The 57,671-nt window shown below is 36.7% G+C and carries 51 protein-coding genes, 2 tRNA genes, 1 pseudogene and 1 riboswitch (2 of these 55 cut by a window edge); of the genes and pseudogenes, 28 read left to right on the top strand and 26 right to left on the bottom strand.

The window, feature by feature from the left end:
* Both CPT03_RS09765 and CPT03_RS09760 read right to left on the bottom strand, forming a co-directional pair.
* A protein-coding gene (locus CPT03_RS09765) for a hypothetical protein (RefSeq protein WP_157766398.1) crosses the window boundary here: on the bottom strand, positions 1 to 294 show its 5' end (the start). The gene continues 369 nt to the left of window position 1, outside the view; 294 of the gene's 663 nt are visible here — the first part of the coding sequence; the start codon lies at positions 292 to 294; its stop codon lies off the left edge, out of view.
* Between the two features lie 19 nt (positions 295 to 313).
* Positions 314 to 790 (bottom strand): hypothetical protein, encoded by a 477-nt coding sequence (locus tag CPT03_RS09760; RefSeq protein ID WP_099438677.1) that lies wholly within the window; start codon positions 788 to 790, stop codon positions 314 to 316.
* A gap of 366 nt (positions 791 to 1,156) precedes the next feature.
* Between CPT03_RS09760 and CPT03_RS09755 the strand changes: the two genes are divergently transcribed.
* The 3 genes from CPT03_RS09755 to CPT03_RS09745 are packed head-to-tail and all read left to right on the top strand — an operon-like array spanning position 1,157 to position 4,054.
* Positions 1,157 to 3,475: a hypothetical protein gene (locus CPT03_RS09755; protein ID WP_157766397.1), complete on the top strand. Its 2,319-nt coding sequence runs from the start codon at positions 1,157 to 1,159 to the stop codon at positions 3,473 to 3,475.
* A gap of 10 nt (positions 3,476 to 3,485) precedes the next feature.
* A complete protein-coding gene (locus CPT03_RS09750; RefSeq protein ID WP_099438675.1) occupies positions 3,486 to 3,776 on the top strand; it encodes a DUF1360 domain-containing protein in 291 nt (96 codons plus the stop codon).
* Between the two features lie 11 nt (positions 3,777 to 3,787).
* A complete protein-coding gene (locus CPT03_RS09745) occupies positions 3,788 to 4,054 on the top strand; it encodes a hypothetical protein (RefSeq protein ID WP_099438674.1) in 267 nt (88 codons plus the stop codon).
* A gap of 28 nt (positions 4,055 to 4,082) precedes the next feature.
* On the opposite strand, the gene CPT03_RS09740 is transcribed toward CPT03_RS09745, so the two are convergent.
* The 4 genes from CPT03_RS09740 to CPT03_RS09725 all read right to left on the bottom strand — a co-directional run bounded on the left by CPT03_RS09740 (position 4,083) and on the right by CPT03_RS09725 (position 10,796).
* A complete protein-coding gene (locus CPT03_RS09740) occupies positions 4,083 to 7,397 on the bottom strand; it encodes a VCBS repeat-containing protein (RefSeq protein WP_099438673.1) in 3,315 nt (1,104 codons plus the stop codon).
* Positions 7,398 to 7,573: 176 nt separating this feature from the next.
* Positions 7,574 to 7,960 (bottom strand): helix-turn-helix domain containing protein, encoded by a 387-nt coding sequence (locus tag CPT03_RS09735; protein WP_099438672.1) that lies wholly within the window; start codon positions 7,958 to 7,960, stop codon positions 7,574 to 7,576.
* Between the two features lie 450 nt (positions 7,961 to 8,410).
* On the bottom strand, positions 8,411 to 8,914 hold the full coding sequence (locus tag CPT03_RS09730; RefSeq protein ID WP_099438671.1) for a DinB family protein: 504 nt from the start codon (positions 8,912 to 8,914) through the stop codon (positions 8,411 to 8,413).
* Between the two features lie 913 nt (positions 8,915 to 9,827).
* Positions 9,828 to 10,796, bottom strand: coding sequence for a hypothetical protein (locus CPT03_RS09725; protein ID WP_157766396.1), 969 nt, complete (start codon positions 10,794 to 10,796; stop codon positions 9,828 to 9,830).
* A 482-nt stretch (positions 10,797 to 11,278) separates the two neighbouring features.
* On the opposite strand from CPT03_RS09725, the gene CPT03_RS09720 reads away from it, so the two are divergent.
* Both CPT03_RS09720 and CPT03_RS09715 read left to right on the top strand, forming a co-directional pair.
* On the top strand, positions 11,279 to 11,542 hold the full coding sequence (locus tag CPT03_RS09720; RefSeq protein ID WP_216641627.1) for a hypothetical protein: 264 nt from the start codon (positions 11,279 to 11,281) through the stop codon (positions 11,540 to 11,542).
* 542 nt (positions 11,543 to 12,084) lie between these two features.
* On the top strand, positions 12,085 to 12,792 hold the full coding sequence (locus CPT03_RS09715; protein WP_157766395.1) for a hypothetical protein: 708 nt from the start codon (positions 12,085 to 12,087) through the stop codon (positions 12,790 to 12,792).
* On the opposite strand, the gene CPT03_RS09710 is transcribed toward CPT03_RS09715, so the two are convergent.
* Complete coding sequence (locus tag CPT03_RS09710; RefSeq protein ID WP_099438667.1) at positions 12,793 to 14,334, bottom strand: glycosyltransferase family 39 protein; 1,542 nt, start codon at positions 14,332 to 14,334, stop codon at positions 12,793 to 12,795.
* A 126-nt stretch (positions 14,335 to 14,460) separates the two neighbouring features.
* Between CPT03_RS09710 and CPT03_RS09705 the strand changes: the two genes are divergently transcribed.
* Positions 14,461 to 15,888, top strand: coding sequence for a hypothetical protein (locus CPT03_RS09705; RefSeq protein WP_157766394.1), 1,428 nt, complete (start codon positions 14,461 to 14,463; stop codon positions 15,886 to 15,888).
* An 8-nt stretch (positions 15,889 to 15,896) separates the two neighbouring features.
* Positions 15,897 to 16,442, top strand: a complete 546-nt coding sequence (locus CPT03_RS09700) for a hypothetical protein (protein ID WP_099438665.1) — start codon at positions 15,897 to 15,899, stop codon at positions 16,440 to 16,442.
* A gap of 443 nt (positions 16,443 to 16,885) precedes the next feature.
* On the opposite strand, the gene CPT03_RS09695 is transcribed toward CPT03_RS09700, so the two are convergent.
* Positions 16,886 to 16,970 (bottom strand) — tRNA-Ser (locus CPT03_RS09695).
* Between the two features lie 219 nt (positions 16,971 to 17,189).
* Between CPT03_RS09695 and CPT03_RS09690 the strand changes: the two genes are divergently transcribed.
* Positions 17,190 to 18,773, top strand: coding sequence for a Na+/H+ antiporter (locus CPT03_RS09690; RefSeq protein ID WP_099438664.1), 1,584 nt, complete (start codon positions 17,190 to 17,192; stop codon positions 18,771 to 18,773).
* A 40-nt stretch (positions 18,774 to 18,813) separates the two neighbouring features.
* Here CPT03_RS09690 and CPT03_RS09685 read toward each other — a convergent pair.
* From CPT03_RS09685 to CPT03_RS09665, 5 genes are all read right to left on the bottom strand, one after another.
* Positions 18,814 to 18,898: transfer RNA gene (locus tag CPT03_RS09685), tRNA-Ser, on the bottom strand.
* A gap of 95 nt (positions 18,899 to 18,993) precedes the next feature.
* Positions 18,994 to 19,974 carry a YihY/virulence factor BrkB family protein gene (locus CPT03_RS09680; RefSeq protein ID WP_099438663.1) on the bottom strand — a complete coding sequence of 327 codons (981 nt, stop codon included), beginning with the start codon at positions 19,972 to 19,974 and terminating at the stop codon, positions 18,994 to 18,996.
* Positions 19,975 to 19,983: 9 nt separating this feature from the next.
* Positions 19,984 to 20,391: an acyl-CoA thioesterase gene (locus CPT03_RS09675; RefSeq protein WP_099438662.1), complete on the bottom strand. Its 408-nt coding sequence runs from the start codon at positions 20,389 to 20,391 to the stop codon at positions 19,984 to 19,986.
* Complete coding sequence (mltG, locus tag CPT03_RS09670) at positions 20,391 to 21,449, bottom strand: endolytic transglycosylase MltG (protein ID WP_099438661.1); 1,059 nt, start codon at positions 21,447 to 21,449, stop codon at positions 20,391 to 20,393. Before mltG ends, CPT03_RS09675 begins: the two co-directional genes overlap by 1 nt.
* Before the next feature lie 19 nt (positions 21,450 to 21,468).
* Positions 21,469 to 22,239, bottom strand: a complete 771-nt coding sequence (locus CPT03_RS09665) for a PASTA domain-containing protein (protein ID WP_099438660.1) — start codon at positions 22,237 to 22,239, stop codon at positions 21,469 to 21,471.
* Positions 22,240 to 22,471: 232 nt separating this feature from the next.
* On the opposite strand from CPT03_RS09665, the gene CPT03_RS09660 reads away from it, so the two are divergent.
* Entirely contained in the window at positions 22,472 to 23,458 is a 987-nt protein-coding gene (locus tag CPT03_RS09660; protein WP_099438659.1) for a D-alanine--D-alanine ligase, read from the top strand.
* 55 nt (positions 23,459 to 23,513) lie between these two features.
* Here CPT03_RS09660 and CPT03_RS09655 read toward each other — a convergent pair whose 3' ends face one another.
* Positions 23,514 to 24,296 (bottom strand): DUF3575 domain-containing protein, encoded by a 783-nt coding sequence (locus CPT03_RS09655; protein ID WP_099438658.1) that lies wholly within the window; start codon positions 24,294 to 24,296, stop codon positions 23,514 to 23,516.
* Positions 24,297 to 24,425: 129 nt separating this feature from the next.
* Between CPT03_RS09655 and CPT03_RS09650 the strand changes: the two genes are divergently transcribed.
* Complete coding sequence (locus CPT03_RS09650; protein WP_099438657.1) at positions 24,426 to 25,007, top strand: Crp/Fnr family transcriptional regulator; 582 nt, start codon at positions 24,426 to 24,428, stop codon at positions 25,005 to 25,007.
* A gap of 64 nt (positions 25,008 to 25,071) precedes the next feature.
* Positions 25,072 to 25,479 (top strand): DUF983 domain-containing protein, encoded by a 408-nt coding sequence (locus CPT03_RS09645; RefSeq protein WP_099438656.1) that lies wholly within the window; start codon positions 25,072 to 25,074, stop codon positions 25,477 to 25,479.
* Positions 25,480 to 25,534: 55 nt separating this feature from the next.
* On the opposite strand, the gene CPT03_RS09640 is transcribed toward CPT03_RS09645, so the two are convergent.
* Both CPT03_RS09640 and CPT03_RS09635 read right to left on the bottom strand, forming a co-directional pair.
* Entirely contained in the window at positions 25,535 to 26,962 is a 1,428-nt protein-coding gene (locus tag CPT03_RS09640) for an MATE family efflux transporter (protein ID WP_099438655.1), read from the bottom strand.
* A gap of 342 nt (positions 26,963 to 27,304) precedes the next feature.
* A complete protein-coding gene (locus CPT03_RS09635; protein WP_099438654.1) occupies positions 27,305 to 27,724 on the bottom strand; it encodes an acyl-CoA thioesterase in 420 nt (139 codons plus the stop codon).
* A 152-nt stretch (positions 27,725 to 27,876) separates the two neighbouring features.
* Here CPT03_RS09635 and rpsO point away from each other — a divergent pair, with 152 nt between their 5' ends.
* The 7 genes from rpsO (at position 27,877) to CPT03_RS09600 (ending at position 37,034) form a co-directional block, all read left to right on the top strand.
* Complete coding sequence (gene rpsO / locus CPT03_RS09630; RefSeq protein WP_099438653.1) at positions 27,877 to 28,155, top strand: 30S ribosomal protein S15; 279 nt, start codon at positions 27,877 to 27,879, stop codon at positions 28,153 to 28,155.
* A gap of 139 nt (positions 28,156 to 28,294) precedes the next feature.
* The gene (pnp, locus tag CPT03_RS09625; RefSeq protein ID WP_099438652.1) at positions 28,295 to 30,445 is read left to right on the top strand and encodes a polyribonucleotide nucleotidyltransferase; all 2,151 of its coding nucleotides are present in this window, start codon (positions 28,295 to 28,297) and stop codon (positions 30,443 to 30,445) included.
* Between the two features lie 116 nt (positions 30,446 to 30,561).
* Positions 30,562 to 31,233, top strand: a complete 672-nt coding sequence (gene rpe, locus CPT03_RS09620) for a ribulose-phosphate 3-epimerase (protein WP_099438651.1) — start codon at positions 30,562 to 30,564, stop codon at positions 31,231 to 31,233.
* A gap of 21 nt (positions 31,234 to 31,254) precedes the next feature.
* A complete protein-coding gene (locus tag CPT03_RS09615; protein WP_099438650.1) occupies positions 31,255 to 33,654 on the top strand; it encodes a TonB-dependent receptor in 2,400 nt (799 codons plus the stop codon).
* Between the two features lie 50 nt (positions 33,655 to 33,704).
* Positions 33,705 to 34,772 (top strand): 3-phosphoserine/phosphohydroxythreonine transaminase, encoded by a 1,068-nt coding sequence (gene serC, locus CPT03_RS09610; RefSeq protein ID WP_099438649.1) that lies wholly within the window; start codon positions 33,705 to 33,707, stop codon positions 34,770 to 34,772.
* Between the two features lie 11 nt (positions 34,773 to 34,783).
* Entirely contained in the window at positions 34,784 to 35,734 is a 951-nt protein-coding gene (locus CPT03_RS09605; RefSeq protein ID WP_172954159.1) for a D-2-hydroxyacid dehydrogenase, read from the top strand.
* 55 nt (positions 35,735 to 35,789) lie between these two features.
* Positions 35,790 to 37,034 carry a DUF1015 domain-containing protein gene (locus tag CPT03_RS09600; RefSeq protein ID WP_099438648.1) on the top strand — a complete coding sequence of 415 codons (1,245 nt, stop codon included), beginning with the start codon at positions 35,790 to 35,792 and terminating at the stop codon, positions 37,032 to 37,034.
* Here CPT03_RS09600 and CPT03_RS22905 read toward each other — a convergent pair.
* From CPT03_RS22905 to CPT03_RS09590, 3 genes are read right to left on the bottom strand one after another with little or no spacing between them, the layout of a single operon-like run.
* Positions 37,027 to 37,173 (bottom strand): hypothetical protein, encoded by a 147-nt coding sequence (locus CPT03_RS22905; protein WP_172954158.1) that lies wholly within the window; start codon positions 37,171 to 37,173, stop codon positions 37,027 to 37,029. The two genes, CPT03_RS09600 and CPT03_RS22905, sit on opposite strands and share 8 nt — an antisense overlap.
* Complete coding sequence (locus CPT03_RS09595; RefSeq protein ID WP_099438647.1) at positions 37,173 to 37,685, bottom strand: hypothetical protein; 513 nt, start codon at positions 37,683 to 37,685, stop codon at positions 37,173 to 37,175. Before CPT03_RS09595 ends, CPT03_RS22905 begins: the two co-directional genes overlap by 1 nt.
* Positions 37,686 to 37,744: 59 nt before the next feature.
* Positions 37,745 to 38,524, bottom strand: a complete 780-nt coding sequence (locus tag CPT03_RS09590) for an S-adenosyl-l-methionine hydroxide adenosyltransferase family protein (protein WP_068892764.1) — start codon at positions 38,522 to 38,524, stop codon at positions 37,745 to 37,747.
* Between the two features lie 102 nt (positions 38,525 to 38,626).
* On the opposite strand from CPT03_RS09590, the gene CPT03_RS09585 reads away from it, so the two are divergent.
* The 4 genes from CPT03_RS09585 to CPT03_RS09570 all read left to right on the top strand — a co-directional run bounded on the left by CPT03_RS09585 (position 38,627) and on the right by CPT03_RS09570 (position 42,049).
* Positions 38,627 to 39,592, top strand: coding sequence for a PhoH family protein (locus CPT03_RS09585; RefSeq protein ID WP_099438646.1), 966 nt, complete (start codon positions 38,627 to 38,629; stop codon positions 39,590 to 39,592).
* Positions 39,593 to 39,720: 128 nt separating this feature from the next.
* Positions 39,721 to 40,674, top strand: coding sequence for a phosphoribosylaminoimidazolesuccinocarboxamide synthase (locus CPT03_RS09580; RefSeq protein WP_099438645.1), 954 nt, complete (start codon positions 39,721 to 39,723; stop codon positions 40,672 to 40,674).
* Positions 40,675 to 40,751: 77 nt separating this feature from the next.
* On the top strand, positions 40,752 to 41,138 hold the full coding sequence (locus CPT03_RS09575) for an STAS domain-containing protein (protein WP_099438644.1): 387 nt from the start codon (positions 40,752 to 40,754) through the stop codon (positions 41,136 to 41,138).
* Positions 41,138 to 42,049 (top strand): ribonuclease Z, encoded by a 912-nt coding sequence (locus CPT03_RS09570; protein ID WP_099438643.1) that lies wholly within the window; start codon positions 41,138 to 41,140, stop codon positions 42,047 to 42,049. The genes CPT03_RS09575 and CPT03_RS09570 overlap by 1 nt, the downstream gene beginning before the upstream one ends.
* A 3-nt stretch (positions 42,050 to 42,052) precedes the next feature.
* Here CPT03_RS09570 and CPT03_RS09565 read toward each other — a convergent pair whose 3' ends face one another.
* From CPT03_RS09565 to CPT03_RS09555, 3 genes are read right to left on the bottom strand one after another with little or no spacing between them, the layout of a single operon-like run.
* Complete coding sequence (locus CPT03_RS09565) at positions 42,053 to 43,003, bottom strand: MlaD family protein (protein WP_099438642.1); 951 nt, start codon at positions 43,001 to 43,003, stop codon at positions 42,053 to 42,055.
* Positions 43,004 to 43,029: 26 nt separating this feature from the next.
* Positions 43,030 to 43,875, bottom strand: coding sequence for an N-acetylmuramoyl-L-alanine amidase (locus CPT03_RS09560; RefSeq protein ID WP_099438641.1), 846 nt, complete (start codon positions 43,873 to 43,875; stop codon positions 43,030 to 43,032).
* Positions 43,876 to 43,877: 2 nt separating this feature from the next.
* A complete protein-coding gene (locus CPT03_RS09555) occupies positions 43,878 to 44,756 on the bottom strand; it encodes an N-acetylmuramoyl-L-alanine amidase family protein (protein ID WP_410522620.1) in 879 nt (292 codons plus the stop codon).
* A 56-nt stretch (positions 44,757 to 44,812) separates the two neighbouring features.
* Here CPT03_RS09555 and CPT03_RS09550 point away from each other — a divergent pair, with 56 nt between their 5' ends.
* The 3 genes from CPT03_RS09550 to CPT03_RS09540 are packed head-to-tail and all read left to right on the top strand — an operon-like array spanning position 44,813 to position 50,108.
* The gene (locus CPT03_RS09550) at positions 44,813 to 47,476 is read left to right on the top strand and encodes a putative LPS assembly protein LptD (RefSeq protein WP_099438639.1); all 2,664 of its coding nucleotides are present in this window, start codon (positions 44,813 to 44,815) and stop codon (positions 47,474 to 47,476) included.
* A gap of 11 nt (positions 47,477 to 47,487) precedes the next feature.
* Entirely contained in the window at positions 47,488 to 48,735 is a 1,248-nt protein-coding gene (locus tag CPT03_RS09545; protein ID WP_099438638.1) for a competence/damage-inducible protein A, read from the top strand.
* A gap of 50 nt (positions 48,736 to 48,785) precedes the next feature.
* Entirely contained in the window at positions 48,786 to 50,108 is a 1,323-nt protein-coding gene (locus CPT03_RS09540; protein WP_099438637.1) for a dihydrolipoamide acetyltransferase family protein, read from the top strand.
* A 65-nt stretch (positions 50,109 to 50,173) separates the two neighbouring features.
* Here the strand turns inward: CPT03_RS09540 and CPT03_RS09535 are convergent, their stop codons facing one another.
* The 4 genes and pseudogenes from CPT03_RS09535 to CPT03_RS09520 form a co-directional block, all read right to left on the bottom strand.
* Positions 50,174 to 51,415, bottom strand: a complete 1,242-nt coding sequence (locus CPT03_RS09535) for a homoserine dehydrogenase (protein ID WP_099438636.1) — start codon at positions 51,413 to 51,415, stop codon at positions 50,174 to 50,176.
* A 7-nt stretch (positions 51,416 to 51,422) separates the two neighbouring features.
* The gene (metX, locus tag CPT03_RS09530) at positions 51,423 to 52,481 is read right to left on the bottom strand and encodes a homoserine O-acetyltransferase family protein (RefSeq protein WP_099438635.1); all 1,059 of its coding nucleotides are present in this window, start codon (positions 52,479 to 52,481) and stop codon (positions 51,423 to 51,425) included.
* Between the two features lie 21 nt (positions 52,482 to 52,502).
* A pseudogene (locus CPT03_RS09525) lies at positions 52,503 to 53,806 on the bottom strand (O-acetylhomoserine aminocarboxypropyltransferase/cysteine synthase family protein).
* A gap of 240 nt (positions 53,807 to 54,046) precedes the next feature.
* Positions 54,047 to 54,160: riboswitch (SAM riboswitch) on the bottom strand.
* Positions 54,161 to 54,318: 158 nt separating this feature from the next.
* Entirely contained in the window at positions 54,319 to 55,437 is a 1,119-nt protein-coding gene (locus tag CPT03_RS09520) for a trans-sulfuration enzyme family protein (RefSeq protein ID WP_099438634.1), read from the bottom strand.
* Between the two features lie 117 nt (positions 55,438 to 55,554).
* Between CPT03_RS09520 and CPT03_RS09515 the strand changes: the two genes are divergently transcribed.
* The 3 genes from CPT03_RS09515 to CPT03_RS09505 all read left to right on the top strand — a co-directional run.
* Positions 55,555 to 56,043: a lipocalin family protein gene (locus tag CPT03_RS09515; protein ID WP_099438633.1), complete on the top strand. Its 489-nt coding sequence runs from the start codon at positions 55,555 to 55,557 to the stop codon at positions 56,041 to 56,043.
* A gap of 123 nt (positions 56,044 to 56,166) precedes the next feature.
* Entirely contained in the window at positions 56,167 to 56,832 is a 666-nt protein-coding gene (locus CPT03_RS09510) for a FadR/GntR family transcriptional regulator (protein ID WP_099438632.1), read from the top strand.
* A gap of 39 nt (positions 56,833 to 56,871) precedes the next feature.
* Positions 56,872 to 57,671 carry the 5' portion of an MFS transporter gene (locus CPT03_RS09505; RefSeq protein WP_099438631.1) on the top strand. The gene runs 433 nt beyond the window's last position, so the window shows 800 of its 1,233 coding nt (coding positions 1-800); its start codon is at positions 56,872 to 56,874; the stop codon falls past the right edge of the window.

The following is a 57,671-nucleotide window of genomic DNA, read 5'->3' as shown; positions in this document are numbered from 1 at the left end:
TTTCAGGGCCAATTTATTAAATGCCTGAAAGTACATTAACGCGTAAAATAAAATGCTTACCAATAGAAATAAATGAATTAAGGGTGCATTGTTGGCACGCCCTCCACTGGTAATTAAAGTTATGTTAAGGTGCCTCACCAAAAGCAAACCAAGATCGAACAAGCCTGAAATTATAAAAAAAACAGCGGCAATTTTTTGCACTTTATTTAAGTGCTTATAGTTAAGTATTGCCGCTGCTATGGGCAAAATTGCCGACACGCTTGATAAGTTTTGCAAAAGGAGCTGCGGAGACATCGTTAATTCTTTAACTTATTTATCTGGTCAGTTGATTTTCCGGACAGCCTGCTCCTCCGGGGCATGGCGAAGCTTGTTCAGCTATAGTGCGAGCTGCTGCTGCTTTAAAAGACATGGCTACCATTACTTTATCCTGATTTTCTGAAACCTCTGTTGGCACTTTTTCAGGTATTTGATCTATACCATCTTTATCGCTACCTACCAAAATCAGGTGCTTTACGCCATATGCACCAACAATCCAACGTAAAAAATTGCTTATAGTAACAAAAATACGCTGAATCCAATTCAGCCTTACTTCGTTGGCATAATAGATACGGATGCCAAGACACTCAGGTTGATCAAGGATTTGTTGTAGAATCTGATTGCCAAAAAAATGTGAAATCGTTTCATTTGGATTCATGATACGATAATTCTTCGTCCAGGCGGCGGCAATCTTTAATTCAATAGGATCGCCTTCGGTACCATCAATCGGGTGTTGTCTTTTTTGAGTTTCCATTTTATAGATTCGTTTAGTATGGTTTACTAAAATTAAATATTATTAACTGTTTTTCAAGTCTTTAGTGACTTTAAATGGCCGTTTTTTAATAATTGCGTAAAAGCCACATCGCCTATACGTACTACCACGCATGCAAAAACCGTGTAGGCTACCTTGTACAGCATCTGCATTCATCTGAACTTTAATTTATCAAAAAAAGCAAATCTAAAGGTACGCTCAAAAGAACCTTTAATAGCGAAATAGATATTAAGAAGTGCGCTCCAAAATTCGCTCAGCAGGCTACACTAAGGTAACAGCTGTAAGACTGAGTGTTTTTTATCTCCTTCTGAAAAAAATGAAGAAAGTTTAACTAAAATAATCAAAACTATGTACATCTCTATGCAAGGCAATTGGACCATACGTGTTACGGCCAAAAATGCAACCTTTAAACAACAGTTTGTAGTACAAGGTGCTACAAGCGGAAACGGCACTTATCAGGCTACAGTCGGTGCGGCCGATGTAGTAGTAACCGGTGCCATGTGGACCCTTAATATCCAGAACAATCCGGGTACGGGTTTTCAAAATTCTGATGCCAGAATTAAATTCCCAACCAGGGTGGGCGGCAATTATCAGTTTCAAATTGAATCTAACGATGGGGGAGGTGATCTGGATTTTGATGATCTGGTGCTTACCTGTTTTACACCGGCTGGTTATCAGGATTATTTAGCCTATGGCCATGTAAGTACTTATAGCGGGCTTTGTCTTTATAATCCGTGTTACCGCAGTCATTTTGTTATTGATAATAACCATGCTTTTCAAAAAGCATTGCAAAATCCAAGAATACGCGAAATAATTGAAAAACATTATCCTGAACGGATTCCTCCTACTATTGTAAACCCAAATCCGCCAGATCCGGGACCCTTTAAACCGCTCATGATCAATTTAACTGACGACAGGCAAATACCTAACCAAGTGGCCGATTTATTCCGTTTCGAAAACGATGAAAAGGCCAATGATACCAGAGGAGCCGGTTTAAAAAGTACTGAGAGTATTGCGGTGGCCAGAACACTGAAATATTCTAAAACCATACAGTTAGATGCCAAAGCAAATAACATTGCCAACCTTGTTCGTCGTGATATGATTGGTGTTTTTGATAATGCACGTTTTGGTTGCAATGTTTCTGATGGTAAAAACATCAGTTTGAACTTTGAAGAATATGACCGTACTGCTGCCGAGAAAGCAGGGAACCCTTACACCGGTACCGGTGAGCGAAGAAATTTAGGCTTTGCCATTACCGATATGAACGGAAACTATATATTCCATTACAAACATACACTTACCGATTTTTTTGATGAATTGTTTACAGATTACGGCACTGGCGAAGATGTTGCCGCACAAGTGTTGCCAGATCTGATTGTAAGCATCCCGGGATCAACCGTTGGTGCACCTGTTTTATATGAAAGTCCGTGCTACTTTAATGTAAGCAGAATTAAACGCATTGATATTTGCATTCCGGCATCGGTTATACCTAAACCTTTTAATTGCTTTAACGGCAATATGATTGGTGCTTTAGGCAATGTAATTATAGGTGGTAATCAAAATAGTTCTGCAAGCTTTGCTTTTGGTGCTATGGATAGAAATTCTGCTGCTTTACTGAATCATTTGCATGCCGATGGCCGAATTAGCAGCCATAATGTTTTGTCGGGTCTGAATATAGATTGCGCAGCATGGGCCGGTACAGTGGATGTAAAAGGCTGTTTGTATGATACGCAGAGGAAACCTACCGATCCGATAATTTCTTATTATACCATTAGGTATAGCAAAAATCCTGCGGAGCCTTTCAATAGCTGGAACTATGTAGCTGAATCTTACATGGGATATTTGTTTCAGGGCATAGGGTTAGATCTATTGCCGAAACTAATAGGTTCTTACGATACTATCCCACTAAAGGTTGATGGAGGACCGGCAATTAAAGTACCTTATTACTTAAACGTAGAGGCTCAAATTGAGGCCGGTATACCTTGGATACCATACGATAAAAACCGCTTGATTAAATTAAATACAGCAATTTATCAGGGCACTGCCCCCGGAACGGTTTATTTTCGCATGGATGGTTATGATGCAGCTGGAAATCATATAGCGGGAGCTACCGATATGATAGCTTTGTTTATTGACAATAATTACCTTGGTTTTAGTTTGGATGATGTGTGGTTTGATGCCGATGGGGTAAACATTGTAAAAGCCGAATGTAATTTATACCGCATAAAAGAGGCTTATTTAAATACTCCGCTAAATGTGACTTTTAAAGCTTGCGAGACCCATCCAAATTCGGTATTCCAGGATCATTATGATCTTACAATAGGGAAATGTGGTACTTCTGCAGGTTTTGAAGTAAAACGACTAGGTAGTTCAGTACCAGAGCCAGGCATTTTACATGGTGATAATCCGGCTAATAATGATGCCAATAGCTGTCCGGGATATAGAGGTACAGCTGATGTAAGCAAATTTGGAGACTCAAATGCACACCAAATTACCTTTGTTCCATTGCCGGTTCCTACTGGGAAATGGCTAGAGCCTAACGAAAGCTATGCAACTGTTTCTATTGGCTTATGGGCATCAAAAAGAACAACCAATGGTTATGGGGCAGGTGCAAATGCCGGTAACTATGTTGTAAGTGCTGGTGTTGCGATTGAACGTTTACCATAAACACAAAATAATGACAGCCTATTTATTTCTGATTTCTGTACTTTCCGTTTGGCGTGTTACCCACTTAATACAAGCAGAAGATGGCCCCTTTGATCTGATTTATAAACTAAGAAAACTTGCAGGCAAAAGCTTTTTTGGTTCATTAATGGATTGCTTCCTTTGCTTGTCTATGTGGGTAGCACTACCGGTAGGAATTTATTTCGGAAATAATTGGATGGAAAAAATATTATTGACGCTGTCATTTTCGGCAGCGTCAATTTTCCTGGAACAAATAATTATGAAAAAATCTAATCACCCTTAAAAACTAAAACTATGAACTGCTGCGGACAAAAAAGACAAAGCTTACAATTTACTTCTGCTAATGATATTTCTGTAAATGAAACAGAAAGCAAAAATAATCAGACTATAAGAGAACAAAAACCTGTGTATTTTAAGTATACCAGCAACAACGAGCTGCAGGTAAAAGGACTTTTTGATATGATCTACACATTTTCAGAACATAGGCGTCAGTTGCTGGTACATCCTGATGATGTTTCTGTAATGAGGGGATATTCTGATTTAATAGAAGTAAGGGTTTAATCCTATTTATTTGGTGCGCCAACCATAATTAAAATTGAAATGCTCTTAGTTTTTGCTGATTAATTCCAACCAGAAGCATATTATTTACGGTAAGGCCACTTCTTACATCACCCTTTAACTTAAGACCACTTTGCAGCTCAGGAACGTATTTAAAGGCACCCTTTCCATTACCTTTTAACAGCACCCCATGGTTTGCATCGTATTTGCCAAAGCGGATACGTGATTGATTAATATTACCGCATAATAACAGGTCTTTATTGCCATCTCTGTCATAATCAAGGCTGATGATTGTGTACACAGGAGCAAATTGAGCCTGTAGCGGTAATTGTTTCTCTTTGAATCGGCCGTCGCTGGTACCTTCAAAATATGCTGTTTTAAGATAATTGGCTTTTAATACTTTTGCATCTTTAAGCTCTTCTTCTGTAAAAACTTCTTTCAAACCTGCCTCTGCATAGCTTTTGTAGTTAGGGAAGCGTGTACGCATGATATTTATCTGATCAAGCATCTCATCACGACTCAGGTATGGATAACTTTTGCCCATAATGTAAAAACACAGGATTGGATCAATAGCTCCGTTGTTATCAAAGTCTTTATATACCAGCTCTGCCGGCTCCTGGTCGCTTACTCTACACTGGCTATTGAGCCCCATATTTCCCAGTACAAGATCAGGTCTGCCATCTTTATTAAGATCTTCTACTTTTAAGGTATTCCACCAGCCACTGTATTGCTTATCAAAATATTTATCTGTTCTTTTTTTGAGTTTATTGCCATTATTAATGAATACGGTAATTGGTATCCAGTCGCCTATTACAATGAGATCCTGTTTTTTGTCGTTATCCAGATCAAGAACTGCAGCATCTGTAACCATACCAATATACTCCAGATCTGGAGCCATTTTTCTGATCTGATCAGTAAAATGGCCTTTTCCATCGTTTATTAACAGGAAGCTCTTTGGTGTTTCCGGATACTTTGAGGGGATGACACGACTACCCACAAATAGGTCTGGTTTACCATCATTGTTGAAATCACCCACTCTTGCACAACTCTTGCTCTCATACATTTTGGGAAGTGAACTGATTGATTTAGTAAAATCACCCTTGCCATCATTGAGATATAGTCTGTCCTGAAATAATGGATCATTATCTTTAAAGTTTCCATATCCACCACTTACAACATACAGGTCAACATGGCCGTCACCATTGGCATCAAAGAATATGGCATCTGTGTCTTCACTTGCCGCATCAGCTATAAATGGCTGCTGATTTTTAATGAATTGTCCGTTTTTCTGCTGAATGAATAAAGCCCCGGCCTGATTGACGTCTCCACCTACAAATACATCTTCCAAACCATCTCCGTTAACATCTCCCTTGGTCATGCATGGCCCAGAGAAAGACAAGGCATTTACCAGCTGGGGTTGACGCTTATAATCATTAATGTCATTTTTGACCTGTGCAGATGCGATTGGCGAAGGTATCTCGGTAAATAATGGTTTAGGTGGTTTTTGCCTTTGGTACTTGTCTTTGGCATCATTTTCTTTAACAACCAGTTGTTTGTCGGCAGTAACATTTTTTAGCACCTGTTGTTTTCCGCTAAGCCAAACAATTCTTACAGAATCGATCGTTTTTTCTTTACCTAAACCGAAATGGAGATTTTGAGATACGCTGGATAAATAGCCTTTTGATGGCATCTGCTCTATGCACTGTTGCTTTCCTTTATTAAATATAGTTACGATGGTACCCAGACCGTCGGTATTTTTACCCGAGCCCTGCAACTTTATTTTTAGGTAATGCCTAGATGCGTTGCCCTGGTTTTGATATATGAAAGCAGCTTTGTTGATGTTGTTGACTATCAGATCAAGATCTCCATCATTGTCCAGATCGCTATATGCTGCACCATTGCTGTTCGAAGCTATATTTACACCCCAGTCAAACCCTTTATTGGTAAAGGTAAAGCCACCATTATTTTTATAGATATAATTCTTTACATTGGAAGAAGGGACTTTCTTAAGCATAGAGATTAAGTTTTTTGCTTCTACCTGACCATTCAGACTTCTCATGTATTGCTCATTGTATTTGAGTACGTCCATATTCGTGAAATCACGCATAAAACCGTTGGTTATGAAAAGATCCTTCCAGCCATCATTGTCATAATCAGCAAATAAGGGTGCCCAACTCCAGTCAGTATTAGAGATACCGGCCAGTTGGCCAACTTCACTAAAAGTACCATTGCCATTATTGATATGTAGCATATTTCGTCCGTATTGATAATAAAAACCATTGCGCAGGTTGACATTAAATAATTCATAATTATCCAGTCCTGCCAATAATTTTTGACGTTTATTATCTTCGGGAAGCATATCGAGCGTAAATATATCCTGCAGACCATCGTTATTAACATCTGCAAGGTTATTGCCCATAGAGAATAAAGAAATTTGATCCAGGTTGTTCTGCAACTTGTCTGTAAAAGTTCCATCTCCATTGTTAATGTACATACGATCAGGAATGGCATAATCATTAGATAGGTATATGTCTGGCCATCCATCGCCATTAATATCGGCTACGCCTCCGCCCAGGCCATAGGAAAGCGTGGACATGCTTAACCCGGCTTTTTTAGTTACATCCTTGAAATGTCCATTGTCATTTCTTAAGAGTTTAGAGCTGGCCAAAGGATCATCTTGCTTTTTTAACTCATTTATCATGTAGTCGTCCAGATTGCTAAGTACTTGAACATTGTCGTTTATGAGAAAGAGGTCCAGATCACCATCACGGTCATAATCAAAAAAGATAGATTGCGTTGAATATGCCGGATCTGCCAACCCATAAGCTTCTGCATCTTCCTTAAAAACAGGTATACCATTTTTGTCTGATCCCTGGTTAATAAAGAGTTGATTTTTTGTTTCCAGACCAGATTCCCTGCCAGCATAACATACATAAATATCAAGATAACCATCACCATTAACATCAACCATATTAACTCCGGTTTTCCATCCCGGGATTCTTCCGCCTACTCCTGCTTTTTCAGTAATGTCGATAAAGTTCATCTTGCCCTTGTTGAGATAGAGTTTGTTTCCTTTTATATTACCTGAAAAGTAAATATCATCTAATCCGTCATTATTGAGGTCGCCTACAGCAACGCCGCCACCGCTGTAAAAACCCTGATAGAAACCCTTAACACTATTATCAAACTCTTCTTTGATCACGTTGTTGAACATGATATTGGTACTGGAAGAATCAAGCAGAGTGAAAAGCGGGTTTTCAGCAACCATCATCGCATTTTCTTTTTTAGATCCAGTACAGGAAAACAGAAAAAAAAGGCATAATGCCCCAAAGTAGAGTTTTGCCATAAGAATTTTATTTGGTTAGTTGGTTTGGTTTAGTGTTCGTCAAAAAAGCATTACATTGTAATATTTTAGTGACTATAAAGTAAATATATAGTTTTTATTAATAAATACCATAATTATTTTCTTGGTAATTTATTGCGAGTAATTGTCTTGATTATAGGGGTTTATGGCCCAATAAACTACTCACCTGCAACAGTATAAGAATCGGCTTTTTGAGAATTACGTTTTCTTAATAGCCCTTTATACTCCTCCAGTAAATTTATATACTTGCCCATCCAGTAAAATACCAGGTCTTCGGGTATTTTCTGGGTGTTTCGGGTGTTACTTTTTAACTCTTCCTCATGGCATAAACCAAAGAAGCCGATTTCGAAGTCGGGATAAAAGTTATAATTTATCACCTTACCGATTTGTAAGATCAGCTCAGGGTGAAGGTCTTTTTTTGTAAACCAATTGTACAGTGTGCGTCTGTTTACATGTAAACGTCTGGATAGCTCACTAATGCTAAACTCTTGTCGTCGAATTGCCAATTCAACGATCTCTCCGGCATTGTATTCCATATTTTTCATGGCTAGATCAGATAATCTTGGTTAAATAGTTAAGGAACTCAAAATCATAGTACACATCAGCGAAAAGATGTTTCGGCATCATTTCGCTGTCAACAGAGTAGAATTGGATTAGGTGTTCCCTTATAACGAAGATAATTGTTCAAGAAACGGTGGCCTAGAGGGGAAATACGGATATTTTTAAGGTAAACTCACGTAATTTTACGTGATTGGCTACTATAGTTTTCGAATAGGTGGAGGTGGTAACATTAATAAAAAGAATTGGCTGAATCTCCATCATATCATCTACTTGGTTGAAATGTTAGTGTTGTGGAAACACAAGGAAATTAAAAGAGTTTGATGTAACGCTACAATAGTTTTTTTACTAAACAAAACTATTGTAGCGTTGGATTGAAAGATCTGGCGGATAAACTGAATGAAAGAGCTACTATTTACCGTCTTGTTTTACAAAGTTTAGGAGCGTTGAGACTCTTCATAATTAGGACCATACAAAGACGGCACTTTATTTCCCGTTGCTCTGAGGTGTGCGATAAGTTCTCCGCGATGATGATATAAATGATTATAGAGAAATCCCCTGATAACCTGTATTTTCGGCATTGGCGGCATAAGAGGGGTACCACCGGCAGACATCGTCCAGGTATTCATATATTTTGATTCATCAGAACTTTCTATTATAGTCTTTGCATTTGCAACATTTTCTTCAAACTTTTTCAGGATGTTCGAGGCCTTGCTGATATCACCCTTGTCATATTTATAAGACCCCATATCAAATTCATCCTGGGCAAATGTAGGTTGATACCAGTTGTATACTTCGGCAATATGCGAAGCTAACTGACCTACTGACCAAAGATGTGGTTGTGGACGGTATTCTAATGCACTGTCCGGAATCATTGATAATAACTTTCTGGTGTTTTCTGCTTCATGCATGAATTCACCGATTAATGCTTGTTTCATCATTTTTATAATATTTATTGATATTAAATTTAAGAAATATTTCTCTATGCTTATCCTAAAATTCCACTACAGCGAAAGTCAATCCTTGGGTTATTTATTATGAAGCTGATTTTACCTTTGGAGAATGGTTGAAAATCCCGAATTATTACTTGAACCGGTTTTGTACTCTTAAATTTATACCATATAAAACGAAAAAGCCCGCTATCGTTACGATTTGCAGGCTTTTGTACTTTTTGATTCCTTTTGAGCGGAGACTCAGAATCTATGATGCAACATCTACAGGAACTTTTTAGAATAATCAGTGAAATTTACAAGAATAAGAAGTAAATGGATGATTTAGAAAAACGTGAATAAACGCCAATCTTGCCTGTAGATATTTATAGCGTACATTTGTCGTGAAAATATCTACTAGACATTCTTATATATTCACTAGTAATGAATATTTAAAATTTATTTTGTCCATCTAATAGTAGAGATAGATAATGTCATCTAATGGTACTTCCTCTTGGCTTACTTTTTGGATTGCACTAAAATACCTTTTGACACAAACTGATGCAACATAATAAAAAATAATGGTGTCTGTTTGGAAAAACCAAAATGATTGCCCCCTCTTCGCTATTTCCAAATTACCATATAATCGCCTGATTACCAATGACAATATAGCTTAATTCAAAATTGACGAGCAGGGTTCAACGTGATGTCGTTTTTTCAATGATCGTAGTTGATTATTTTTTGTATGGTATTGATAGAAACCTTCTTCAATTGTCTTGACAATTCTAGTTTGCCTGCCAGAAATAAAAGTCATTAACTGCAATCACATCAAGAAAGTAGAAATGAAGGGCAACGTATATATTTATTGCCATAAGCAGGATAAAAAAGAAAATCCCAATATAAACTCTTAGACTTAAGCAACCTTTCATTTTGTGTTTTGTTTATGTTTCCAATTCTGATAATCTTTTCTACTCTCCATTACTTTTTTGATTCTTGCCTTTACTATACCTACATTTTGCCATTTTGAAACATGATTATAGGAATAAACCATAAATCCAAAAAGGTAAACGAAAGAACTGGTTATGATTATTTTCCTGTATTTGCTTTGGTATAATAGGATAAAGGAATAAGCCAGAATAAAGTATAATCCTATCGTAGACAAATATGCATACCTATCTGCTACAACTGAAAATCTTGCCAGTGACAGTAGATTCAGTACTAGCGCTATGTGAATCAAGAAAAATAATAGCCCAAAAGCCAACCATTTTTTCAATATGATTTTGTAAAGGCAAATAATTGTTAAAACGATGAGGAAGGGAAATAAATAAATCCATATAGGCACAGGTTCACCAACCTGAAAAGGGAATGGATATAGGTAAGAGACATTAATTGGTGTTATTGTTTTGGTAAAGTATTCACTTAATGTATAGAATGCCAATATTACCCGTTGATAAATCGGATAAAAATGGGTGTTCTCTAATATCATTTCTCCTTGAGATTGTAGGGTTATAATACCAAATAATGTGGTAAGTACAAGCAATGGTATTTTTTCATACCAGATCATGTGATCCCTAAAGTTTCTCTTATAGATGTAATCAAAAAGTAAAAGACATATAGGTAAGCTGACTGCCTGTTCCTTTGCGCCAAACGATAGTGTAAACCATAAAATTACCAGATAGAAGTGAGTTGATTTTGATGTGTCGATGTATAAACAGTAACTTCTAATCGCTAACAAGTAAAAAAGAGAATATAGCAGTACTTTGGATGCAGCAACCCATGCCACTGGTTCCAAATTAAACGGGGAGACTGCAAATAATAAAGTAGTAACAAATGCCACCTCTCCAGTTCTTATAGCCCCAATATCTGAAATTTTAGCAGTAACTTTTTTAATCATCCAGTATATCAAAGTTGCATTACCCAGATGAAGTAACACACTGCTAACATGAAAATATTTAGGGTTGTAACCAAAAAGGTTATAAAGAAGTAGGTAGTAATATTGGTTTACTGGAGCATATTGCCCATAGAAGAAATCAGTTAGAATTGCATAGAGATTTTTTCTGCTGAACCCATTCTCTGTATAATGATTGGTAATAAACCACTGATCGTCCCAGCCAATTAAAAATTCAAATTTGTAAACTTGCCAATAGACAATCAGCACACTTAGGTATAAAATTGCTAAATGATATTTGTGTGGTGATTGTTTATAAAAAGTAAAAATCCCTCTTGTAGAATCCTGTGTCATGCGGAGCGTTATTGAAAATCAAACCATGAATTTATATATTTTTATCATATTTGAATAATTCGAGTTCCTATTTCTCAATTTTACAACCTGTGGTTAACGTTCAATCAGAAGTTAGAAAAATTCCTTTAATCAGTATGGGTATTGTGATCCCGATATTGAGCGGGATTATATTTTGCTCGCTTGGATTTTGGTGGATATATAAATTGGATGTACTCCCTGGTCTTCATGCTGATGAAGCCTGGTCTGGTCTAAAAGCAGTACAATTTCAAAATGAAGGTGTTTCCCAAATTATTGGAATGAATAACTATACCGGAATACTTCAGACATTACTTACTGGATTATCTTTTGATTTATTTGGCAGGGGAGTTTTCCAATTAAGATTAGGGGGGGTGCATTAAACCTGGCTGGTCTGATCATCTTGTTTTTTTCAGTAAGTTCCAGAAGTAGTCGAGTTCGTTCCCTGCTTTTCTTACTGATAATAGCCGAATCTGTTCTTTTTGTACTTTCTCCACGGGTGGCCTGGGAAGTTAATTCATTCACTTTATTCCTATTTTCAATAATGTTTGCTTCTTTTCTCAGGATCAGGAGGCAGCCATTTAAAATAAATCCATTTTGGGTATTTCTATTCTTGTTTAGCAATCTGCTGGGCACTTACAACCATATTTTGTTTTCTTGTATTCCAATTTCTGTTTTTGTGGGGACTCTTTTATGGGAAGGTCGATACAAATCTGGGCAACTCAATCCTTTAGCCGTTCTTTTAACCATTAATTGTGTTAATCTTATTCTTGTTTTTTCATCAATGAGGTATTATCTCGAATCAATGTCAAGTCAGATAGGTTACGTAATTTTGTCTGCTTTGCTCTTATTGGTATTTACTTCAAAATGCTACTTTCTCTTAATCGGTAAAGTAAGGCGTTTTAACCTAAACATTCCTAAGAAAATGATAACTGTGATATTCACCCTTGGGATTTCTGCATTCGCAATATTTCATGGTATTGCTTTTTTTCAGGTACTTTCGGGCTATAAGATAATTCTACAGATTTTTTCATACGAATGCTCAACCTTAACAGAAATAGCCCTGAGTTTAGTTGGATGCATGGTATTGGCTTGCTTTTTAATTCAGTTAGCTAAGGATCTGAAATTAGAAATTATACCAGTAGAAATTTACTGGATAATCTGTTATTTCGGAATATTTTGTATTTATACCATCAGCTGTTCTTTTAGATATTATCTTTCAATCTATATCCTGATTGGGTTATATATAGCCTACAGGATTTCTTTCAGAACCCAAATGGCCAGTTTCTTTGTTGCCTCAATAGCTATGGGGTTCATTATAATGCAATTTATATGGTACGATATTTTTATTGTCGGCAATTTCCCACTGAAAGCAGTTGACTTCAAAATTGGAAATAGACAAAAGGAAACTACTGCGCATTTTCTCCCAAAACAACCTGTAATAGATTTTCTGAGAACAAACAAGACAGGACAAATTCAGTATTTAATTGATGAGCCATATTTTGTTGAGCAACCAATCCTTTTTTATAAAACTATTAGCCCATGGGACGAATCCAAGAATAAAAAAATCTTTTTAGATTATGATCATACAAGTTATAAAACTGGGTTTTTATTGTACACACAGGATGATTAATTATTGAAAGTCATATACATTAAGCCTCAAATCATTCATACTAGGATCGTAAAAACGATATACTATGCTTAAGAAATCAGGAATATTCTGATAAACCTTTACCAGATGAAAGCTTTTTAACAGGCTGATAGCACGTTCTCCGGTAATATCTTCATCAGAAATGACTAATAGATTTTTATAGCCTTTCTTCTTATGCGTCAAGAAATCCTCCTGCCATATTGAGTTAACATAATTTAGATTCACCGTCGAGCTACTATAGTAAGTGTTTTTTGGCGGCCCCCAATCCATATACGGATTTTGCACATTTACAATAATAATGTTTAGTTTTTCAGTGCCATATTTTCTATGAATCCATTCCGTTACTACTGTTCGTTTTGTCCCTGCTCCGGTAGATGCTATTGCGATCAATCCGGTACAATTTATGGTAAGAAGCAAAGTCAAAACTATAATACTTACAGGTTTATTAGTAATAAGTAATGTGGAGTCTTTAAGCTTATTTTTGGTGATCATAAAAGCATAGACAATGAGAAATGGAACCACATTGGCTATTGGAAATAAAAATCTTAATTCCTTATGTGGGATCAGTGAGTGTATTAAAATGAATGGAACTATTGCCCAGATAATTATATGCTTAGGATCATAAAATGAGACTACAAGAAATGCCAGAAGTATAAATATCCCAAATGGGCCAGGCGCAGTAATAACATAATAAATGTACTCATAAAATGGCGATACACCGAAACTGGTAGAAACCCCCTTTATTAGATTTACATTGAAATAATTGTAGATGGTACATGTAAATTCTCCGTATAACCAGTAATCGAAGACCATTCCCAGGCAAAGAACAATGAAGATTATAAATGCACTGGTTAGAACGTCCTTTATTTTTGATTTATGGATTAGTAATAGCCAAAGAATTATGCCCACTGCTAAGAGGGCAGATTGATAGCGGAACAGAATTGAAATACCAAGCAATATCCCAATAAAAAGATACTTCTTTAATGCTTCAGTGTTTTTGAACTGTTCAATAATGGTTAAAGTGAGTAGAAAAAACAATCCCGACCATGTTTCTGAAGAAAACCGGACATTTATATATGGCAAAAACCAAAGTACATAGGAAAGAAAAATAAAGCAAGGCTGTAGAGAGGTGCCAAAATTTGATTTGTATACTTTAACAAATTTGCCGATTACAAAAATTGAAAACAAACCACTAATGGCTCTCAGTAAAAATGTGATAATATAGCCATCATCAATTCCGACTAAATGAAAACCTTTTAAAAGATAAAAGCAGATCATTGGTTGAAAGCCGGGTCTTATTTGCTCCTTAAACTCCCAGGCTAACCGATTCTCAGGAACAAGACCAAGTTTATAGTTTGCAAATTCAATAAGCTGATAGTGTTCATCTTCCTGATGATATCCTGAACTTTTGTAAGCGACCAGCAAATAGAAAATTATAACCAGAAGGATGAATAATCTATAGTTCGTTGACTTAAATAAGTTTTGAGCGCGCATATTGGTTTCAGGAATGATAGGTTGTATCATATAAAGATTACATTAATTGTTGAACTATAAAAAACAAAATGTCAAATAGTAGCTAAAACGTTTTTATATTTTTTCTTGGATTTTACAAACAGTATTTTTAAATTAGGTTAATCTAAACCAAATATTATGAACAAACGCTCTTTATTAGGCCTAAGCCTAGTCTTTTGTCTACTCCTTTTAGTTTTTGCTTGCAGAAAAGATATTAAAAATGTGATCTACGATCAGGAGGTTCCCTCTGCATTATTAGAATCAGCAAAAATTTATCATAGCAGGAATGTTAAAAATTTTCCGGCCCAAAACGGAAAGGCTTTTATCAAATTAAAGCCACTCTGGAAGGATTCCTGGACTGTTAAATCGGATGGCAAAAACATACTGGTGGTACCCACAATAGAAAATCGTTTGGAGAACAGAGCGGTTTCCGTAAGAAGAGTGTTTTTATTTACAGAGGGTAACCATCAAATTGAAGATGGCAAAATCGTAGAATTCTATGGGTATGATTTTGACGTTGAGGATAATTTAAACAAGCTAATTTCCAATTATCAGAAAAAAAGTATTAACGGATTTTCTGGTGCCATACAACAATATGATATCAACTATTTCTTTGTAAGAAGTTCAGTGTTTGACCGAGGAAGTATAACTGATAAAAAAGTTGAAATTGTTAGTAATCAAAACAGAAAGGTTATTTATTCCAGACGAAGTGCAGCAATAGCATCGGCCGATAAAAAAGGAGGGGCAGTCTCCTATGTTGATCCAAATTATCAATTTAAGGCAAACTGTACATATAAGATTACATATGATAAATATTGCGTTGGTTCTACCTGCACTGTTACAATCACTAATATTGAGGAACTTTCATGCACCGAACCAGTTGGTACCGGAAGTGCTGGAAATGGTAGTGGCTCTGGTAGTTCAATTGGAAGTGCATCAAATGGCGGCGGAGGAGGAGGTGGCGGCGGTAATTATGGAGGAAATACTCCGCTGGAAGTCGTTAATAAAATACTTAATCAGTGTTTAAAAAATGCAGTTGATTTGGCTCTTAATGCAAAAAATACATTAAGAGATATGATGAACTCGTTATATGGTAATACTACTTTTAGTGATATGAAATTGGTCATATCAGAGGCAAATACATTAGCAAATGGTGATGCAGGTAATGCACAATTTTACCCCAATATCAGTACAGATAGCATTACACTAAACAAAACAGAACTTTTAAAACGTCCAAAAGAATATATAGTTTCAACTGTTTATCATGAGGTAATCCATTCTTATATGGATATCAAGAACTACAAAACTAGTACTGGAACTTATTCACCGCCAACAAATCATCAAGAGATGGTGGACGGTTATTTAGGAATTCTAATTTCAGCTTTAAAATCTGCATTCCCTAACTTATCCACCCACGATGCATGGGCTTTAACTTGGGATGGTCTAAAGGATACCACAATGTGGAATGATTTTTTAACTGAATCTGAACGACAAGATGTTGATGCAACTCTCCTTAAATACCACAAGGACGCGACAAATAAATTGGGAACCTTTTGTCCATTATAGACTTTATCATGAAAAGACTCGTTATAGTTTTATTGTTAATTTTAGTTTGTCACAGTTTGATTAAAGCGCAAGAAAATGCGAAAATTGAGGCACCCGACTCCATAAATATAACACCAAAAGGAAAGGATATAGACATTAGCCAGCCGATTGTCAAATGCATATGGAAAAGTATTGACCAGAATCTTCTTCAACAGGTTCCAAAAGATTTCGCACATTTAATGGTTTTGGGTATCTCAATAAATGATCAGGGGCAGATTGCAGAAGTATATAGAAGTAAGAAAGAGCCAAGAGAAGACCTATTGAAACTTTTATCTCCAATCAATGAGTTTGATCAAAAAATAAAGCAGATACCTTTTAGATTCAAAGGATATGAAAATAAGATTTTGATTTTTCCAGTAATTCTCTATAGAAATGACGATGATCAGACAATTTCGATTAGAAATATTTTGAGTGATATTGTTAGTATGTGGCCAACATTACCTGCCGATAACGTAAAACAAATTGTTTTATTAGAACCTAGATATATTACATATTATCCAAAGCGTACGAAATAATTCTATAACACTTTAGTTAGAATACAATTATTTAGCAATTTTTAGAAGAAATTAGTTTAGAAAGGTATTTTTTTAACTAAGAGGTAGTAAATTGAGTGTTTCGGCTAAACTGAAATATGCACCTATATCAATATTCAGGTACATGAACCGCATAGGTTTATGATCGAGAAAGTTTATCGCGACTACTTAAATGATGTTCCTCATTATATTATGCACCAGGAATTAAAGAATTTGGGATTTCAGCAAATCGCAACCAACGCTATTTTCCGTATTCTGAACTATAGACAAAAAACTTAACCGTCAGAATCGATTTTGTGCATATTTTGGCGCGTAGTTCTTTTCTGATCTGGGCTAGTTGATGCATATTTTGGTATGTCCTAAAAAGCAAAAAGCCTGCTAATCATACGATTTTCAGGCTTTTGTACTTTTTGATTCCTTTTGAGCGGAGAGCGAGGGATTCGAACCCCCGGACCTATGACAGTCAACAGTTTTCAAGACTGCCGCATTCGACCACTCTGCCAGCTCTCCGCGACAAAAGTACAAACTCAGATTGATTCTACAAACTCAGATTCACATATATTTTATATTAAATTAATATAAGAATGCTGATATATGCTTAACCAATTGGACCACAACTTTTTTGGTCGCTATATTAAATGCAGCCCAGATAGGAGAATACTTCAAATAAAAATAGTTTGATAAAAAATCACTTAGAATTTTTAAAGAAAAGCTGTAAATTAAAATTCTATGCATACACTTCTACCTTTTTTACTGGCTATGGTAGCCGCCATTGTGCTACTTAATATGTGGGCAACCAAGCTCAAAATTGCTTATCCTATATTATTAGTTCTTGCAGGATTAATAGTCAGTTTTATCCCGGGGCTACCTGTGGTCAGAGTTAATCCCGACCTTATCTTTTTCATATTCCTACCGCCACTGTTATTTGATGCAGCCTGGGCCATCTCATTTAAAGAAATGAAGAAATGGTGGCGCATTATTGGGAGTTTTGCTTTCCTTGTAGTCTTTTTTACTGCATTATCTGTAGCATTAGTTACTAATCATCTTATTCCTGGGTTTACAATTGCCCTGGGTTTTTTGTTAGGTGGAATTGTATCGCCTCCTGATGCTGTAAGTACCGGAGCCATTACCAAGTTTGTAAAAATTCCTAAATCTTTCTCAGCCATTTTAGAAGGAGAGAGTCTATTAAATGATGCTTCATCGTTAATTATTTTCAGATTTGCTTTAATAGCCGTTGGTACCGGAAGCTTTGTATGGCAGGAAGCAACGCTTAGCTTTTTGTGGATGGTAATTGGTGGGGTAGGTATTGGTTTGCTATTGGCCTGGTTATTTGTTCAGGCACATAAACGATTACCTACAGATGCACCATCGGATATAGCACTTACATTAATTGAACCCTATTTTATGTATTGGGTAGCTGAACAGGTTCATAGCTCAGGTGTGATGGCGGTAGTTAGTGGAGGTTTGTTTATGTCGGCCAGGAGGTTGGTCTTTTTAAACAGTGCAAGCCGCATTATGGGCTATGGAGTATGGCAAAGCTTTGTGTTTATTTTAAACGGAGTAGTATTCCTGATAATTGGTCTGGAACTACCGGAGATAGTAGACGGTATGCGATCAAACGGTATCCCTTTAGGTACTGCAATTGGTTATGGTTTGCTGGTAACCGGTGTGCTTATTGCCGCAAGGATCATCAGTTCGTATGCTGCCATGATAGCTACATTCATTTTCAGGCCAAGTGTGGCACCCAGAGCTTCTTCCAGAAAAGCACAATTCACTATTCCTCTTATACTCGGGTGGACAGGAATGCGCGGTGTGGTGTCGTTAGCTGCTGCACTGGCCATACCGCCTACGTTATTGGGGGGCGCTGCCTTTCCGTATAGAAACCTGATTCTGTTTATCACTTTTGTCGTAATATTACTTACGCTGCTGATACAAGGCCTTACACTTCCTTACTTTATAAATCGCACTAGCTTATTTAACGAAGCACTACGTGAAGATAAAGAGCACGAGGCTACTAAAAAGATGAAAAAGGATCTGAAACAACATGCTTATCAGTTCCTTAAAAATAAATATGATAATGAATTGCATGGCCACACCGGACTGGAAAAAATACTGATGCACTGGGAGGAGAAAACAAAGGCAGCAGATGATAGCTGGATGAACGATGGCACTAAAGCTATTTTTGTTGAACTGCTAGAAAGCCAGCGACAGTACCTTTCGGAACTCAATAAAGATGTTTCGATTAATGAAGAAATCATTAGAAAGCAATTGTATCAGATAGATCTGGAAGAGGAGAGGTTAAAAATCATTTGACGCAAAAAAGCCCTGAGAATTTATGCTTCTCAGGGCTCTGCGGAAAGCGAGGGATTCGAACCCCCGGACCTATGACAGTCAACAGTTTTCAAGACTGCCGCATTCGACCACTCTGCCAGCTTTCCGGAGGCAAAAGTACAAATACGGCTCGATTTTGCAAATTAATATTTATATAATTTCATTTAAAAATGATAACGCGCTAAAAATGAGTGAGAAAAATTTATCTTTTCCCTAGTTTTTCCTCTATTGGAGCCGTTTTTTTGAACAAATTGAAGTTCGGCCTGATGATTTTAACACTGCGTTTCGACAGATCTACGCTCGCATTTAACTCAAAACCTACCAAAAGTATCAGAGAATTTAAATAAAGCCATATCATAATAACGATAAGTGTTCCAATAGAACCATAAACTTTATTATAAGAACTGAAGTTGTTGATGTAAAAAGAAAAACCCCAAATAGTAAGAAAAGCCAGTATAGTGGCCAGCCATGAACCGGCACTAAAAAACTTCCACTTTTTTGCATGGGCAGGGCCGTACCTATAAAGGATAGAGATTGTTACAAAATACAATACTCCAAGCAATGCCCATCTGGTAAGCTGTATGGCAAAAGTTGTAAAACTTGCCTGAATGTTAAGCCGGTTTAACGCTATTTCGCCAATTGCCATTGCAGTAATACAGGTAATTACCGAAAAAACAATCACCAGCGTTAATAAAACGGCAATTAAACGCTGTTTTATCCAACTGCGTGTTTCAATAATCAACGATGATTTGTTAAAAGCCATCATCAAATTATGAACACCATTTGTTGCAAAGAATAATGACAATATAAAACCGAACGAAAGCAAACTACTGTTTTGCTTATGCACTATCTCATCAAGAGTAGTACTAAAAGCCTTGTAAGCATCTTCGGGTAAAACCAGAATAATCAGGTTCATCAACTGATCCTGAAAACCAATTTTTTTAGGTATAAAAGGTATAAGGGTAAATAAGAAAATGATGGCCGGAAAAATAGCCAGCATAAAATTATAGGCAAGCGACGAAGCCTTATTCACTAAAGAATCTTTACCAATCTCCTTAAAAAAGAATGTGGCAACAGTATATATGGGAAGTGGACTAAAGCCTGGTAAAACACAAACCTTAGTCCAGCTTATAAACATAGAATAAAGTTTGATTTTTAAAAGCTGCTTATGAATCCACTCCATCTATCAAATTTAATTAAAAAATACCTTTAACTTCTCCATAAAATTTTCTGGTGGAGAACAAGGCTTGTTCTTTGCCATATCTACAAATACCAGCGTAGTTGTTCCAATGTTTATAAGTTCCCCGGCCGGATTCGTTAATTCATACTTAAAATGTATTCTTACCCCCGGAAGGTCATGAATGGTTGTTTTAATAGTTATTTCCTGGTCATATAAAGCAGGCTTAATGTACTTGCAGTTTAGCTCTAAAACAGGCATCATTACACCGCTGCTCTCCATTCCAGCATAATCCATGCCCAAACTTCTCAGCATCTCTACACGCGCAACCTCATAATATTCAGCGTAATTGCCGTAATAAACGTATCCCATTTGGTCGGTTTCGCCGTACCTAACCCTTATTTTGGTGGTATGAGTGTACATTATTTAAAGATATTGCGTTTGTTTAAAGCATCTCTGTATTTTTTTGCGTTTTTTTCATGTTCCTGAACAGTTACCGCAAAATTATGATAGCCGGAGAAATCTTCTTTAGCACACATGTAGATGTAATTGTTGTTGTCACGGTTTAAAACAGCATCAATAGCATTAATACTCGGCATCATAATCGGTCCCGGTGGCAAACCAGCATATTTATAAGTGTTGTATCTTGATGGTGTGCTTAAAAGTGAATTGGTAACACGTTTAACCGTAAAATCGTTATTTGCAAAAATAACAGTAGGATCTGCCTGAAGCAGAATACCTTTATTTAAGCGGTTTAAGTACAAACCAGCAATAATAGGCATCTCCTTGTCGTACAGAGCCTCAGCATCAACAATTGAAGCTAAAATAGAAACCTGGATAGGAGTTAAGTTTAATGATGCAGCCTTTTGTTTGCGGTCTGCGTTCCAGAACTTATCATATTCAGCATGCATTCTGTCAAAAAACTCAGGTACGCTCACATTCCAATACATCTCGTAAGTATTTGGAATAAACATTACATAACTATTGTCTTTATTAAAGCCATACTTTTCAAGTAACGAAGTCGAATCAAGCAGATTTATAAAAGTTAAAGAATCCGGTTCAAGGTTCCTTGATAAATAACCGGCAAAGTTTTCTTTCTTTCTTAAGTTTTGAAACTTAAGCTTTACAGGATCCTGATTGCCCGATTTCAACATATTAATAATGCTGCGGTTATTCATTCCTTTTGCAAGCTTATAACGTCCTGGTTTTAAAGAACGTGCAAGCTGCATTTTGCCCGATGCTTCACTAAAAGAACCTATATCAGTTAACATATCTTTTAGTTTTATTTCTTTAAACAGGTCGTCTATATTATACCCGGTTCTTACGTATAAGTACTTTTCATTGCCTGTAACATTTGGTGCAAAATATACTTTATATAATTTAAGCCCGTAAACGCCGCCGGCAATTAAAATAACGAATAGTAGGCCTAATATGATCTTGGTGCCCTTTTTAAGACCTGTTTTATTTTCTTCGTTTGACATATATAAATGATAGTAATGGTTATTTTTTGTTAGATAATGTAATGTTTACCAGTGTTCCGATTTTAACTTTAGTAACAGAATCCGTAACAAACGGGTCTTGTTTAATAATTACAGCATTTGCCGAATCGGTAATTACACCTTCGTAAGTTACTGATCCAAGGTTTAGCATTGCACCGTTTCTTAGGGCGAATAATGCTTCATCTTTAGTTAAACCAATAAGTGTTGGGATGTCTACTTCTTCATTTCCTTTACCATCGCCCAATAAAAAGTCTATTCTTGATCCTTTAGGGATCATTTCTCCAACTTTAATTGGTTGGTTGCCAAATGAAGCCTGTAATACAACATCTCTGCTTACGTCTGGCTTGTAAGTGGTATCTCCAAGTTTTAGGCCAAAACTTTCAATTATTGCCTGAGCCTGTCTTAGCGATTTAAATTCTACATCCGGAAACTTAACATTTGGAGCCCTGTTCATGCTCACCGTCAAGTAAATTGTCCGGTTGTCTTTTACAAAAGTTTCAGGGTTCGGATCCTGATCTATAACTGTTCCCGGAGGGGTGTCGCCAATATAAACAGAATCAACCTCGTATCGTAAACCTAACTGTTCCAGTTTACTAACGGCTTGTGTAAACGATAAGCCTTTAAGTGAAGGTACGTTTAAACCCTGACCATGTTTGGTGTAATACCTTAAGCTAAAGAATGCGATAAATAAAATTACAGCAACAGTAATTACTGCTGCAATAAGGTTGTTTCTAAATGAATTTGTTTTTAAATAAGATATGAATTTGCCCATGCGTTTTTCTCTTCTGAAGGTATAGCGTTCAAATTTAGATTAAAATAATATTTTATTGGAATTAAAATGACATCTGCACCAACTAATTTATATTTTTGAGCTTCTTTGATATTGCTGTTCTGAATGTTTGCTTGAGCTAAAACGATCGTTAAGATGATTGTATTGCTAATGATATGAAGTAACCAATTTCGGGACAGCTATTAAGAACGATGCCCCATAAACAGATTATAATATGAAGAAAACAATAGCATTGCTAACCGGAGGTACTACTGGCGAATGGGTAGTTTCCGTTAAAAGTGCCGCAACAATTGCACAGAATTTAGATACTAATAAGTTCGATGTATATAAAATTATGCTTACTCAGCAGGGGTGGTTTTATGAGCCTGCCGATTCAGTAAAAATAGAGGTAGACCGTAATGATTTTTCTCTTACCATTAAAGGTAGAAAGATAAAGTTCGAAGGTGTTTTTATAGCGATACATGGCGCGCCGGGCGAAGATGGTAAACTACAGGGGTATTTTGATATGCTTAACATTCCTTATACCACTTGCGATGCACTTACATCGGCCATTACTATGAACAAAGGTTATACTAAAGCAATTGTACAGGGTATTGATAAGTTAAATGTTGCTAAATCTGCACAGATTTTTAAGAATACACCATACGATCTGGCTCAGCTTAAAAAAGACCTTAAACTGCCTTATTTTGTTAAGCCAAATAATGGCGGCAGCAGTATAGGTATGAGCAAGGTAAATCATGGTAATGATTTGGAAGCTGCGCTTGAAAAAGCTTTTAATGAGGATAATCAGATTCTGATAGAAGAGTTTATATCTGGTAGGGAATTTACCGTTGGTGTGGTAAAGCTTGATGGTAAAATAGAAGTGCTGCCTATTACTGAAGTAGAAACGGCTAAGGAGTTTTTTGATTTTGAAGCTAAATATACTCCAGGTGTAGCAACTGAAACAACACCTGCACCACTTAAAGAAGAAACAAGAGATAGGGTAGCTAAAATAGCTAAAGATGTTTACGTTAAGTTAAACTGTCGCGGTGTAGTTCGTATAGATTTTATACTTACAGAAGATGAAGGTGATTTTTATTTCATCGAGATAAATACGATACCCGGACAAACTGCTACCAGCTTTATTCCTCAGCAAGTTGCTGCAATGGGAATGAAACTTAATGATTTTTATACCAAACTTATTAAGGAAACAATAGGATAGTAGCTATTTAGTCAAATCGTCCTTCTGTTTTATTTCAGAAGGACGATCGATATATCTAAAATCTAAATCCTACACTTAACCCGGCTCTAAACCCAGCCCATGGGCCATCAAAATCAACTCTTGCACCATTTGCATCCACACTTGATTTGGTTTTAACTACCGGCAAATCTTCCAGATCCTTAAGTGTCTCGCGAAGAGCATCTTGTTCCTGTTGATTTAATGCTTTATTTCCGGAAATATTTCCGTTAGAAGTACCATAATTAGGACCTAAAATCCACCAGTCTATTGCAAATCTTTTTGCAATTTTCCATTGTGCACCAAAAAGAAGTCCGCCTGTAAATGAATTAACATTTCCATCAAGTTCTATAACTTCAGTTCTTGAGTTTCCGGCGCCATCCTCAACGTCGAAGCTATAAGGCACTTCAGCAGTATAGTTGGCATATCTGATAAAAGGAGCTATATAAAATCCTTGAAATCCGCCTTTTCCTAAGTAAAATCTAACCTCTGGAGTTATGGCAAAGTTTCCGGTTTTAAAATCCTTAATGCTTGCCCATGTTTCATCGTCATCAATGGCGTTTTTAAGCGCAGAGCTAAAAGGAACACCCGATTTAGGAGAAAACCTAATGCCTACTGCACCAGAGATTTTTGGTGTAATTGCACGTTCATATTGAAATGAAAAATTCTTTAGTAGTAATGCCCCTACATTCCATTTAACTAAATTTTTCTCATCAGAATCATCATAATTTGAACCCTGTGCATGCACTGCAGTAGTAGTAGCAATAGTAAAGATGGCCATCAAGCTGAAAAATGCGATTGTTTTAGTAAAATTTTTTCTCATAATTTTCTCTTTTTTTATTGTTTTATTTCTTCAAAGTTACATATAGGTAGTCCTCAAAAAAAATACCCATTATTGGGTATTTTTTTTGAGGTATATTTATCTTAGTAGATTAAATTTTTACTGCATATCATGATACTTAAGTATTTGTTAGATAATAATTTTAAGCCCAATTTTTATAAAAAAGGGGAAGTTATTTATGAACCGGGAGCTAAACCCAGAGCCGTTTATTTTATAAAGAGCGGCAAGGTGCGAATGGTAACTGTAAATGATGATGGTAAAGAATTTATTCAAGGTATCTTTAAAACTAACGAGTATTTTGGAGAGCCGGCCTTACTGGTTAATAAACCGTATCTGGCTTATACTATTGCTACTCAGGATTCAGAAATTATAATTGTAAAGAGCGATGATTTTTTTAAAATACTGAAACAACATCCTGATTTTAGTATGAAGCTAATTCAAACGCTTAGCCATCGCTTATTTTATAAATCTATGATGCTCGAAGAATTGGCAAACGAACATGCAGAGCACCGGATAAGAACGCTTACTGCATACCTGTTTAAAGATGTGGAGCATAACCAGGAGCTAAAAGTAACAAGGCAGCAGCTTGCAGATATGAGCGGTTTGAGGGTTGAAACCGTAATCCGAATTATAAAAAAGCTATCCGATCAAAAGGAACTGAAGCTAATAAGAGGCAAAATCATTAAAATTTAAGTATGATCTGGATCATAAATTAAATAGTTAATATGCCGTATTTTTGTTTCATAATATTAAAGTTATGAAACCAATATCAAAATTACAGGCTGTTGTAGAGTGTAAATGTCCGAGATGCAGAAAAGGTCCTATATTTTCTGGGAAGCTTTATGCATTTAAGGGGCAAACAACTAATGAGTATTGTTCGGTATGTAACCTTCGCTTTGAAAGGGAGCCTGGCTTTTTTTATGTAGCAATGTTTATTAGTTATGCTATGAATGTTGCCGAAATGATTACCATTGCCGTAGCGGCATATGTACTTGGTGTAGAGCTTACATACGAGAATCTTTGGATGTATATTGCCATTATTATGGTAGGGGTATTTTTATTCGCTCCATTTAATTACCGTTATTCGAGAGTATTTTTATTACACTGGCTTACACCAGGGTTGGGGTATGATCCCGAAGCTAAAACAGTAGGGATCGTACACTAATATAATATCGTCATTCTGATTTCTCAGAATGACGATATGCTAACCACAAATATGGTTAGACTTTTATGGTCTTCCATTTCCCAATTCTAAACAGGATATAGCTTGCTATTGCAATACCAGTTTCGGCAACAGGAATAGCAATAAATACGCCCGTAGGTCCCATTTCCATGTGTTTAGCCAGAAAGTAACCTAAAGGGATCTGGAACAGCCAAAATCCAAAAAGATTAACCCATGTAGGTGTCCATGTATCACCGGCACCATTAAAGGTTGAGATCAGAACCATTCCAATACCATAAAATATATACCCTGCACTCATAATCTGAAGTGCATTTTTGGCAACCTCCTGTATTAAAACATCATTACTAAAAAACGATATAAAATACCTGCCAACTCCAAAGGTTAGGCCCATAACACAGAGCATATAAATTACCACATATTTAGCGGTTTTCATTACAGACTGTTCTGCGCGGTCAATATGTTTAGCACCCAGATTCTGGCCAACCAATGTAGCCGCCGCGTTGCTCATTCCCCATGCCGGAAGCATAAAGAACATCATTAGCCTTAATGCCGTTTGATAGCCTGCTGATCCATGATCGCCACCTGTTGTGGCCACCAGTTGTGCCAGAAATATCCAACTGCATGATGCAATAACAAATTGGAAAATACCCGGAGTAGCAATTTTTAATAAAGCTTTTATCTGTTCAAAATGAGGTTTAAAGTACGAAAGTTTTACTTTTAGCAAGCCCTTATCGCTTACAAGGTGATAAACCTGATAGCAAACACCAATACCGCGACCAAGACTTGTTGCCATTGCAGCGCCAGTTAAGCCAAATGCTGGGATTGGTCCAAAACCATTAATTAAAACAGGACATAAAATGATGTTGGCAATATTGGCAATCCATAAACTTCTCATGGCTATAGCTGCATTACCTGCACCTCTGAATATTCCATTGATAAGAAAGAGGAGTACAATGATAACGCTACCGCCCATCATGATACGCATAAAAGTAGTGCCTTGTGCGGCTGTTTCGGCCGAGGCACCCATTAACAATAAAATGTCTGTTGCGTAAATAAGACCTACAATGCTGATGATCAGGTTAAACGCAACTGCAATTATTATAGCCTGCATTCCTGCTTTTGAAGCAGCAACGGGATCTTTTTCGCCAATTCTTCTGGCTACTACAGCTGTTGCTGCCATACTCATCCCAATTGCCAATGAGTATATTACAGTAAGTACTGATTCTGTAAGGCCTACGGTTTGTATTGCATGGCTGCTGTTGTGTAAATGCCCAACAAAATAGAGATCTACCAATGCAAATACGGATTCCATAGCCATTTCCAGCATCATTGGAATGGCTAGTAAAATAACAGCTTTACGAATACTGCCTTGGGTATAATCGAGATCTTCGCCTTTAAGGGCTTGTTTTATAAGTGTAAAAATTTGAGATAGCTTGCCTAATGAAGCTGTTTTTTGTTCTAACATGGGAAAGAGGAAAAAATAATAAATAAACCGCGACCAGCCAGAAAAGCTGTGTCAGTATTTTCGTGAAAAGGTGGAGCCCTCGGTTTTTAGAACCTCAAACGGACTGCAAATACTTTCATCGTAATGCGGTTGGGTTAGAAAACAAATATATATAATTTATAAATACAATTCTATTTTTTTTCGTTGGGTTAGGACAAGCTATAGCCGCAGATAAGATATTGATTACTCAAAGTCCATGTTGAGTCCATGGTAAATCCATGTCTAGTCCATGTTTTTTGGATAAAAACATTGACTTATCATTTGTTACGAAGGGATTTATGTTGGGCGTTTACAATACAATGATTAAATGCTGTATGCCTTTATCATTTCATCATTTACTTTACAGCCTTTTCCGGTGGTGGTGTCAATCATTACATAGTCAAACCAGCCGTCAGAAGCAATTTTACTTGTCCTTTTATTTTCAATTTCAAACTGTACGCGACAGCCCTTTTCATTAATAGTCAGGATTCCGGTGCGTATGGCAATCACATCGCCAAGAACAAGCGGGCGTTTAAAATCAACAAGTGCAGTACGTACTACCCATCCAAAACCGCTTTTTAAGAACGATTCCATAGGCATTTTATAAAATTCAGCCATTTGATCGTAACGTGCAGCAAGCACATAATCAAAGTATTTGCTGTTATGAACATGGTTGAACATATCTATATCATCCGGGCGTACTTTTAGTTCACTTTCGAATATGCTGTATTGGGTTTTTTCCATAAAAAGTAAGTAGTTACTGCAACAAAAATAGGATTTAGGAATGGCCAATTTTCTTGTGATGGTAAAAATTTGCGCATACTTGTTAATTTTTAAAACTTACACTATCTTTGCGTCCAATTAATTAATCATTTAAACTTTAGTATCATTCAAGAATGTATTTAAGTAAAGAAAAGAAAGCTGAAATCTTTAAACAGCATGGTGAAGTAGAAACCAATACTGGTTCTGCAGAAGGTCAGGTAGCGTTATTTACATACCGCATTGCACACCTAACTGAGCACTTAAAGAAAAATCGTAAAGATTATTCTACTCAGTTATCACTACAAAAATTAGTAGGTAAACGCCGTGGTATTTTGGCATATCTATTTAAAAAAGATATTGAGCGCTATCGTGCTATCATCAAGACTTTAGGTCTAAGGGATATCATCAAATAGAACTACTTATATCAAGAAAAGCCATTCTTTAGGGATGGCTTTTTTAATTTCTTGGTATTATTATCTTAACTTGCAAAGTAAAATAATATATATAAATCCGGTGTGTGAAAAGAGGAAAACACACCACAACAATTTTTAAATGAATGTAATAAAAAAATCGTTCGACTTGGGCGATGGAAGAACAATCGAAATTGAAACAGGAAAATTAGCTAAACAAGCTGATGGTTCAGTAGTGGTTAAAATGGGCGATACTATGCTTTTAGCAACTGTAGTTTCTACGGTAGGAGCTAAAGCTGGTGTTGATTTTTTACCTTTATCTGTTGATTATCAGGAGAAATACGCAGCTGCTGGCCGTATCCCTGGAGGTTTTCTTCGTCGCGAGGCAAGATTATCTGATTATGAAGTTTTAATTTCACGTTTAGTAGATCGTGCTTTACGCCCGATGTTCCCTGAAGATTATCACTCTGATACTCAGGTAATGATCTCATTGATCTCTTCTGATAAAAATATAATGCCTGACTGTTTAGCGGGTTTAGCTGCTTCGGCTGCTATTGCTGTTTCAGATATTCCGTTTAACGGACCAATTTCTGAAGTACGCGTGGCTAAAATTGATGGTCAGCTTGTAATTAACCCTTACGTTAATGATTTAGAGCGTGCTTCGTTGGAGTTCCTTGTTGCAGGTACTGAAAGAGATATCGTGATGGTTGAGGGTGAGTGTGATGAGATTTCTGAAACTGAAATGGTAGAGGCAATTGAATTTGCTCATAAAGCAATCGTTATTCAGGTTCAGGCTCAAAAAGAACTTGCTGAACTTGTAGGTAAAACTGTAAAACGTGAGTATTCTCATGAAGACAGCAACCCTGAATTAAAAGAGCAGGTTTATGCTGCTACTTACGATAAGGTTTATGCTGTAGCTAAAAGCAACACAAGCAAAGGTGAGCGTGGCGATGCATTTGGTACTATCTTAATGGACTTTATTGCTACATTAGGAGAAGATATTGATGATGTAACCGGTTTCCTTGCTAAAAAATATTTCCACGATGTACAATATGATGCAATCCGTAATCTGGTATTAGATGAAGGAATTCGTTTAGATGGTCGTGATGTACGTACTGTACGTCCAATCTGGAGTGAAGTAAGTTACTTGCCTGCTGCTCATGGTTCGGCTGTATTTACACGTGGCGAAACTCAATCATTAACTACCGTTACTTTAGGATCTAAAGATGATGAGCAAATGATTGATGGTGCTTTCATTAATGGATACAATAAATTCATATTGCACTATAACTTCCCGGGTTTTTCAACAGGTGAGGTTCGTCCTAACAGAGGTGCTGGTCGTCGTGAAATTGGTCATGGTAACCTGGCTATGCGTTCTTTAAAGAAAGTATTACCTGGATTAGAAGAAAACCCTTATACTATCCGTGTTGTTTCTGATATTTTAGAATCTAACGGTTCTTCATCAATGGCAACTGTTTGTGCTGGTACATTGGCACTTATGGATGCTGGTGTTAAAATTAAAGCTCCTGTATCAGGTATTGCAATGGGATTAATTACCGATGAGAAAACCGGTAAATATGCAATCCTTTCTGATATTTTAGGTGATGAAGATCACTTAGGTGATATGGACTTTAAAGTAACTGGTACTGAAAAAGGTATTGTTGCTTGTCAAATGGACTTAAAAATCAATGGCTTGAAATGGGAAGTGTTAACAAACGCTTTAAACCAGGCTAAAGAAGCTCGTTTACATATCTTAAACGAGATGAAGAAAACAATTTCTGCACCTCGTGAGGATTACAAAGACCATGCTCCACGTATTGTTTCTTTAAGTATCGATAAAGAATTTATTGGTGCTGTAATAGGACCAGGCGGTAAAATTATTCAGGAAATGCAACGCGAAACCGGTGCTTCTATCTCTATCGAAGAGGTTGGAAACAAAGGTATTGTTGAAATCTTTGCTGATAACAAAGCTTCAATTGATGCTGCTGTTGCCCGTATTAATGCAATAGCTGCTAAACCAGAAATTGGCGCAACTTATAGTGGTAAAGTAAAATCTATTATGCCATTTGGTGCATTCGTAGAAATTATGCCAGGTAAAGATGGTTTGCTTCACATCTCTGAAATTGACTGGACTCGTTTAGAAACAATGGACGGTGTATTTAAAGAAGGTGATAAAGTTGAAGTAAAACTTTTGGATATTGATAAACAAGGTAAAATGAAACTTTCAAGAAAAGCTTTATTGCCTCGTCCGCCAAAACCAGAAGCTGCACCGGCTGAAAATAAACCAGCTTAATTTTATATAGCTAAAAAACTAAAAAACCCCGCAATTTGCGGGGTTTTTTAGTTTAAAAGGTGTTATTTCTTTATATTTACAAATGTGAACCAGCTCTAATTTAAAACACATTCCTCATGAAACATCTTATTGCCCCTTCTGTACTTTCGGCCGATTTTGCTAACCTGCAACGTGATATTGAAATGGTTAATTCAAGTGAGGCTGATTGGTTTCATGTAGATGTAATGGATGGCGTGTTTGTACCAAACATATCTTTTGGTTTTCCGGTAATGGAAGCGATAAAGAAGTATGCAGCAAAACCACTGGATGTTCATTTAATGATTGTTAATCCTGATCATTATATTGAACGTTTTGCAGCTGCAGGGGCATCAGTAATAACAGTTCATTACGAAGCCTGTACGCACCTGCATAGAACAGTTCAGGCCATTCATGCCGCAGGTTGTAAGGCTGGTGTTGCAATTAACCCTCATACACCGGTGGCCTTACTTAAAGATATTTTGGTGGATCTTGATCTGGTACTGGTTATGTCGGTAAATCCGGGCTTTGGAGGCCAGAAGTTTATCCCTAATACGTTAAACAAGCTAAGGGAGTTAAAAGCTATGTCCTCAGCTATTAATCCGGATTTGTTGATAGAGGTAGACGGTGGGGTAGGAATACAAAATCTGGCCGACCTGATACAGGCCGGTGCTGAAGTTTTTGTTGCAGGGAATGCCATTTTTGGTGCTCCATCTCCATCAGTTATGATCTCTGAATTAAAACAACTTGATGCGCAATTGAAATCATCATAAGCTTACAGCTTTATAATATAAATGTATAGACTCTGCCTGCTGCTCTCAGTTTTACTATTTGGTTTTACATTTGTAAATGCACAACCTCTTGTAAAAGTTTCGGGCTTAGTTACTGATGATTTGAGGAGTCCGTTGCCTTTGGTAACCGTTAGCGTTGTTGGACAAAACCAGTCGGTGGTTTCTGATGATAGCGGAATCTATAATATTTATTCAAGTACTACTTCCTTTACACTGAAATATAGCCTGTTGGGGTATAAATCTGTTTTGGTTGAATTTAAAAACGGCAACGCAGGAAGGATCATTCAAAATGTTTCTTTAACCCGAAATATAAACGAACTTGAACAGGTAACGATTACCTCCAAGCAGAACCAGCTTCGTAATAGTACTACAATTAATATTGCCGACATAGCTTCGATACCATCAGTTTCGGGAAATTTTGAGGTTGTACTTAAAACCTTGCCAGGTGTATCAACCAATAATGAACTAAGCTCTCAATATAGTGTAAGAGGTGGCAATTTTGATGAAAACCTGGTGTATGTAAATGATGTAGAAATTAGCAGGCCAATATTGATCAGAAATGGACAGCAGGAGGGTTTAAGTTTCATCAACAGTGATCTGTTAAGTTCTGCTAAGTTTTCGGCCGGAGGTTTTGAGTCGCGCTATGGCGATAAATTATCATCGGTACTGGATGTGAAATACGACAGGCCCGATAGCAGTGAGGCAACACTAAATATGGGGATGCTTGGGGCAGGGTTTAGCTCAAAGATTTTGAATAAAAAAAGCTTTGTGTTGGCCGGATTAAGGTATAAAAATAATACAAGCATATTAAACAGGCAAGATAATAAGGGTAGCTATGCACCTAATTTTACTGATGCGCAGCTGATTTATCAGCAAAATATTTCATCTAAAATGAATGTGCAATTTTTGGGGAGTTTTAATAGCGGGATATTTAAATTAATACCTGAAAGCAGAGAAACCCAGTTTGGAACATTGAGTACCGTGATGCGTTTGCAAACGGATTATAGCGGTAAAGAAGTTGATGATTATCAGACAGCAGGTGGAGCTATAACTTTTACATTTTTCCCTAAGTCGGATTTGGTGATAAAATGGATAAACAGTTATTTTAATACGCTAGAAAGGGAAAGAATAGATATAGAGGGAAGGTATGTATTTGATGAGGTAAGTAATAGTTTTGCTAATGGAAATTTTGGCTCAATACGAATTAACAGGGGAATTGGGAAGTATATAAATTATGCCCGTAATAACCTGGAATCTGAAAACGTAAGCTCTGAACTAAAGATAGATCAGAACTATGAAAATCATACTTTTTCGTTAGGTTTAAGATTTGAACGTAAGCAATACAACGATAATTTAAATGAGTATAGCCTTATTGATTCGGCAGGGTATATACAACCCGGAGGGCTCAATAATTTTTACCAGGATAACCTTATTAGTGTTAAAAATAATCTGACTATTCAATATTATACCGCTTATATTCAGGATAGTTATACCTTGTCGGCCAATTCAACACTTCAGCTTGGTGTGAGAGGAAATTTTAACACATTAAGTAAACAATTTCTGCTTAGTCCGAGGTTACTTTTGGCCTACAGACCATCAACCAATAATAAAATTATAAGGTTTACTGCCGGGGTTTATCAGCAGGCACCAGATTACAGGAGTATCAGAGATTTTAATGGGGTGCTTAATTTAAACCAACAGGCACAAAGGTCATACAATACATCGGCAGGGCTGGATTATGCGTTTGATGGATTGGGAACACGCTTGAAATTTACCTCAGAGGTCTATTTTAAATATCAGGATAGGCTTATTCCTTACATGATGGACAATGTAAGGGTTAAGTATCTGGCAGATGAAGTAGCACAGGGTTATACCTATGGGGCTGATTTAAGTATAGGGGGCGAGTTTGTGAAAGATTTGTTGTCGTACTTCCGCGTATCATTAATGAAGGCTAATCAGAATGTTCTAAATGATAATAGGGGATATTTAAGAAGACCTACAGATCAAAGGATTAATTTTTCGGTTTACTTTCAGGACAGGCTGTTGAGTAGTCCTACTTATAAGGTGCATTTAAATATGTTATACGGAGCAAAATTGCCTGTAGGCGCACCTCTTGTACGTCGTTATTCGGACAATTTCAATATACCTGCTTATAAACGGGTGGATATTGGATTTTCGAAAGATTTTTTAGACGATGCCGGAGTAAAAAAACCAAGATTACTGGATAAATATTTTAGTTCGTTTTCTGCTCATTTAGAGGTATTTAATTTGTTGAATATAAATAATACGGTTTCATATTTATGGCTTAAGGATATAGATAACGTACAATATGCTATTCCCAATTATTTAACCGGCCGGCAACTCAATTTGAAATTGATTATAAAGTTCAAGAATTCGAAATAATAAATAATATAAAACTGTTACATTTACAAGCATTAAAAATCACTATAAAAATGAGACACAATTTCGGCGCAGGCCCCTGTATTTTACCTCAGGAAGTATTTAAGCAAGCAGCACAAGCAGTTCTGGATTTTAAGGATGGTTTATCTATTCTGGAAATCTCGCATCGCACATCTGAATTTGAAGGTGTAGTAGCAGAAACAGAGAAATTAGTTAAGGAATTACTAAATGTACCTTCGGGATATTCTGTTTTGTTATTACAAGGTGGTGCAAGTTTGCAGTTTGCAATGGTTCCAATGAACTTATTGCCTGATGGAAAAACTGCCAGCTATCTGGAAACAGGCGTTTGGGCAAATAAAGCTATTAAAGAGGTATCTACTTTTGGTAAAGCAAATATTGTTGCTTCTTCAAAAGAATCAAACTTTACCTTTATTCCTAAAGATTATAGTATCCCTGAAGACAGTGCTTATTTCCATTGCACTTCTAACAACACGATCTATGGAACAGAAATGTTCAACTTACCTGAAACCAGTATTCCGGTAGTTTGTGATATGTCATCTGATATCATGAGTAGGGTTATTGATGTTTCTAAATATGATTTGATCTATGCAGGAGCTCAAAAAAATATTGGTCCGGCTGGTTTAACCGTAGTAATTGTTAAAGACGAGATCTTAGGCAAATCGGGCAGAAAAATACCTTCTATGCTTGATTATAAAGTGCATATTGATGGTGGTTCTATGTACAACACTCCGCCGGTATTTTCTATATATGTAGCTATGCTAAACTTAAGATGGTTAAAATCTAAAGGTGGTGTTGCTGAAATTGAAAAAGAGAATATTGCGAAAGCAAGGGCATTATATGCTGAGATTGACAGAAACCCATTGTTTAAAGGCACATGTGCTGTTGAAGATCGCTCTAGAATGAATGTTTGCTTTGTAATGGAAAACCCTGAACTGGAAAAACCTTTCTTGAAATATGCTGAAGAAAATGGTATTGAAGGTATAAAAGGACACAGAAGTGTTGGTGGTTTCAGAGCCTCTATATACAATGCACTTCCTATTACAAGTGTTCATACGTTAGTTGAATTAATGCAGAATTTTGCTGAAAAACACACCAAATAAAATATAAATTGATGATTAAGATACTTGCAAACGATGGGATAGATCCTATCGGTAAAGCGTTATTAGAAAAAGCCGGTTTTGTTGTTGATACTGAGACAGTTCCTCAGGATCAACTGGTTGAAGCTTTAAAAAATTATGATGGTATTACAGTTAGAAGTGCTACCAAATTACGTAAAGAACTGATTGATCAGGTTCCTAATATTAAACTGATTGGCAGAGGCGGCGTAGGTATGGATAATATTGATGTTGAATATGCCCGCAGTAAGGGTGTGGCAGTGGTAAATACTCCTGCTGCGTCTTCGTTATCTGTTGCTGAGCTGGTATTTGCACACTTATTTACCGGTATCCGTTTTTTACAGGATTCAAACAGAAAAATGCCTGTTGAAGGAGCTACTAAATTCAATGCTTTGAAAAAGGCATATGCTGGTGGTGTTGAACTTCAGGGTAAAACTATGGGTATCATTGGTTTTGGTCGTATTGGTCGTGAAACTGCTAAAGTTGCCCTTAGATTGGGTATGAATGTATTGGCTTACGATCTTTATCCTGCTGAAGGTACATTACCATTGACTTTCCAGGGTGGTGTTTCTGTTGAAATTCCATTCAAAACAGTATCATTGGATGAAGTAATTGCAAACAGTGATTTTATCAGTTTACATACTCCTTTTGCAGATAAGCCTATTTTAGGTGCAGAAGAGTTTGCTAAAGTGAAACAAGGTGTTGGTGTTGTAAACTGCTCAAGAGGTGGTACTATTGATGAAGAAGCTTTAATTGCTGCTTTAGACAGTGGTAAAGTTGCTTTTGCTGGTTTAGACGTGTTTGATAACGAACCTACACCTAGAGCTGAAATTTTACAACATGCTAAAATCTCTTTAACACCTCATATTGGAGCTGCTACTAACGAAGCTCAGGAACGTATTGGTGTTGAACTTGCCTCATTAATTATTGAGCATTTTAATAAATAAGATTAGTGGTCAAAGCTATTTTTTATATAGCTTTGACCATTATTCATAACCAGGTATGCCCCATATAAAGCCTTTCTGCGCGCTTAAACCTGCAGTACACTTACAACGACTGGTTGTAACAAGGCCGCTTGAAAACTACAGCATGGGAGAAGCAAGGTTAATTGCTTCGGAAAATAAATGCACTTTTCTTCATCTGATTAATCCGGAACTTGAAAACCCATATCTAAGGGGAAGCAGGGAGGAACTGGTTTATAAAAAAATCAGTGAGAACCTGGAAGTTTTTTTGGAAAAGCAATTTCTTGTTAAGGATGATAAACCTGCCATTTATGTTTATAGAGTTAAGCATAATGGTGTGGTGCAAACAGGCATCTGGACACTTACTCATATTGATGAGTATCTGGACGGAAGAATAAAGAAACATGAAGCCACTGTTGCGCGAAGAGAGACTCTTCTGGCCGATTATCTGCAGCAAACAGGAATAGATGCTAATCCTGTATTAATTACCTATCATCCGGATCATATTATTGATACTATCACTAATAAGTATACCTCACTTAAACCGGATCTTGATTTTACGTTTGCTGATGGAACAATACATCAGGTATGGACTATTTGTGATGATCAGGATATAAAGGACCTTGTGACTGTATTTGATGGCATCTCCTCTGTCTATATTGCCGATGGCCATCATCGGGTAGCGTCTATGGCTAAGATGGCTTTACAAAAGCAGGCTTTAAATAATGAACGTCATACCGGAACGGAGACTTATAATTATTTTACTACAGTTTATATGAATACCAATGAGGTAAAAATACTGGAGTATAACAGGCTGATAAGAGATATAGGAGATTGGGAGCCTGAATTATTTATTGAAGCATTAAAAGAGTCATTTTCTGTACAGGAATCAACTCAGCTTGTTAAGCCAGATCATTTGCATAAAATAGGTATGTATTTTAATACAAGATGGTATGTACTTGAACCTAAAAAGGAAATATATGATGAAAATGATCCTGTTAAGGTACTTGACGTGAGCATTTTTCAAGATTTTATTCTTACTCCGATTTTGGGTATAAAGGATCCGAGAACTGATGCCAGAATTACGTTTGAAGGAGGGGAAACTGCGGTTTCGGAGCTTCAGCTTATGGTTGATAACGGCCTTTATACATTGGCTTTTACTTTCTTTCCGGTTTCTATTGATCAGTTAATTGCCGTGGCAGATGTTAACGGAATAATGCCTCCAAAATCAACCTGGGTAGAGCCTAAGTTCCTGGTAGGGGTGTTAACCAATTGTTTTAGTTAAGTGACTGGGTTAATGCCCAGTACCTGTAGCCTAATATTGCTTTTTGAAACGTAGTTAGTTTTATCGGGTCTTTTTTATACAGACTTGGTAAGATGGCGTTGTTGATTTTTACAAGGATTTTAAAGACAGCCTTTTTCATTATGCTCTTTTAAGTTTTTTGTAGAATAAATAACATGCTACAAATAAAGTAAGTGTAAGAAACATAACTATGTAATTGGTAATTTGTTTTTCTTTATTTGCAGCAGCATAATCTTTTTTTAGCTGTACGTTCTGGTCCTGAAGTTTTTTAATGGATTCTTTATAGTTGTTAATTCTTGAACCGGTACTATTGGCTTCATTTCTAATACGCTTAACTTCTTCATCTTTATAATCCATAAGTATTTTAAGCTCCTTAAAGATGTTATTGTCATTTAGGACTATCTGACGCAGTATTTCGTTAGAGTTTTTTATATCGCCTTTTGTCTGGAATCCAAATATTCCTGTTTTGGTATCCAAACTTTGATCGTACTGGCCAAACTTGGCGCTCCTTTGATTAAGTAGTGCGTTTACTTTTAATCTTTGCGTTTGATAAGCACTGGTATCTGTTTGGAACGGTGCGGCTTGTAGTGAAGTGCTGAAAAGTAAAATAATAAACAATACGTTTTTAATCATGTTTAAATGTTTTTAAGAGACAAGCAAACTCCATGCCTGATGGGAAATATATTTTGTGTTTAGGGGTGAAACTCTATCCTAATGATGTCGTTAAGGTGTAAGCCTAATAATCCACTGGCTTTTCCTTTGTTAATGGCAATTTCAAGATGGTTACTAATGCCAAAAAGACAAAGTTTTTCGCCTTCGGGAACTTCATTGTAATGCCAGCTCAGTTGAGTAATGGTTTCACTTTTTCTGAAATATAGGGTGAAATCGCGGTTACGCTGAATTTTTGTAAAAAGATCTTTTGTGATGTTGGTTATTACGTTGCAAAAAGTATCTATATAAATTACACTGCCTCTGATAATGTCGCGTTCAATAACGGGATTTAATAACATTCTTTCTTCAATACTTTCTGTAGGAACTCCAATATCTCTCAATTTGGCACCTTTGGCAAGTTGTGTAGCTGCTTTAACAAAAATATCGACCAGAGGGAAGTGAAGATATTTAAGATCCTGCATAATATTGAGCTCTACAATTTCGTCTGGCTTTTCATTAAAGAGCAAAGAAAAAATTCCGTTATCGGCACCAACAAAGAAATGATCCTTATGTTTAAGTGCAATGTATTTTGTGTTTTCGCTAAATACAGAGTCGATTCCGATAAGGTGTACAGTGCCCTTGGGAAAGTAAGGATAAACGTTCTTTAAAACGAACGCAGCATGCGAAATGTTAAAAGATGGCACTTCGTGAGTTACATCAACAATGTTAGCTGTAGGCAGAATACTAAGGATACTTCCCTTAAGGGCAGCCTGATAGAAATCTTTAGAACCTAAATCTGTTGTTAAAGTAATAATGGCCATTAAAAATTGAATATTTATTCTTAATCTTGCGTAGGTGGTAAAACGCGTACAAATATTCAATTTTTAAATCAAAATATACACTCCAATCTAAAAAACAATATTTTGAACGAACTAAAATTAACATTAGAATCGGTAGATCCGGTACAATTTTGGGGTGCTAACAATGAGCATTACGAGCTGGTTAAAAATGCTTTTCCGAAATTAAAGATTGTTGCAAGAGGTAACGAAGTAAAGGTACTTGGTGACGAACAGGAACTTAAGGCTTTTGAAAAGAAATATGGACAACTGATTGGCCAGTTAGAGAAATACAGTTCTTTAACGGCAAATGATGTGGAGTCTATTTTGGTTTCGAAGAAAATACAATCTGCCGATGAGCCTGCTGCTGAAAAAACAAGTAACGGCGGGGGTGGAGAAGTGATTGTATTTGGTACCAATGGTTTAATGGTAAAAGCAAGAACAGCCAACCAGCGAAAGATGGTTGAAAGCATAAATAAGAATGATGTGCTTTTTGCCATAGGGCCTGCCGGAACCGGAAAAACTTATACTGCCGTTGCACTTGCGGTAAGAGCATTAAAAAACAAGGAGATTAAGCGGATCATTCTAACTCGGCCTGCAGTTGAGGCGGGTGAGAATCTTGGGTTTTTGCCAGGAGATTTAAAGGAAAAGGTTGATCCTTACTTACGCCCGCTGTATGATGCACTGGACGATATGATACCTGCTGAAAAGCTTAAATTATATATTGAAAACAGAACTATTGAGATTGCACCGCTTGCATTTATGCGTGGCAGAACGCTTGATAACTGTTTTGTAATTTTAGATGAGGCACAAAACTCTACGGATTTGCAATTGAAAATGTTTTTGACCCGTATGGGGCCATCAGCTAAATTTATTGTAACGGGCGACGTAACACAGATTGATTTACCAAGAAAGCAGATGTCGGGTTTAAATAACGCACTGCGTATTCTTGATGATATACCAGGCATTGATATTATTTATTTAACAGGCGAAGATGTTGTAAGGCATAAACTTGTAAAAAGAATATTAAAAGCCTACGGTGATATTCAGTAACAGATATTAGTATTTAGATATTAGTAATTAGTATTTAGATATTTGTAATTTGAAACGTGTAATTAGTGTTTAGTGATTAGGGACTTTGATCTAATTACTAAATGCTAAGTACTAACTACTAAATTAAAATGACAGCAATTAAAGAAACAAATTTTAGCTTCCCTAAGCAGACAAATTTTTACAAAGGAAAAGTGAGGGATGTTTATACCATTAATAACCAGTTTATGGCGATGGTTGTAACGGACAGGATATCTGCGTTTGATGTGGTTTTACCTGAGGCAATACCTTTTAAAGGACAGGTGTTGAACCAGATAGCTGCTAAATTTTTAGGTGCAACAAAAGATATTGTTCCGAACTGGGTTATTGATGTGCCAGATGAAATGGTTACCATAGGACGTATTTGTGAACCGTTTAAAGTAGAAATGGTAATTAGAGGGTACTTAGCCGGACATGCCTGGAGAGAATACAGTGCCGGAAAACGCAGTGTTTGTGGTGTTGCCTTGCCAGATGGTTTAAAAGAAAATGATAAATTGCCTAAACCGATTATAACGCCTACAACTAAAGCAGCAGTTGGGCATGATGAGGATATTTCCAGAGAGGATATTCTGGCTAAAGGTATTGTGTCTGTAGCAGACTATACTCAGCTTGAAAATTACACTTATGCTTTATATGAGCGTGGTGTTCAGATGGCTGCTGAGCGAGGACTTATCCTTGTTGATACTAAGTATGAGTTTGGTAAAGCAGGTAATGATATTTATTTGATTGATGAGATTCATACTCCGGATTCTTCAAGATATTTTTATGCTGAAGGTTATGCTGAAAGACAGGATAAGAATGAGGCTCAAAAGCAATTGTCGAAAGAGTTTGTAAGAAAATGGTTAATTGAGAATGGTTTTCAGGGTAAGGATGGACAAAATGTTCCTGTGATGACCCCTGAGATCGTAAATTCTATATCTGATCGTTATATTGAGTTGTATGAGCAAATAACAGGAGATAAGTTTGTTAAGAATGAGCGCTCTGATATTGTGAACAGGATAGAAAAAAATGTTAGTGATTCTTTAAATAATCTATTGTCGGCGTAGGTTGTAATCTGCTTCAATAATTAAATAAATCAGAGAATTTTAACTACATTCGTAAACGAACTAAATAAATCAATATCATGAAATTTTCAGTAGATAAGCATGAAAAGTATGTTGTTTTAAAACTTAATGAATCTAAGTTTACAAATGACAATACACCGAAATTGAAATCTGAATTCATCTTATTGAATACAGAGGGATATCGTAATATCGTATTAGATCTATCAGCTATTAAGCAGTGTGATGATTCTCAGGATCTGAGCAGTTTGCTTGTCGGCGACAGACTTTGCAAGAAATCTAATGGCCTGTTTATTGTAACGGGGGTGAATGAAGGGGTTGCCAAAATATTGGAAATGTCTAATTTAGATCAATCTCTAACCATTGTATCGAAGCTTGATGAAGCAACTGATTTGATCTTTATGGAAGAAATAGAAAAAGAGTTGTTGGGAAGTGTAGATAAAGATTAATGAAGTTTGAGGTTACTATTTTAGGGAGCAGCTCTGCCACGCCCGTATATAATAGGAATCCTACAGCACAGCTTTTAAATTGTAATGAAAAGTTTTATTTGATCGACTGTGGTGAGGGTACTCAGCAGCAGTTGATCAAATATGGCTTTAAGGCCAGCAAGATAGATTATGTGTTTATAAGCCACTTGCATGGCGATCACTATTTTGGTTTAATAGGTCTGCTTTCCAGTTTACATTTAAACGGACGCGTTAAACCAATTAAAATATTTGCACCAGAACCTTTACAGGAAATCCTTGCGCTTCAGTTTAAATACTCTGAAACGGTAATCAGGTATCCTATAGAGTTTGTTGCAACTCAGACCAATGAGCCTGTTCAGATTTTTGAAAATGCCGATCTGGTTGTTGATACTTTTGTTTTAAACCATCGAATTCCATGCACAGGGTTTAAGTTTACTCAAAAGAAAAGACTGCGTAAGCTTATTGTTGATAAACTAGAAAGCGAGCATATTGATATTGAGTATTATCCGTTGCTGAAAAGAGGGGTTGACCTTAATTTACCTGATGGCAGGATTATATTAAATAAGGATTATACTACTGACTCTGATACGCCTAAAAAGTATGGGTACTGTTCTGATACCTTGTTTGACGAAAGGTACTTTGGCAGTATTACTGATTGCGATTTGTTATATCATGAAGCTACTTTTTTGCATGATATGTTAGACCGGGCTAATGTAACGCATCATACCACTGCTTTACAGGCTGGCGAAATAGCAAAAATGACCGGAGCAGTAAAATTACTCATCGGTCACTTTTCGTCGAGATATAAGACTTTACAAGGCCTTCTGGATGAAGCAAGATCTGTGTTTGAAAACACTGAACTTGCAATAGAAGGCAATACTTATACTATTTAATATTTACTTGTCTTTTTTACCTCCACCAAATATTGAGAAGTGAACGTAACGTTTAGGGTTCGCTTTCAGGTCAATCATTAAGTTATCAAGGTTTTTAGATGCATTATTCAAGTTGTCGTACATTTTAGTGTCGTTAACTAAAAGGCCTATAGTACCTTCTCCATTATTAATCTTGCTCACTATGCTTTGAAGGTCTGCTACGGCTTTGTTTGCATTGTCAATTGTTTGCTTGAAATTAGCAGCAGCAACCTGATCAGTAATTGAGTTGATGTTGTTTAATATAGCAGAAATTTTAGCATTGTTTTGCTTTAGATTGCCTGAAATTGCTTCAACATTTGCAAGAATTGCAGATATACGAGAGCCCTCTGAACCTACAAGATTGTCGACCTTTTTTGAGGTAGACTCTAAAGAAGAAAGGGTAGAGGCAATGCTGTTAAAGCTTTTGTCAACATTTTTCTGAAAATTAGGATTTAAGATAGAGTTTACGCTTGTTAAGATGGAGTCCATTTTGCCAATTATTAGCTCTGCCTTTTTTTGCACCGGTTGTACAGTTTCAAGAATTCCTTTTTGAACATTTGCATTTAGTGTGTCGCCATCATGGGCAAAATCATTGCCTGTACCTAAAGCCATTACAATTGCTTTACTTCCTAAAAGATCGGTGCTTTCGAGTTTTGCAATACTGTTTCTTGGGATTTCGTATTTGCCTTTGATTTTAAGGGTGGCTACAATTGAACCATCTGTTTGTAATTCAAGCTTATCAACGCGACCAATTTGGTAGCCATTAATTAAAACCGGTTTGGATACCGCAAGACCATCAACACGTGAATATTTTGCAAATAAAACTGTTTCACTTGAAAATATGGCATTTCCCTTTAAAAAATTGTAGCCTATAATTAATAGGGCAATAGAAAAGGCAGCTAGTATGCCTACTTTGGTTTCGTTTGCTATTTTCATTCAGTGTATGTTCTTGGTATGTATTACTAATTTGTTTCGGTTTCCTTTTTGTAAGTTTTTATTGCCTTGTAAATTGAATTAACAATTTCCGCTTGTCCATCCGCTGAATTGATGTAATTTTCTTCCGTAGGGTTAGAAATAAATCCAATTTCTGTTAGTACCGCAGGCATTCCGCATCTTTGAAGAATTAAAAGTCCTTGCTCCTTAACTCCTCTGTTTACTCTATGGTTATCTTTGGTATAATTGTCTTGAATCAATTTAGCAAGCTTCAGACTTTTATCCCTAAATATATTTTTGAACAAAGATAGTATAATAAATGTTTCAGGATCGTTTGGGTCGTAGCCATTGTAATTTTGCTTGTAATTCTTTTCAAGCTTAATGTCTTCGTTTTCCCTGATTGCTGCATCCTGCTCATTTAAGCGGTGCGATCCGGCTACAAATGTTTCTGTACCGCTTGTGGTTTTGTTTTTTACATAAGAGTATTTAGGGACTCTTTTGCCTTTTTTGTTTTTGGTATATCCGGTAACCACTCTTTTATCGGGCATAGAGTTGCAATGGATAGAAATGAAAAGATCTGCTTTATTGTCGTTAGCCAGGGCGGCTCTTTTGTAGAAATCTACATCTACATCGGTTTTTCTGGTGTAAAGAATTTTTACCCCTGGTAATTCATCTTCAAGCTTTTGTCCAAGTTTTAAAGCTACCTTGAGTGCCACATTTTTCTCTAATGAAAAACTACCTCTGGCCCCCGGTTTATTCCCACCATGACCGGCATCTATAACAATGGTTTTTACTTTATAGGTTTGTGAAAATACCAGTTGCGAACTAAATAAACATAGTAATAATAACAGGGTTGCATTTTTCTTTAAACTCATATCTATCCTTCTATACTCTTCTTGTAGTTTTCAATGGCCTTTAAAAGACAATTTGTTATTTCATTTTGACCCTCTTCAGAATTCATGTAATTTTCTTCATCGGGGTTACTTATGAAACCTATTTCGGTTAATATTGCAGGCATACCGGCACGGGCCAAAACTGCCAGGCTTTTTTCCTGAACACCACGATCAACCCGGCCAACACTTACATATTGATCTTGCACCAGTTTTGCCAGTTTTAGACTTTGCGTTCTAAAAGTATTTTTCATTAGAGAAAGGATGATGAAGTTTTCAGGATTGTTAGGGTCAAAACCTTCATAATTCTCCTTATAGTTGTCCTCTAAAAATATGGATGCATTTTCCCTTTTAATGGCTTCATCTTGTTCGTTTACACGTCCCATACCTGAAACGAATGTTTCTACACCTCTTGTTGAAGTGCTTTTTCTGCTAACTGTGCTGGTTATTGGAATTCTTTTTCCTCTGCTGTTTTTTCTATAGCCTGTTACTACTGTTGATCTGTATACGGGCATGTCATTACAGTGAATTGAAATGAAAAGATCTGCTTTGGCATTATTTGCAATCGCTATACGTTCATAAAGTGGAATAAAAACATCTTCAGTTCGTGTATAAATTACTTTTACATCTTTCATATTAGCTTCAATAGCAGCCCCAAGGTGTAAAGCGGTTTTAAGCGCTACATCTTTTTCAGTAGAGTAAAGTCCTCTGGTACTGCCGTCTTTTCCGCCATGTCCTGCATCAATAACGATAGTTTTTATTTTGTATTCTTGCGTAAATGCCTGATAATTAGATATGGTAATAATAACTACAGAAATAAATGCAATCAAAATTGCATTTGGTCTGAGCAATGGTATATTTTTCATTAATTTTGAACGTTTTGGATTAAACATTAATGCAAAAATAACATTCACACACGAATTTGAAACTTTTACGGTACATCATTTTTTTAAACTTCCTTGTTTTATTAACATCTGTTGGTAATCGAGCCCTTGCTTTAAACAATTTTTCGTGGCAGCAAGTAATTAAGCAAGCAGATACTACTAAGAAAGGTAACGCACAAACCGCACCAAAAGATACAACAGCGAGCGAGAAAATAGAATACTCAGCTCAGGATTCGAGTTTTGTTGATAAGGAAAAAGAAATGGTTTATCTGTATGGAAAAGCAAGGGTAAAGTATCAGGGAATTGAACTTGATGCAGATTACATTACATATAATTCCAAAACCAAACTGATTTATGCCAGTGGAAGAACAGATGCTAAAGGAAAGTATGTAGGCCGGCCAATTTTTAAAATGGAGGGCCAATCGACCTCTATGGCTGATTCACTTTTCTATAATACAGAAACCAGTGTTGGCCGTATATGGGGAGTGTATACAGAACAGGAAGGCGGTTTTTTTACCGGAGGAAAAGCAAAGAAGCAACCGGACGACGAGATTCATAGTAAAGGACAAACATACAGTACTTGTAATTTGCCTCATCCGCACTTTGGAATTTATATTACAAAGGGTATTGTTACAGAACATCAGATTATTACTGGTCCGGTATATCTGAAAATTGAGGATATTCCCTTACCTCTTGGTTTACCATTTGCATTTTTTCCAAAGCCCAATAAGAAATCGTCTGGAGTGATTTTACCAAGTCCCGGTGAAGATTACACAAGGGGTTTCTTTTTGAGAGACGGAGGATATTACCTGGGGTTAAATGATTACTGGGATGCAAAAATGCTGGCTACAATTTATACCAGGGGCTCATATGAAGGATCATTACTATCGAATTATACAAAAAGGTATAAGTATAACGGAAATATAAACTTTAGGTATTCAAATTCAAGATACGGACTGGAAGGCACTCCGGAATATACGCCAAGAAAGGATTTTAATCTTCAATGGACACATTCTCAGAATGCAAATGCCAAACCGGGAACAACATTTTCTGCTTCGGTAGATGCAGGTACCAGTTCTTTTAATCAAAATACTGCCGGGGGTGCTAGTTATGATTATAACCAGTTTACTAAAAACACTATGAGATCTTCAATATCATATGGAAAGGTTTTTAGTAACGGTATTAACTTTACGCTTGCAGCAAGTGGGTCTCAGGAGACGCAAAACAAAACAGTGGGTTTACAGTTGCCAGATATTACTTTAAGTGTTCCTACTTTTAATCCTTTTGATTCAAAGGATAGGGTTGGAGAACAAAAATGGTATCAAAAGATTACTGTAGGTTACAGTATGCAGGGAACCAATAGTATACAAACAACCGAAGACCAGTTGTTTAAAAAGGGAGCACTTAGCAAATTTAAAAGTGGCTTTATACATCAGGTAAACCCTAACATGGCGTTTAATATTTTCGATTATTTTAATTTCAATACCGGAGTTTCCTATACTGAAAGATGGCAGTTTCAAACGATACGTAAATCATACTTAAAGGTTTTAAATAATACTGGCCAGAACGATCAGGAAATTCTGGATACTGTTCCGGGCTTTAAACGTAATGGTGAGTATAGCTTAAATATGGGTATATCTACAAAAGTATATAGTACCGCCCAATTTAAGAAGTTTGGTAATTTTAAAGCTTTGAGGCATGTAATGACTCCTCAAATGAGCTTTAGCTACAGGCCAGATTTTTCTAGCATAGAAAAAGGTTATTATAAACTGGCTTATTATACGGATGGAACACCAAAAATGGGTTCGGATGGTAAACAGCAAAAATATTCAATTTTTGAAGGATCGCCTTATGGGTTTCCGGGAAATGGCCGTTCTGCTTCTATTTCCTTTAGTTTAGATAATACTGTTGAAGCTAAGGTGCTTACACCTAAAGATACTACTGGCAAGGGCGACAAGAAAATTCCTATTATTCAGGGTTTAAGTATTAGTGGTTCATATAATTTTCTGGCACCAAGCTTTAAGTTATCAACCCTTGGATTTAGCGGTCGCTCACAGTTTACTGATAAGTTGGGTATTAATTATTATGGTACTTTAGATCCGTATAGGTATACTGATACGGTGGATGTACTGACAGGAAGAGTGAGCAGAAAGCTTATTGACGACTATGTATGGAATGTAGGTAAGTTACCACGCCTTACCAATTTTGGTTTCTCTTTTAATTATAGTTTGAATCCGGAAGCTTTAAAGAGGAAGAACGAAAATGAACAAAATTTAAAAGATAAAGCGGCCAAGACCGGGATGACCCCTGAACAGTCGGAGGAACTTGCTAAAGTAAGTAGGGATCCTAATGCATTTGTTGATTTTAAAATTCCATGGAACTTTGCCTTTAGCTATACTTTTAATTACAATACGGATAGAGTGGGGCAAAACTCGACTATAACGAATACATTGAACTTTAATGGGGATGCCAATATCACCACAAAATGGAAAGTTCAGTTTAACTCAGGATGGGATTTTAAAGCGAGCACTTTCTCGCAAACCTCTTTGGCCATATACCGCGATTTACATTGCTGGGATATGAGCTTTAGCTGGATCCCTTTTGGTGCCTACCAGTTCTATTCTGTTGATATCAAAGTAAAGGCATCTGTACTTCAGGATTTAAAACTGAGCAAAAGAAAGAATTACTATACCAGATTCTAATATTTGAATTTATGCTAGCTGAAATAATAACCATTGGAGATGAGATTCTTATTGGTCAGATTGTAGATACTAATTCAGCCTGGATGGCTAAAGAACTTAATCTGATAGGTATTAAGGTAAAACAAATTACTTCTGTATCTGATGATGCAGAACATATTACTGAAGCGTTAGCACTTGCTGAAAAAAGAGCTAAGGTGATTCTCATTACCGGAGGGTTAGGCCCAACTAAGGATGATATAACGAAAATAACGTTAGCCAAATATTTTAATATGGGCTTTAGAAGGGATGAAGCTACACTAGCTCATATTACTGAGATTTTTAGGAGGCATAATAGGCCAATGATTGAATCTAATAATATGCAGGCCGATGTTCCTGATGGCTGCACTGTGATCAAAAATGAAAATGGAACAGCGCCATGTATGTGGTTTGAGCATAATGGTAATATTATTGTATCTATGCCGGGTGTTCCTTTTGAGATGATGTACCTGATGCAGGAACAAATTCTTCCACGGTTAAAAGAATCATTTAAACTTCCGTTTATTGTTCATAAAACGATACTTACTGCCAACATAGGAGAGTCCTTTCTGGCAGTAGAAATTGAGCAAATTGAAAATAGCTTACCTGAGCACATTAAGCTTGCTTACTTACCAAAGCTAGGGCAGGTACGCTTAAGGCTAAGTAGTACCGGTCCAGAAGAAACAGTACTGAAGGAAGAGGTTGAATATTATGCTCAGCAGATTATTGCCAAAGTAAAGAAATATGTAGTTGTAGAAGAGGATATTGCCCTTGAAAAGGCAATTCTAAATATAATGAATGAGCGAAAGCTTACTTTATCGACCGCGGAAAGTTGCACTGGCGGATACATAGCTCAGCTGATTACTCAACATCCAGGTTGTTCTTCTGTTTATATTGGAGGGGCTGTAGTATATTCTAATAAACTTAAGGAATCAGTTTTGGGTGTAAACCCTGAAACCCTAAATAATCATGGTGCTGTTAGCGAACAGACTGTAAAAGAAATGGCTCTGGGAGCATTAACGCATTTTAGAACGGACTACGCTGTAGCTGTAACAGGAGTTGCAGGTCCGGATGGTGGAACGCCGGGTAAACCGGTTGGTACTGTGTGGATTGCGGTGGCAAGTAGTAGCCGTGTAATAGCAAGGTTATTTAATTTTGGAAATAAAAGAGCGCAAAATATAGAGCGTTCAGCCATAGCGGCTTTAACCATGATTTTGAATGAACTTAACCAATATGGGGATTAAGTGTTCAAAATACTTTACTTTTGCATCCGATATCAATCATGAAATAAAAAATGGCTCAATACGAATTATTGTTACCTAAAATGGGGGAAAGTGTTGCAGAAGCAACCATCATTAAATGGGTTAAACAGCCCGGAGATATGATAGAGATGGATGATACGGTTCTGGAAATAGCTACAGACAAGGTTGATTCTGAAGTTCCTTCGCCAATATCAGGTAAACTAATTAAACAGTTGTTTAAGGAAGATGAAGTTGTACAGATAGGTACTGTAATCGCAATTATAGAAACAGATTCTGATGCGATAGAAGAAGTTGTAGCCGCTATGCCGGTTGCCGAGCCCATCGTTGAGAGTATCCCGGGGACAGAACAATTGGTTTTTGAGGAAACGGCAAAAAATCCTGTAAGGGATAATAGTTCTGATCGTTTTTATTCTCCTTTGGTAAAAAACATAGCAGCACAGGAAAATATTACAGTCAGCGAATTAGATGCTATTTCTGGTACAGGTGCTGAGGGACGTTTAACTAAGGATGATTTATTGAATTATATCCAAAGTAAAAAGGGAGGGGCTCCTATAGTTGCCCAGGTTTCAGAAGTAGCTAAAGCTGATGAGCCTGGTAAAGGAGAACCTGTTAAGCCTGTATCTCAGCCGCTGACAAGTGTAAGTGGTGGTGATGAGATTATAGAGATGGATAGGATGCGTAAGTTAATTGCCGAACATATGGTAATGAGTAAACAGACTTCACCTCACGTAACTTCATTTGTTGAAGCTGATGTTACTAATTTAGTTTTATGGCGCGATAAAGTAAAAGGCAGTTTTGAAAAACGTGAAAATGAAAAGATTACTTTTACTCCCTTATTTATAGAAGCTGTTACTAAGGCTATAAAAGATTATCCAATGATCAACGTTTCTGTAAATGGAACTCAGATTATTAAAAAGAGAGATATTAACATTGGGATGGCTGCAGCTTTACCTAGCGGCAATCTTATTGTTCCTGTTATAAAAAATGCAGACCAGTTTAATCTGGTTGGATTAACTAAATCAGTAAACGATTTGGCTAAACGTGCCCGTATCTCTAAACTTAAGCCTGATGAAACGCAAAATGGGACCTTTACATTAACTAATGTTGGTTCATTTGGTAATGTGATGGGGACGCCTATTATTAATCAGCCTCAAGCAGCTATTTTGGCTGTAGGTGCGATTAAAAAGAAACCGGCTGTTTTAGAAACAGAATTTGGCGATGTAATAGCAATACGCCACATGATGTTCCTTTCACTTTCATATGATCATAGAGTTGTTGACGGTGCGCTGGGCGGCTCTTTTGTAAGAAGGGTAGCAGACTACCTGGAAAACTGGGATATAAACAGAGAAATATAAAGCTATATAAAGTAAAAGGCCCCATATGGGGCCTTTTCACTATCAAAACAAAGCAAAAATAATAACTAGTTAAATATCACTTCTTCTTCAGAAACCTTTAGGATTTGCTGTTCAGTGTAAGTGTACCTACCAGTATGGGCAATAAAAATATCCTTTTGCTCAAGTAGGTTCCAGTTAGCCAATAGGCTTTTTAAGCTAACATTTCCAATTACATATTTGTAATCGTTACGGGAGAACCGCTCAATAATATTATCTACCTGAAGCTTTTCAAGGGTATACTCATGTGTATAACGCAGATAAACTTCAATGTTTACATTATCGGTATGAACTAAACCATTATGCTGATGATATTTCTTATACTCGTATCGGTAATCATATCTTAGCGCAGCTATATCCGATAATACTGCTGCACCGGTAGGGTGGCCGCCGGCACCTTTTCCAAAGAAAAACTGTTTATCAGCAAAGGCAGCCTGCACAGTTACACCGTTATACTCGTTTTCTACATTGTATAAGAAATCATCAGATTTTACAAACTTTGGCAACACGTAAGTTACAATCTGTTTGGTGCTTATTTTACGCGCTGTAGGCACCAGTTTAATTTTAAAGTTTTTTTCTCTCGCGTATTTAATGTCGTGCTCCGATAAGTTTTGTATACCTATGTTAAGTATCTTATTTGGATCAATAAAGAGACCGTAAGCGTGAGCCGTTGCAATTGCCAGTTTAAATTTAGGATCGTATCCTCCCACATCCAAAATAGGATTAGATTCGGCAAAACCTAAATCTTGTGCCTGCTTTAGTGCAACACCATACTCCAGATTTTCATTAAATATTTTGGACAGTATGTAGTTAGATGACCCATTAAATATTCCACTTATACCGTGCAGTAATTCATTGTCGTAATACTCTTCCAGATTACGGATAATAGGTATGCTTCCGCAAACGGCACCTTCATATAACAAGGAAGTATTATGTTTTTCTTGCAATTCAACTAGTTCTGCAAGGTGAGTGGCGATCATCTTTTTATTGGCAGAAACTACATTTTTACCACTTATTAAAGCCTTTTTAACGATGTTGTAGGCGATTTCTGCATCATCAATTAATTCAACTATTGTGTTGATTTCATTGTTGTCTAATATTTCATCGTGATTTGTTGTGAAAAGATGTGCTTCAAGGCTACGCTTTTTCTCGGGATTTTTAATAGCTATTTTAACGATTTCGAGGTTTAGGTCCTGACCACGAATAATATCATGTAATCCCTGTCCAACAACTCCAAAGCCAAATAAACCGATCTTAAGTTTCTTACTCATCTAAATACTATGCTGTTTTATGTAATTTAATTATTTTCTTATTTGCACTTTCCTTTAAGAATGTGCCAATTATATTGGTCAATATGTCGGTTTCAATTAAAAAGCCGTCATGACCATATGCCGAACTAATTTTTTGAAGTGCGGCTCCGGGAATGTGATTTGCTAAGAATTCTTGTTCGCAAATAGGAAATAAAACATCGTTTTCAATTCCTATTACCAAAGTATTTGCTTTAACTAATGCTAAAGCATCCACTATACTTGTTCTGCTACGACCCACATTATGGCTGTCCATTGCTTTGCTCAGGTACCAATAGCTATAAGCATTGAAGCGTTTGCATAGTTTTTCTCCCTGATAGTTCTGGTAAGAAGCCGCTCTGAATGAGTCTGTTTTATCATTTACACTTTCTAACTGAGTGGCAGAATAAGCCTCATAGGTACGGTAAGATAATAAAGCAATACTTCGTGCGGCTTTTAATCCTTTTAAGCCACCATCGGGCTGTTGTGCATAAAATGTACGATCAGTGCTTATTGCTAAACGCTGACTCTCATTAAATGCAATACCCCAAGGTGAGTGTACTGCATTAGTTGCTACAAGAATTAAGTTTTCTATCCTTTTGTTGTCTGTTACGGCCCATTCTAAAGCCTGTTGCCCACCTAAAGAGCCACCGATTAAAACCTTAATACTTTGGATACCAAGATGAAGGGCAAGTAAGTGATGAGCAGCTACCAGATCGCGAATGGTGAATTCAGGGAAAGCAAGGTAGTAAGGTTGCCCTGTTACCGGATTTGTACTAAGCGGATTGGTTGTGCCATAATTAGAGCCTAACACATTTGCGCAAATGATAAAGTGTTCATCAGGATTAAATAGATCATTGTTCCCGAAAAGTCCTTTCCACCAGTCTAAAACATCAGCGTTGGCTGTAAGTGCATGACATACCCAGATTACATTATCTTTCTTCGCATTGAGTTTGCCATAAGTTTGATAAGCAATTTCTAATTTGCGTAGTTTTTTGCCGTTCTCCAGTTTAAATAACTTTGTATGCGTATATGTGGCGGTAGTGCTCATTCTTTAGGTATTGTTCTTTTTTTATTTTTTTATTGCTGCAAATGCTTGCTCGAAATCGGCTTTAATATCATCTATATGTTCAATTCCGACAGAAACACGTAACTGGCTTGGTGTAATGCCTGCGGCAATTTGTTCATCATCACTTAGTTGTTGATGTGTGGTTGCCGAAGGTTGTATGATTAAGGTTTTTGCATCTCCAAGATTAGCAAGGTGACTTACAAGTTTAAGGTTATCAACCAATGCTGTTGCTTTTTCTTTATCACCATGCAATTCGAAAGATAATACCGCTCCAAAGCCATTTGTTAAATATTTTTTAGCATTAGCATGGTAAGGACTGCTTTCAAGCCCTGGGTAATTTACACTTTTAACAGCATCATGGTTTTCTAGCCAATTTGCCAGTGCAAGGGCATTATCTACATGTCGTTGTACGCGAAGTGATAAAGTTTCTAGTCCTTGTATTAAAAGGAATGAATTAAAAGGAGATATAGCCGGCCCAAAATCTCTTAAACCCTCAACACGGGCACGAATAATGAACTGAATATTTCCAAATGGTCCGCCGATTCCAAAAACATCATTAAAAATTAGGCCATGATATCCATCCGAGGGATCTGTGAACTGAGGGAATTTACCATTTCCCCAATTGTAATTTCCTCCATCAACTATTACCCCACCTATACTGGTACCATGCCCCCAATCCATTTTGTGGCAGATTGAACAACTACATGTGCTCCATGTTCTAAAGGCTTAAACAGATACCCGGCGGCACCAAAAGTATTGTCTACTATTAGAGGTAGGTCGTGTCTGTTTGCAATAGCAGATAGTTTTTCGAAATCAGCTATACTAAAAGCAGGATTACCAATAGTTTCAAGATATATTGCTTTAGTGTTAGCATCAATTTTTGATTCAAAATCATTGGCGTCATCGCCATTTGCAAACCTTACTTCAATACCCAGTCTCTTGAAGCTTACTTTGAACTGATTGTAAGACCCTCCGTATAAATGCGAAGATGACACAAAGTTATCACCAGCCTGCAGGATATTATTTAAAGCAATAAATTGAGCAGCCTGACCAGAGGCTACAGCCAGAGCAGCAACACCACCTTCAAGAGCAGCAACTCTTTTCTCGAAAACATCAGTAGTTGGGTTCATAATCCTGGTATAGATGTTCCCAAATTCCTTTAAAGCGAATAAGTTAGCGCCGTGTTCTGAGTTTTTAAAACCGTAGGATGTTGTTTGATATACTGGGACAGCTCTGGATCCGGTTGTTGGATCTATTTCCTGACCTGCGTGTACTTGTAGTGTTTCGAATTTATGTGATGTTGACATGTTATAATTTAGTTTAAATGGTTCCTGTAAATTGTTTTTTAGGATACGTTTAGGATATTTTTAAGTTAGAAAACGTATACGATTATTATGCGTACCCCTGCAAGGGGCCTTCCGTATGAATGTTAAATGCAAAAGGAAGATTTGTAGATTAAAGTATGCAACAGCACATGCAGATAGCCTGCTGCGGGCAACAATAATTTAACAGATTCGAAGTAATGGTTACAATTTTCATTTTGTTTCAATTTATCTTTCCAAATGACACCATGTCTTTTGGTCAGGAATTGGCACCTTCTCCATTTTGGGAGGGTTGCCAGTGGGTCAAAGAGCCTGTCTCTCGCCACTTCTTTATAAATCAAACCTTTTACTAAGGAAGGTTGACTTGATTAGCATTCGCTAATTGATACTGCAAATGTAGATTTAAGTTAATAAATATCCAAAATTATATTTTGAATATTTATTAACCATTTGATCTTTAGGTATATGTGTTATTTTTTTGGTAATATGAGAGCTCTCTATCTTGCCAGAGCCTGATCTAAATCTGCTATTAAATCGTCTATATGTTCAAGCCCAACAGATATCCGAATTAAATTTTGTGGTGTTTTTGTATCCGGCCCTTCAACAGATGCACGATGTTCTATTAAACTTTCAACTCCACCTAAACTTGTAGCTTGTGCAAATAACTTAACTTTATTAACTACTTTCCTGGCCTGATCAGAACCTCCTTTAATTAATACCGAAAGCATGCCGCCAAATCCTGCCATCTGTTTTTTTGCAATTTCGTGTTGAGGATGGGTAGATAGACCGGGATAATAGACCGCTTCAATTTCAGGGTGTTTATTAAGATGTAGTGCTAATGCCATTCCATTATTGCAGTGCCCGTGCATACGATACGCCAAAGTTTTGATGCTTCTCACTAACAGAAAGCAATCGAATGGAGAAGGAACTGCGCCACCAACCTGCTGTACATTTCTAATCTTTTCCCAGAATTCGTCTTTCTTTGCAGTAATAAGAACACCTCCAAGTACATCACTATGACCTCCAATGTATTTTGTTGAAGAGTGCATTACAATATCGGCGCCAAAGGCTATTGGATTTTGTAAACAAGGTGAAGCAAAGGTGCTATCGCATGCAAGGATAAGGTTGTTCTCCTTAGCAATTCTGGACACCCCTGCAATATCCGTAATTTTTAATAACGGATTGGAAGGAGTTTCTACCCAGATCAGAACAGTATTCTCTTTAATAAACCTTTCTATATTATTAAGGCTAGTAAGGTCTACAAAGTCAATTTCAAGGATATCTTTAAAAATGGTTTGCAACTGTTTTTTAAAGCCCCAGTACATATCATCAGGTGCAATGATATGGCTTCCGGGTTTTAAGGCCTGAAAAACCGCCATTCCTGCAGTATTTCCAGAAGAAAAAGCACAGGCTTCTGCACCTTTTTCTAATTCTGCAAGTGCATTTTCCAAGGCTGATCTATTTGGATTACTTACTCGGCTATACATGTGTCCACCAGAGTAGCCACCGTCTTCATCCCTAAGAAATGTGGTTGATAGATTTATTGGAGGAGTTACATCACGGGTGCTTACTTTATATAAATTTCCGGCATGTATTGCAAGTGTTTCTGGCTTCATTATTACGGGGTTAAAGTTAAGATCGGGCACTAGGTATAACAAAGTTAAGGGTATAAAACTATTCGGCTTAAGTTTTGGCAAGATTTATGTAATTGAAATATCAAATTAAAGAATAATATGAAAAGAATACTACTGATAGCAGCCATTTTATGCAGTTCGTTAATGGTTTTGCAAAGTTGCTCACCTAAAGGCGGTGCAACTCAAAGTTTAAAGAAAGGTAATGTAACAGGCAATTGGGTATTAAATGATATTACGTTTGAAGGCTTGCCGCAATCAGCAGTAAAATCATTGTTTGATGAAGGTTCGTATACTTGTTTTCAAGGAAGTACCTGGAGTCTGACAAATAGCGGAAACGGAAGCTATACTTTGCCAGGTGGTGGTGCATGTACTGCAAAAACACAAAAAATATACTGGTCAGTAAGTCCAGCCGATGAGACATTCCAATTCAAAAAGATCTTTGAAGGTGAAAAGGCCAAAAATGTAACTTCTGGTTACAGATCAGTATTATCATCTACTGATGGAAATACAATGGTGATCAAATCACCGGTTGAGTACGGAGCAAAAACAGCTTACATTGTGCTTAATTTTACAAAAGCAGCAAAATAAGAAGAGGATAGATTGGTTTAGGGAAAAGGGTTCAATTTAATTGAACCCTTTTTTTATTTATTTTTTTGCAGAATGTATTTAAATTTCTACATTTGAATTCATCTGATGATATGATGAATTAGTATGAAATATCCGATACAGAAAAAATCACTTGCAGACGAGGTTGCAGCACGATTGAGTGAACAGATCTCGTTGGGACAGTATAAGGTAAATGAGCAGTTGCCCATAGAACCGGAGTTGATGAAGAACTTTGGGGTAGGGCGGTCGACCATAAGGGAAGCCATAAAGATCTTAGCAAACTCGGGGTTACTAAGGGTTCAACAAGGTGTTGGAACTTTTGTAGACCAGCTTACAGCAAATAGAGAGCCTATGGATTTGAGGCTTAAACGTGCTAATGTGAGGGATTTGGATGAGGTGAGGCAATTGCTTGAAATGAAGATAGCAGAAAAAGCAGCATTAAATCGTACCGACAGCGATATTGCGACAATAAAAACTCATTTGCAAAATCGAAAAAGAGCAGCAAAGGAGGGAAGGGTGGAAGAATGTATTGAAGCAGACGTACAATTTCACATATCAATTGCCGAAGCATCAAAAAATGAAATACTGGCCGATCTGTATAAAGCTGCATCTATTCACTTAAAGAATTGGTTTCTTCAAACACATTCAGATGTCTGGGTCTTTGAAGAAACTTATGTTTATCATGAACAGCTGCTAAAAAGTATCATTGCCGGGGATCCTAAAAAGGCATGGAGTATAGCTGCAAAAATATTAGGACACGTATCTCAATAAAAATTTAATATAATTCATCAGATGATCTGATCAAGAAATATGGAAAAAGCATCTTTTACAAATACTACAGCTATTGATACCAAAGGAATAGCGCAACAAACAATATTCTCTATTTTATTTACTATAAGTTTTACGCATTTGCTTAATGATATGCTTCAGGCTGTAATTCCAGCAGTGTATCCTGTAATGAAAGCTAAGTTTCATCTTACATTTACCCAAATTGGTCTTATTACCTTTACTTATCAGTTAACTGCATCAATCCTGCAGCCCTTTGTTGGCTTTTATACAGATAAAAGACCACGTCCGTATTCTCTTGCTGTTGCAATGGGTTTTACACTTTTGGGGCTTGTAGCTGTTTCTCTTGCTTCTAGCTTTATTAATATTCTGTTAGCGGTAAGCTTAATTGGAGTGGGATCTTCAATATTTCATCCGGAGTCTTCAAGAGTAGCTCACTTAGCCTCAGGAGGTAAAAAGGGACTTGCGCAATCTATTTTTCAACTGGGAGGAAATGCAGGAAGTGCTATTGGGCCACTTTTGGCAGCTATTATTGTTGTCCCATACGGTCAGTTTTACATCATATGGTTTTCATTAGCTGCAATTCTAGGTATCCTAATATTGTCAAGGGTAGCGAAATGGTATCAGGAGCAATTGGCAATAAAGGCATTAAATAAAAATATTGTTAAAGAAGAAATTCATCATCATTTATCTAAGAATCGTGTTGTGCTTTCTTTGGGAATCCTGTTGGTACTTATTTTCTCTAAATACTTCTACATGGCCAGCATGACTAGTTATTATACATTTTACCTGATGGATAAATTCAATGTTTCGGTACAACAATC

This window comes from Pedobacter ginsengisoli, assembly GCF_002736205.1.
GTDB lineage: Bacteria > Bacteroidota > Bacteroidia > Sphingobacteriales > Sphingobacteriaceae > Pedobacter > Pedobacter ginsengisoli_A.
The sequence above is the reverse complement of the archived record's forward strand: the minus strand, read 5'-3'. Positions and strand labels throughout refer to the sequence as shown.

Excerpts from the sequence above, each read along its gene's own strand:
- CPT03_RS09745 (WP_099438674.1), top strand. The coding sequence starts at position 3,788 with ATGAACTGCTGCGGACAAAAAAGACAAAGCTTACAATTTACTTCTGCT.
- CPT03_RS09725 (WP_157766396.1), bottom strand. The coding sequence starts at position 10,796 with ATGATTAAAAAAGTTACTGCTAAAATTTCAGATATTGGGGCTATAAGA.
- CPT03_RS09740 (WP_099438673.1), bottom strand. The coding sequence starts at position 7,397 with ATGGCAAAACTCTACTTTGGGGCATTATGCCTTTTTTTTCTGTTTTCC.
- CPT03_RS09655 (WP_099438658.1), bottom strand. The coding sequence starts at position 24,296 with ATGAGAAAAAATTTTACTAAAACAATCGCATTTTTCAGCTTGATGGCC.
- metX (WP_099438635.1), bottom strand. The coding sequence starts at position 52,481 with ATGAGCACTACCGCCACATATACGCATACAAAGTTATTTAAACTGGAG.
- CPT03_RS09575 (WP_099438644.1), top strand. The coding sequence starts at position 40,752 with ATGAAATTTTCAGTAGATAAGCATGAAAAGTATGTTGTTTTAAAACTT.
- CPT03_RS09665 (WP_099438660.1), bottom strand. The coding sequence starts at position 22,239 with ATGGGCAAATTCATATCTTATTTAAAAACAAATTCATTTAGAAACAAC.
- CPT03_RS09650 (WP_099438657.1), top strand. The coding sequence starts at position 24,426 with ATGATACTTAAGTATTTGTTAGATAATAATTTTAAGCCCAATTTTTAT.
- CPT03_RS09605 (WP_172954159.1), top strand. The coding sequence starts at position 34,784 with ATGATTAAGATACTTGCAAACGATGGGATAGATCCTATCGGTAAAGCG.
- CPT03_RS09565 (WP_099438642.1), bottom strand. The coding sequence starts at position 43,003 with ATGAAAATAGCAAACGAAACCAAAGTAGGCATACTAGCTGCCTTTTCT.
- CPT03_RS09690 (WP_099438664.1), top strand. The coding sequence starts at position 17,190 with ATGCATACACTTCTACCTTTTTTACTGGCTATGGTAGCCGCCATTGTG.
- pnp (WP_099438652.1), top strand. The coding sequence starts at position 28,295 with ATGAATGTAATAAAAAAATCGTTCGACTTGGGCGATGGAAGAACAATC.
- CPT03_RS09715 (WP_157766395.1), top strand. The coding sequence starts at position 12,085 with ATGATAACTGTGATATTCACCCTTGGGATTTCTGCATTCGCAATATTT.
- CPT03_RS09600 (WP_099438648.1), top strand. The coding sequence starts at position 35,790 with ATGCCCCATATAAAGCCTTTCTGCGCGCTTAAACCTGCAGTACACTTA.
- CPT03_RS09635 (WP_099438654.1), bottom strand. The coding sequence starts at position 27,724 with ATGGAAAAAACCCAATACAGCATATTCGAAAGTGAACTAAAAGTACGC.
- CPT03_RS09750 (WP_099438675.1), top strand. The coding sequence starts at position 3,486 with ATGACAGCCTATTTATTTCTGATTTCTGTACTTTCCGTTTGGCGTGTT.
- CPT03_RS09720 (WP_216641627.1), top strand. The coding sequence starts at position 11,279 with ATGGGTATTGTGATCCCGATATTGAGCGGGATTATATTTTGCTCGCTT.
- CPT03_RS09730 (WP_099438671.1), bottom strand. The coding sequence starts at position 8,914 with ATGATGAAACAAGCATTAATCGGTGAATTCATGCATGAAGCAGAAAAC.
- CPT03_RS22905 (WP_172954158.1), bottom strand. The coding sequence starts at position 37,173 with ATGAAAAAGGCTGTCTTTAAAATCCTTGTAAAAATCAACAACGCCATC.
- CPT03_RS09570 (WP_099438643.1), top strand. The coding sequence starts at position 41,138 with ATGAAGTTTGAGGTTACTATTTTAGGGAGCAGCTCTGCCACGCCCGTA.
- CPT03_RS09555 (WP_410522620.1), bottom strand. The coding sequence starts at position 44,756 with ATGAAAAATATACCATTGCTCAGACCAAATGCAATTTTGATTGCATTT.
- CPT03_RS09760 (WP_099438677.1), bottom strand. The coding sequence starts at position 790 with ATGGAAACTCAAAAAAGACAACACCCGATTGATGGTACCGAAGGCGAT.
- CPT03_RS09675 (WP_099438662.1), bottom strand. The coding sequence starts at position 20,391 with ATGTACACTCATACCACCAAAATAAGGGTTAGGTACGGCGAAACCGAC.
- CPT03_RS09515 (WP_099438633.1), top strand. The coding sequence starts at position 55,555 with ATGAAAAGAATACTACTGATAGCAGCCATTTTATGCAGTTCGTTAATG.
- CPT03_RS09645 (WP_099438656.1), top strand. The coding sequence starts at position 25,072 with ATGAAACCAATATCAAAATTACAGGCTGTTGTAGAGTGTAAATGTCCG.
- CPT03_RS09520 (WP_099438634.1), bottom strand. The coding sequence starts at position 55,437 with ATGAAGCCAGAAACACTTGCAATACATGCCGGAAATTTATATAAAGTA.
- CPT03_RS09615 (WP_099438650.1), top strand. The coding sequence starts at position 31,255 with ATGTATAGACTCTGCCTGCTGCTCTCAGTTTTACTATTTGGTTTTACA.
- CPT03_RS09700 (WP_099438665.1), top strand. The coding sequence starts at position 15,897 with ATGAAAAGACTCGTTATAGTTTTATTGTTAATTTTAGTTTGTCACAGT.
- CPT03_RS09560 (WP_099438641.1), bottom strand. The coding sequence starts at position 43,875 with ATGAGTTTAAAGAAAAATGCAACCCTGTTATTATTACTATGTTTATTT.
- CPT03_RS09640 (WP_099438655.1), bottom strand. The coding sequence starts at position 26,962 with ATGTTAGAACAAAAAACAGCTTCATTAGGCAAGCTATCTCAAATTTTT.
- rpsO (WP_099438653.1), top strand. The coding sequence starts at position 27,877 with ATGTATTTAAGTAAAGAAAAGAAAGCTGAAATCTTTAAACAGCATGGT.
- CPT03_RS09595 (WP_099438647.1), bottom strand. The coding sequence starts at position 37,685 with ATGATTAAAAACGTATTGTTTATTATTTTACTTTTCAGCACTTCACTA.
- mltG (WP_099438661.1), bottom strand. The coding sequence starts at position 21,449 with ATGTCAAACGAAGAAAATAAAACAGGTCTTAAAAAGGGCACCAAGATC.
- CPT03_RS09535 (WP_099438636.1), bottom strand. The coding sequence starts at position 51,415 with ATGAGTAAGAAACTTAAGATCGGTTTATTTGGCTTTGGAGTTGTTGGA.
- CPT03_RS09755 (WP_157766397.1), top strand. The coding sequence starts at position 1,157 with ATGTACATCTCTATGCAAGGCAATTGGACCATACGTGTTACGGCCAAA.
- CPT03_RS09710 (WP_099438667.1), bottom strand. The coding sequence starts at position 14,334 with ATGATACAACCTATCATTCCTGAAACCAATATGCGCGCTCAAAACTTA.
- CPT03_RS09580 (WP_099438645.1), top strand. The coding sequence starts at position 39,721 with ATGACAGCAATTAAAGAAACAAATTTTAGCTTCCCTAAGCAGACAAAT.
- rpe (WP_099438651.1), top strand. The coding sequence starts at position 30,562 with ATGAAACATCTTATTGCCCCTTCTGTACTTTCGGCCGATTTTGCTAAC.
- CPT03_RS09540 (WP_099438637.1), top strand. The coding sequence starts at position 48,786 with ATGGCTCAATACGAATTATTGTTACCTAAAATGGGGGAAAGTGTTGCA.
- CPT03_RS09545 (WP_099438638.1), top strand. The coding sequence starts at position 47,488 with ATGCTAGCTGAAATAATAACCATTGGAGATGAGATTCTTATTGGTCAG.
- CPT03_RS09705 (WP_157766394.1), top strand. The coding sequence starts at position 14,461 with ATGAACAAACGCTCTTTATTAGGCCTAAGCCTAGTCTTTTGTCTACTC.
- CPT03_RS09680 (WP_099438663.1), bottom strand. The coding sequence starts at position 19,974 with ATGGAGTGGATTCATAAGCAGCTTTTAAAAATCAAACTTTATTCTATG.
- serC (WP_099438649.1), top strand. The coding sequence starts at position 33,705 with ATGAGACACAATTTCGGCGCAGGCCCCTGTATTTTACCTCAGGAAGTA.
- CPT03_RS09590 (WP_068892764.1), bottom strand. The coding sequence starts at position 38,524 with ATGGCCATTATTACTTTAACAACAGATTTAGGTTCTAAAGATTTCTAT.
- CPT03_RS09660 (WP_099438659.1), top strand. The coding sequence starts at position 22,472 with ATGAAGAAAACAATAGCATTGCTAACCGGAGGTACTACTGGCGAATGG.
- CPT03_RS09510 (WP_099438632.1), top strand. The coding sequence starts at position 56,167 with ATGAAATATCCGATACAGAAAAAATCACTTGCAGACGAGGTTGCAGCA.
- CPT03_RS09735 (WP_099438672.1), bottom strand. The coding sequence starts at position 7,960 with ATGAAAAATATGGAATACAATGCCGGAGAGATCGTTGAATTGGCAATT.